Source organism: Streptomyces viridochromogenes, assembly GCF_001270495.1.
GTDB lineage: Bacteria > Actinomycetota > Actinomycetes > Streptomycetales > Streptomycetaceae > Streptomyces > Streptomyces viridochromogenes_A.
On record NZ_LGUR01000184.1, the window covers coordinates 1 to 55,578 of the forward strand.

Annotated in this window: 52 protein-coding genes, 2 pseudogenes and 1 riboswitch; of the genes and pseudogenes, 26 read left to right on the top strand and 28 right to left on the bottom strand. The window is 71.7% G+C overall.

Going from position 1 to position 55,578, the window contains the following annotated elements:
- Positions 1 to 254 precede the first annotated feature (254 nt).
- Together ADK36_RS18045 and ADK36_RS18050 are read right to left on the bottom strand one after the other, a co-directional pair.
- On the bottom strand, positions 255 to 1,883 hold the full coding sequence (locus tag ADK36_RS18045) for a solute symporter family protein (RefSeq protein ID WP_048583585.1): 1,629 nt from the start codon (positions 1,881 to 1,883) through the stop codon (positions 255 to 257).
- A complete protein-coding gene (locus ADK36_RS18050) occupies positions 1,880 to 2,236 on the bottom strand; it encodes a DUF485 domain-containing protein (protein WP_048583586.1) in 357 nt (118 codons plus the stop codon). The genes ADK36_RS18045 and ADK36_RS18050 overlap by 4 nt, the downstream gene beginning before the upstream one ends.
- Before the next feature lie 385 nt (positions 2,237 to 2,621).
- On the opposite strand from ADK36_RS18050, the gene ADK36_RS18055 reads away from it, so the two are divergent.
- The 3 genes from ADK36_RS18055 to ADK36_RS18065 all read left to right on the top strand — a co-directional run bounded on the left by ADK36_RS18055 (position 2,622) and on the right by ADK36_RS18065 (position 6,795).
- Entirely contained in the window at positions 2,622 to 4,148 is a 1,527-nt protein-coding gene (locus ADK36_RS18055; protein WP_048583587.1) for a S8 family serine peptidase, read from the top strand.
- A 105-nt stretch (positions 4,149 to 4,253) separates the two neighbouring features.
- Entirely contained in the window at positions 4,254 to 5,687 is a 1,434-nt protein-coding gene (locus ADK36_RS18060; RefSeq protein ID WP_053198256.1) for a CoA transferase, read from the top strand.
- A gap of 100 nt (positions 5,688 to 5,787) precedes the next feature.
- Positions 5,788 to 6,795: a CopD family protein gene (locus tag ADK36_RS18065; protein ID WP_053198258.1), complete on the top strand. Its 1,008-nt coding sequence runs from the start codon at positions 5,788 to 5,790 to the stop codon at positions 6,793 to 6,795.
- 62 nt (positions 6,796 to 6,857) lie between these two features.
- Here ADK36_RS18065 and ADK36_RS18070 read toward each other — a convergent pair whose 3' ends face one another.
- Positions 6,858 to 7,901 carry a zinc-dependent alcohol dehydrogenase family protein gene (locus tag ADK36_RS18070; RefSeq protein ID WP_053198260.1) on the bottom strand — a complete coding sequence of 348 codons (1,044 nt, stop codon included), beginning with the start codon at positions 7,899 to 7,901 and terminating at the stop codon, positions 6,858 to 6,860.
- A gap of 172 nt (positions 7,902 to 8,073) precedes the next feature.
- Positions 8,074 to 8,784 (bottom strand): VIT1/CCC1 transporter family protein, encoded by a 711-nt coding sequence (locus ADK36_RS18075; protein WP_053198262.1) that lies wholly within the window; start codon positions 8,782 to 8,784, stop codon positions 8,074 to 8,076.
- Positions 8,785 to 8,993: 209 nt separating this feature from the next.
- On the opposite strand from ADK36_RS18075, the gene ADK36_RS18080 reads away from it, so the two are divergent.
- From ADK36_RS18080 to ADK36_RS18090, 3 genes are all read left to right on the top strand, one after another.
- A complete protein-coding gene (locus ADK36_RS18080; protein WP_048583592.1) occupies positions 8,994 to 10,031 on the top strand; it encodes a DEDDh family exonuclease in 1,038 nt (345 codons plus the stop codon).
- A gap of 79 nt (positions 10,032 to 10,110) precedes the next feature.
- Positions 10,111 to 10,344 carry a hypothetical protein gene (locus tag ADK36_RS18085; RefSeq protein WP_078916415.1) on the top strand — a complete coding sequence of 78 codons (234 nt, stop codon included), beginning with the start codon at positions 10,111 to 10,113 and terminating at the stop codon, positions 10,342 to 10,344.
- A gap of 71 nt (positions 10,345 to 10,415) precedes the next feature.
- A complete protein-coding gene (locus ADK36_RS18090; RefSeq protein ID WP_053198265.1) occupies positions 10,416 to 11,207 on the top strand; it encodes an SURF1 family protein in 792 nt (263 codons plus the stop codon).
- Positions 11,208 to 11,276: 69 nt separating this feature from the next.
- Here the strand turns inward: ADK36_RS18090 and ADK36_RS18095 are convergent, their stop codons facing one another.
- The 3 genes from ADK36_RS18095 to ADK36_RS18105 form a co-directional block, all read right to left on the bottom strand.
- Positions 11,277 to 11,468 (bottom strand): CstA-like transporter-associated (seleno)protein, encoded by a 192-nt coding sequence (locus ADK36_RS18095; RefSeq protein WP_053198266.1) that lies wholly within the window; start codon positions 11,466 to 11,468, stop codon positions 11,277 to 11,279.
- Positions 11,465 to 13,618 carry a carbon starvation CstA family protein gene (locus tag ADK36_RS18100; protein WP_053198268.1) on the bottom strand — a complete coding sequence of 718 codons (2,154 nt, stop codon included), beginning with the start codon at positions 13,616 to 13,618 and terminating at the stop codon, positions 11,465 to 11,467. Before ADK36_RS18100 ends, ADK36_RS18095 begins: the two co-directional genes overlap by 4 nt.
- An 85-nt stretch (positions 13,619 to 13,703) precedes the next feature.
- Positions 13,704 to 13,922, bottom strand: a complete 219-nt coding sequence (locus ADK36_RS18105; protein WP_048583596.1) for a DUF3311 domain-containing protein — start codon at positions 13,920 to 13,922, stop codon at positions 13,704 to 13,706.
- Positions 13,923 to 14,090: 168 nt separating this feature from the next.
- Between ADK36_RS18105 and ADK36_RS18110 the strand changes: the two genes are divergently transcribed.
- Genes ADK36_RS18110 through ADK36_RS18130 form a run of 5 tightly spaced genes read left to right on the top strand, consistent with a single transcriptional unit; the run spans position 14,091 to position 19,164 of the window.
- A complete protein-coding gene (locus ADK36_RS18110; protein WP_053198270.1) occupies positions 14,091 to 15,629 on the top strand; it encodes a sodium:solute symporter family protein in 1,539 nt (512 codons plus the stop codon).
- Positions 15,626 to 16,219, top strand: coding sequence for a sigma-70 family RNA polymerase sigma factor (locus tag ADK36_RS18115; protein ID WP_425315466.1), 594 nt, complete (start codon positions 15,626 to 15,628; stop codon positions 16,217 to 16,219). Before ADK36_RS18110 ends, ADK36_RS18115 begins: the two co-directional genes overlap by 4 nt.
- Positions 16,216 to 16,557, top strand: coding sequence for a hypothetical protein (locus ADK36_RS18120; protein ID WP_053198274.1), 342 nt, complete (start codon positions 16,216 to 16,218; stop codon positions 16,555 to 16,557). Before ADK36_RS18115 ends, ADK36_RS18120 begins: the two co-directional genes overlap by 4 nt.
- A 58-nt stretch (positions 16,558 to 16,615) precedes the next feature.
- Positions 16,616 to 18,403, top strand: coding sequence for a glycoside hydrolase family 15 protein (locus tag ADK36_RS18125; RefSeq protein ID WP_048583600.1), 1,788 nt, complete (start codon positions 16,616 to 16,618; stop codon positions 18,401 to 18,403).
- Positions 18,404 to 18,408: 5 nt separating this feature from the next.
- Positions 18,409 to 19,164: an SDR family oxidoreductase gene (locus ADK36_RS18130; protein WP_048583601.1), complete on the top strand. Its 756-nt coding sequence runs from the start codon at positions 18,409 to 18,411 to the stop codon at positions 19,162 to 19,164.
- Here ADK36_RS18130 and amaP read toward each other — a convergent pair.
- From amaP to ADK36_RS18155, 5 genes are read right to left on the bottom strand one after another with little or no spacing between them, the layout of a single operon-like run.
- The gene (amaP, locus tag ADK36_RS18135) at positions 19,161 to 19,739 is read right to left on the bottom strand and encodes an alkaline shock response membrane anchor protein AmaP (protein WP_048583682.1); all 579 of its coding nucleotides are present in this window, start codon (positions 19,737 to 19,739) and stop codon (positions 19,161 to 19,163) included. The two genes, ADK36_RS18130 and amaP, sit on opposite strands and share 4 nt — an antisense overlap.
- 5 nt (positions 19,740 to 19,744) lie before the next feature.
- Entirely contained in the window at positions 19,745 to 20,440 is a 696-nt protein-coding gene (locus ADK36_RS18140; protein WP_053198276.1) for a DUF6286 domain-containing protein, read from the bottom strand.
- The gene (locus ADK36_RS18145) at positions 20,437 to 20,817 is read right to left on the bottom strand and encodes an Asp23/Gls24 family envelope stress response protein (protein WP_107083806.1); all 381 of its coding nucleotides are present in this window, start codon (positions 20,815 to 20,817) and stop codon (positions 20,437 to 20,439) included. The genes ADK36_RS18140 and ADK36_RS18145 overlap by 4 nt, the downstream gene beginning before the upstream one ends.
- 20 nt (positions 20,818 to 20,837) lie before the next feature.
- Complete coding sequence (locus tag ADK36_RS18150) at positions 20,838 to 21,023, bottom strand: hypothetical protein (protein ID WP_030054863.1); 186 nt, start codon at positions 21,021 to 21,023, stop codon at positions 20,838 to 20,840.
- Positions 21,024 to 21,082: 59 nt separating this feature from the next.
- Positions 21,083 to 21,562 carry an Asp23/Gls24 family envelope stress response protein gene (locus ADK36_RS18155; RefSeq protein ID WP_048583604.1) on the bottom strand — a complete coding sequence of 160 codons (480 nt, stop codon included), beginning with the start codon at positions 21,560 to 21,562 and terminating at the stop codon, positions 21,083 to 21,085.
- 87 nt (positions 21,563 to 21,649) lie between these two features.
- On the opposite strand from ADK36_RS18155, the gene ADK36_RS18160 reads away from it, so the two are divergent.
- The gene (locus ADK36_RS18160) at positions 21,650 to 22,372 is read left to right on the top strand and encodes a hypothetical protein (RefSeq protein ID WP_048583605.1); all 723 of its coding nucleotides are present in this window, start codon (positions 21,650 to 21,652) and stop codon (positions 22,370 to 22,372) included.
- 12 nt (positions 22,373 to 22,384) lie between these two features.
- Here ADK36_RS18160 and ADK36_RS18165 read toward each other — a convergent pair whose 3' ends face one another.
- The 3 genes from ADK36_RS18165 to ADK36_RS18175 form a co-directional block, all read right to left on the bottom strand.
- On the bottom strand, positions 22,385 to 23,188 hold the full coding sequence (locus ADK36_RS18165; RefSeq protein ID WP_048583606.1) for an enoyl-CoA hydratase/isomerase family protein: 804 nt from the start codon (positions 23,186 to 23,188) through the stop codon (positions 22,385 to 22,387).
- Between the two features lie 131 nt (positions 23,189 to 23,319).
- Positions 23,320 to 23,538 carry a helix-turn-helix domain-containing protein gene (locus tag ADK36_RS18170; protein WP_019758351.1) on the bottom strand — a complete coding sequence of 73 codons (219 nt, stop codon included), beginning with the start codon at positions 23,536 to 23,538 and terminating at the stop codon, positions 23,320 to 23,322.
- Positions 23,539 to 23,873: 335 nt separating this feature from the next.
- Positions 23,874 to 25,472, bottom strand: a complete 1,599-nt coding sequence (locus tag ADK36_RS18175) for an ABC-F family ATP-binding cassette domain-containing protein (RefSeq protein ID WP_048583607.1) — start codon at positions 25,470 to 25,472, stop codon at positions 23,874 to 23,876.
- 300 nt (positions 25,473 to 25,772) lie between these two features.
- Between ADK36_RS18175 and ADK36_RS18180 the strand changes: the two genes are divergently transcribed.
- The gene (locus ADK36_RS18180; protein ID WP_053198278.1) at positions 25,773 to 26,186 is read left to right on the top strand and encodes a VOC family protein; all 414 of its coding nucleotides are present in this window, start codon (positions 25,773 to 25,775) and stop codon (positions 26,184 to 26,186) included.
- Between the two features lie 13 nt (positions 26,187 to 26,199).
- On the opposite strand, the gene ADK36_RS18185 is transcribed toward ADK36_RS18180, so the two are convergent.
- The 3 genes from ADK36_RS18185 to ADK36_RS18195 all read right to left on the bottom strand — a co-directional run bounded on the left by ADK36_RS18185 (position 26,200) and on the right by ADK36_RS18195 (position 29,858).
- Positions 26,200 to 27,603 (bottom strand): hypothetical protein, encoded by a 1,404-nt coding sequence (locus tag ADK36_RS18185; RefSeq protein ID WP_199830205.1) that lies wholly within the window; start codon positions 27,601 to 27,603, stop codon positions 26,200 to 26,202.
- 182 nt (positions 27,604 to 27,785) lie between these two features.
- Positions 27,786 to 28,913 (bottom strand): alpha/beta hydrolase, encoded by a 1,128-nt coding sequence (locus ADK36_RS18190; protein ID WP_048583610.1) that lies wholly within the window; start codon positions 28,911 to 28,913, stop codon positions 27,786 to 27,788.
- A 213-nt stretch (positions 28,914 to 29,126) separates the two neighbouring features.
- Positions 29,127 to 29,858 carry a class II aldolase/adducin family protein gene (locus tag ADK36_RS18195; RefSeq protein WP_048583611.1) on the bottom strand — a complete coding sequence of 244 codons (732 nt, stop codon included), beginning with the start codon at positions 29,856 to 29,858 and terminating at the stop codon, positions 29,127 to 29,129.
- 207 nt (positions 29,859 to 30,065) lie between these two features.
- On the opposite strand from ADK36_RS18195, the gene ADK36_RS18200 reads away from it, so the two are divergent.
- From ADK36_RS18200 to cobC, 11 genes and pseudogenes are all read left to right on the top strand, one after another.
- Positions 30,066 to 30,815 (top strand): lysozyme, encoded by a 750-nt coding sequence (locus tag ADK36_RS18200; protein WP_048583612.1) that lies wholly within the window; start codon positions 30,066 to 30,068, stop codon positions 30,813 to 30,815.
- A 176-nt stretch (positions 30,816 to 30,991) separates the two neighbouring features.
- On the top strand, positions 30,992 to 32,224 hold the full coding sequence (locus ADK36_RS18205) for an inorganic phosphate transporter (protein WP_048583613.1): 1,233 nt from the start codon (positions 30,992 to 30,994) through the stop codon (positions 32,222 to 32,224).
- Positions 32,225 to 32,267: 43 nt separating this feature from the next.
- Positions 32,268 to 32,489: a hypothetical protein gene (locus ADK36_RS18210; RefSeq protein ID WP_030051597.1), complete on the top strand. Its 222-nt coding sequence runs from the start codon at positions 32,268 to 32,270 to the stop codon at positions 32,487 to 32,489.
- A 126-nt stretch (positions 32,490 to 32,615) separates the two neighbouring features.
- Positions 32,616 to 32,755, top strand: a riboswitch (cobalamin riboswitch).
- 102 nt (positions 32,756 to 32,857) lie between these two features.
- Entirely contained in the window at positions 32,858 to 33,799 is a 942-nt protein-coding gene (locus ADK36_RS18215) for a cobalamin biosynthesis protein (RefSeq protein WP_053198280.1), read from the top strand.
- Positions 33,796 to 35,307, top strand: coding sequence for a cobyric acid synthase (locus ADK36_RS18220; RefSeq protein ID WP_048583615.1), 1,512 nt, complete (start codon positions 33,796 to 33,798; stop codon positions 35,305 to 35,307). The genes ADK36_RS18215 and ADK36_RS18220 overlap by 4 nt, the downstream gene beginning before the upstream one ends.
- A complete protein-coding gene (locus ADK36_RS18225; protein ID WP_048583616.1) occupies positions 35,304 to 37,376 on the top strand; it encodes a putative cobaltochelatase in 2,073 nt (690 codons plus the stop codon). Before ADK36_RS18220 ends, ADK36_RS18225 begins: the two co-directional genes overlap by 4 nt.
- Complete coding sequence (cobO, locus tag ADK36_RS18230; RefSeq protein WP_048583617.1) at positions 37,376 to 37,984, top strand: cob(I)yrinic acid a,c-diamide adenosyltransferase; 609 nt, start codon at positions 37,376 to 37,378, stop codon at positions 37,982 to 37,984. Before ADK36_RS18225 ends, cobO begins: the two co-directional genes overlap by 1 nt.
- The gene (locus ADK36_RS18235) at positions 37,984 to 39,510 is read left to right on the top strand and encodes a cobyrinate a,c-diamide synthase (RefSeq protein ID WP_053198316.1); all 1,527 of its coding nucleotides are present in this window, start codon (positions 37,984 to 37,986) and stop codon (positions 39,508 to 39,510) included. Before cobO ends, ADK36_RS18235 begins: the two co-directional genes overlap by 1 nt.
- A 17-nt stretch (positions 39,511 to 39,527) precedes the next feature.
- A pseudogene (locus ADK36_RS18240) lies at positions 39,528 to 39,911 on the top strand (cobalamin biosynthesis protein); the annotation flags it as partial.
- Between the two features lie 80 nt (positions 39,912 to 39,991).
- Positions 39,992 to 40,747, top strand: a pseudogene (locus ADK36_RS18245) (sirohydrochlorin chelatase); the annotation flags it as partial.
- Positions 40,748 to 40,760: 13 nt separating this feature from the next.
- Positions 40,761 to 41,822 carry an Rv2231c family pyridoxal phosphate-dependent protein CobC gene (gene cobC, locus ADK36_RS18250; RefSeq protein WP_048583618.1) on the top strand — a complete coding sequence of 354 codons (1,062 nt, stop codon included), beginning with the start codon at positions 40,761 to 40,763 and terminating at the stop codon, positions 41,820 to 41,822.
- Here the strand turns inward: cobC and ADK36_RS18255 are convergent.
- The 10 genes from ADK36_RS18255 to ADK36_RS18300 form a co-directional block, all read right to left on the bottom strand.
- A complete protein-coding gene (locus tag ADK36_RS18255; protein ID WP_053198281.1) occupies positions 41,770 to 43,692 on the bottom strand; it encodes a DUF2264 domain-containing protein in 1,923 nt (640 codons plus the stop codon). The two genes, cobC and ADK36_RS18255, sit on opposite strands and share 53 nt — an antisense overlap.
- Before the next feature lie 18 nt (positions 43,693 to 43,710).
- Positions 43,711 to 44,784, bottom strand: a complete 1,074-nt coding sequence (locus tag ADK36_RS18260) for a LacI family DNA-binding transcriptional regulator (protein ID WP_078916418.1) — start codon at positions 44,782 to 44,784, stop codon at positions 43,711 to 43,713.
- Positions 44,785 to 44,816: 32 nt separating this feature from the next.
- Positions 44,817 to 46,466, bottom strand: a complete 1,650-nt coding sequence (locus tag ADK36_RS18265; RefSeq protein WP_048583619.1) for an extracellular solute-binding protein — start codon at positions 46,464 to 46,466, stop codon at positions 44,817 to 44,819.
- 53 nt (positions 46,467 to 46,519) lie between these two features.
- Positions 46,520 to 47,380 carry a carbohydrate ABC transporter permease gene (locus tag ADK36_RS18270; RefSeq protein ID WP_048583620.1) on the bottom strand — a complete coding sequence of 287 codons (861 nt, stop codon included), beginning with the start codon at positions 47,378 to 47,380 and terminating at the stop codon, positions 46,520 to 46,522.
- Positions 47,381 to 47,418: 38 nt separating this feature from the next.
- Entirely contained in the window at positions 47,419 to 48,273 is an 855-nt protein-coding gene (locus ADK36_RS18275) for an ABC transporter permease (protein ID WP_053198284.1), read from the bottom strand.
- A gap of 173 nt (positions 48,274 to 48,446) precedes the next feature.
- A complete protein-coding gene (locus ADK36_RS18280) occupies positions 48,447 to 49,403 on the bottom strand; it encodes an SCO1860 family LAETG-anchored protein (RefSeq protein WP_053198285.1) in 957 nt (318 codons plus the stop codon).
- A gap of 269 nt (positions 49,404 to 49,672) precedes the next feature.
- On the bottom strand, positions 49,673 to 50,764 hold the full coding sequence (locus ADK36_RS18285; RefSeq protein ID WP_048583623.1) for an amidohydrolase family protein: 1,092 nt from the start codon (positions 50,762 to 50,764) through the stop codon (positions 49,673 to 49,675).
- A gap of 27 nt (positions 50,765 to 50,791) precedes the next feature.
- On the bottom strand, positions 50,792 to 51,607 hold the full coding sequence (locus ADK36_RS18290; RefSeq protein ID WP_048583624.1) for an amino acid ABC transporter ATP-binding protein: 816 nt from the start codon (positions 51,605 to 51,607) through the stop codon (positions 50,792 to 50,794).
- Positions 51,604 to 52,437 carry an amino acid ABC transporter permease gene (locus tag ADK36_RS18295; RefSeq protein WP_053198288.1) on the bottom strand — a complete coding sequence of 278 codons (834 nt, stop codon included), beginning with the start codon at positions 52,435 to 52,437 and terminating at the stop codon, positions 51,604 to 51,606. Before ADK36_RS18295 ends, ADK36_RS18290 begins: the two co-directional genes overlap by 4 nt.
- Positions 52,434 to 53,285 (bottom strand): ABC transporter substrate-binding protein, encoded by an 852-nt coding sequence (locus ADK36_RS18300; protein ID WP_048583626.1) that lies wholly within the window; start codon positions 53,283 to 53,285, stop codon positions 52,434 to 52,436. The genes ADK36_RS18295 and ADK36_RS18300 overlap by 4 nt, the downstream gene beginning before the upstream one ends.
- A gap of 173 nt (positions 53,286 to 53,458) precedes the next feature.
- Between ADK36_RS18300 and ADK36_RS18305 the strand changes: the two genes are divergently transcribed.
- Both ADK36_RS18305 and ADK36_RS18310 read left to right on the top strand, forming a co-directional pair.
- Entirely contained in the window at positions 53,459 to 54,574 is a 1,116-nt protein-coding gene (locus ADK36_RS18305) for a pyridoxal-phosphate-dependent aminotransferase family protein (RefSeq protein WP_053198290.1), read from the top strand.
- A gap of 208 nt (positions 54,575 to 54,782) precedes the next feature.
- Positions 54,783 to 55,325: a DinB family protein gene (locus tag ADK36_RS18310; RefSeq protein ID WP_053198292.1), complete on the top strand. Its 543-nt coding sequence runs from the start codon at positions 54,783 to 54,785 to the stop codon at positions 55,323 to 55,325.
- Positions 55,326 to 55,578: the final 253 nt, after the last annotated feature.

Genomic DNA, 55,578 nt, shown 5'->3' on the forward strand with positions numbered 1-55,578 from the left:
CCTCGGGCATGCAGTACGTGCACCGCAGGTTGCAGCGGTCCGTCAGCGAGACCCGCAGGTCGGTGGCCACTCGGCCGTAGGTGTCGATGAGCACGTGGGCCCCCTCCCTCGTCACGACCAGATTCAACTTCTGTCACCTGTGAGCCTACGTGACCGCACTGACAGCGACACCGGCCCGATCCCACGACGTACGACGCGGCCGCGTCGTAGGGATCTACGACGCGGCCGCGCAGGGTCGTGCTCAGGGGTCAGGCTCAGTGGGCGCCGGTGCCGGTCAGGGACCGGACCTCCAGCTCCGCGTACTTGCCGGCGTCGGGCTCTTCCTTGGACAGGACCGTGCCGAGCCAGCCCATGAGGAAGCCGAACGGGATGGAGATGATGCCCGGGTTCTTCAGCGGGAACCAGGCGAAGTCGACGTCCGGGAACATCGCCTTGGGGTCGCCGGAGACGACGGGCGAGAACAGCACCAGGCCGACGGCGACGATCAGACCGCCGTAGATCGACCACAGCGCGCCCTGGGTGGTGAACCGCTTCCAGAACAGGCTGTAGAGGATCGTCGGCAGGTTGGCCGAGGCCGCGACCGCGAAGGCCAGGGCGACCAGGCCGGCGACGTTGAGATCACGGGCGAGGGCGCCGAGGAGGATGGAGACGGCGCCGATGCCGATGGTGGCCAGGCGCGCCGCCCTGATCTCCTCCTTCTCGGTGGCCTGGCCCTTCTTGATGACGTTCGCGTAGATGTCGTGGGCGAACGACGAGGACGAGGCCAGGGTGAGGCCGGCGACGACCGCGAGGATGGTCGCGAAGGCGACGGCCGAGATGGTGGCGAGCAGGATCGCGCCCCAGGCCGAGTCCACGCCGCCGAGGTGCAGGGCGAGCAGGGGTGCCGCCGTGTTGCCGGACGGGTTGGAGGCGATGATCTCGTCCTGGGAGATCAGCGCGGCGGCGCCGAAGCCGAGGGCGATGGTCATCAGGTAGAAGCCGCCGATGATGCCGATCGCCCAGTTCACGGACTTCCGCGCGGCCTTGGCGTTGGGCACCGTGTAGAAGCGGATCAGGATGTGCGGCAGACCGGCGGTGCCGAGGACCAGGGCGATGCCGAGGGAGATGAAGTCCAGCTTGGAGGTGCCGGTGGCGCCGTACTGGAGGCCGGGCTCCAGGAAGGCGGCACCCTTCCCGCTGTTCTCGGCGGCCTTGCCGAGCAGGTCAGAGATGTTGAAGTTGAACTTCAGCAGCACCAGGAAGGTGATCAGGATGGTGCCGCCGATGAGCAGCACGGCCTTGACCATCTGGACCCAGGTGGTGCCCTTCATGCCGCCGATGGAGACGTACACGATCATCAGGACGCCGACGAGGGCGACGATGAGGATCTTGCCCGCGTCCGAGGTGATGCCGAGCAGCAGCGAGACCAGGACGCCCGCACCCGCCATTTGGGCCAGCAGGTAGAAGATCGACACGACGATCGTCGAGGTGCCGGCCGCCGTGCGCACCGGGCGCTGGCGCATGCGGTACGCGAGGACGTCACCCATCGTGTAGCGGCCGGAGTTCCGCAGCGGCTCGGCCACCAGGAGCAGGGCGACCAGCCAGGCGACCAGGAATCCGATGGAGTACAGGAAGCCGTCGTATCCGAAGAGCGCGATGGCGCCGGCGATGCCGAGGAAGGACGCGGCGGACATGTAGTCGCCGGAGACGGCGAGTCCGTTCTGGAAGGCGCTGAACGACCGGCCGCCCGCGTAGAAGTCCGCGGCGTCCTTGGTCTGGCGGCCCGCCCAGACGGTGATGAAGAGGGTCGCGACCACGAAGAGCGCGAACAGGGTGATGATCAGCGGCCGGTGCTCGCTGGCCTCGTTGGCGGCGAGCTGCACATGGGTCATCGCGGGGCTCATGCGCCGCCCTCCATACGGGTCTTGATGGCCTCGGCCTTGGGGTCGAGCTTGGCACCCGCGTGCCGCGCGTACCACCAGGCGATGAGGAACGTGGTGACGAACTGGGCGATACCGAAGACGAACGCGACGTTGATGTTGCCGAACAGCTTGGTGCCCATGAAGTCGCCCGCGTAGTTGGAGAGCAGGACGTACAGCAGGTACCAGACGATGAAGGCGACGGTCAGCGGAAAGGCGAAGGAGCGGTAGGAGCGGCGCAGTTCAACGAACTCCGCGCTCTTCTGCACCTCCGTGAACTCCTCGGTGGAGGGGAGTTTGTGTGTCTCTTTCGAGGGGGGCGGTGCGTCGGTAGCCACGGAGTCTCCTCGCGTTGCGGGCGCTGTTGCGACGGTGGACGGGGACGGTTGGGGGGTTGGGGACGGATCGGTCGGGGACGGATCGGATACGGGCATGACGGCTCTGTTCCTCGCGGTGACATGGATCACTTGAGCCGGCTGGCGATGTTAGGGCCCCGGCGCGTGATCCGACAGGGGGCTCGATCGTGCTCGCGCCTCCTGTCCAAGGTCACGGCGCCACGCGAGGACCGGTTCAACTCCCCGGGCGTCTTTCCGAAGTCGCCCGGATCAGCGATTGCCGGCCAGGTGGTTCGGGGTTAGCTTCGCTACTGCGGCACGCGTCATGCACCTGCCGAGCGCCTCTCCGCGTCTCGGGCGGTCTCGTTCCGGATGATGTGGAGATCCCATGCCTCATCTGCGTTCCAGACGTCGGCCGGGTCTTGCCGTCCCCCTCGTTCTGTCGTTGACGGCCTCGCTCTGCCTCCTGCCGACGGCCGCCTCGGCGGCGCCGCTCGCGGAGCCCGTCGCACGGGCCGTGGATGCGCCCGCTCTCGCGTATGTCGTCAACACCACCCGACCGGACCACCGCACGATCGGATCGGTGAGGAAGGCGATCGCCGCTGCCGGCGGCACGGTCGTGGTCGCGTACGCGAGGATCGGCGTGATCGTCGTCCACTCGGCGGCGCCCGGCTTCGCGAAGGCGATACGTGCGGTGCGCGGCGTCCGGTCGGCGGGTGCCACGCGTACGGCGCCCCTGACCGCCGCCGGGGCGACGGACGAGGGCCCGGTCCAGCTCATGTCGGAGCGGCAGGCGATACGGACGAGGGCCGCGGGTGCGGCCGACGGCGAACCCCTTGAGGCCGACCAGTGGAATCTGCGCGCGATCGGCGCCGACCGGGCCGCGAAGATCAACCCGGGCAGCGGCAGGGTGACCGTGGCGGTGATCGACAACGGGGTCGACGACACCCACCCCGACCTCGCGCCGAACTTCTCCGCCGCCCAGTCCGCGAACTGCGCCGGCGGCAAGGCCGACACCAGCGCGGGCGCCTGGCGGCCGTACAAGAGCGCCGACTCGCACGGCACCCATGTGGCGGGCGAGATCGCAGCGCCCCGCAACGGCATCGGTATCGCCGGTGTCGCCCCCGGAGTCAAGGTCTCCGCCATCAAGGTGAGCGACCCGGTCAACGGTCGCTACTACCCCGAAAGCGTCGTGTGCGCCTTCGTGTTCGCGGCCGACCGTGGCGTCGAGATCACCAACAACAGCTACTTCGTTGATCCGTGGCTGTACAACTGCATGGACGATCCAGACCAGCGAGCGGTCGTCCATGCGGTCAACAGGGCCCAGCTGTACGCCCAGCGCAAGGGTGTGCTCAACCTGGCCTCGTCGGGCAACTCCAACCACGACCTGGACTCCGGCGCGATCGTCGACGGCAGCAGCCCCAACGACTCGACGCCCGCCGAGCACACCGTCGACCCGCACCGGTGCTTCGACGTACCGACACAGCTGCCGGGTGTCGTCACGGTCGGCGCGACGGGCGTACAGAACGTCAAGTCGTACTACTCCTCGTACGGTTACGGCGTCGTCGATGTCGCGGCCCCCGGCGGCGACAGGCTCTACCAGATCCCGGACACCCCGTCGAGGAACGGCCGGATCCTCTCCACTCTCCCGGACGGCAAGTACGGCTTCCTTCAGGGCACGTCGATGGCCGCCCCGCACGCCGCGGGCGTCGCCGCGCTACTGAAGTCGCGGTACCCGCACGCCGCTCCGGCCCGGCTGCGCGCGCTGCTGAAGGTCCTGGCGGACAACCCGGGCTGTCCGAACTCGTACGACCAGAACCGCGACGGCACGCAGGACGCCGTGTGCGAGGGCGGCAGGCGGCTCAACGGCTTCTACGGGTTCGGCATCGTCGATGCGCTGGACGCCGTCGACTGATCGGGCGGGGCGTATACAGCGCGGCGTGTACGGCGGCGATGGCGCATGTACAGCGGTGACACATCAGTCGATATGTTGATCCAGTCAATAATGCATAGTGCAGTCATGACTGCAATCAAGTCCGCATGGTCCGCGGTGGGTGGCGATCCAGCCCTTCTCCCGCGGGTGTCGACCGTGGTGCGGGAGCGCGCGCTTCAGGCGCGGCTCCCCGTACGGGAGTTGGCGCGCTCCTGTGTGGGTGCGTGCGCGCTGGCCGCTGCCGAGCTGGGCGCCCGGCGGGCCGGGCTCACCGAGGTGCCCGGGGTGACGCTGGACGACGGGGCGATCGCCACGGCGTTCGTGAGTGAACGCCATCTGCTGGTCGACGGGCGCGCGCCCGTCGTGTTCGCGCCGCTGTCGCGGTTCTGGCGCACGGCGGACGGCTGGGTGCGGACGCATGCGAACTATCCGCACCACCGGGCCCCGCTCCTGGCCGCGCTGGGCGTGGCGGAGGAGGATCCCGACGCGGTGGGGGCAGCCATCGCGGAGCGTTCCTCGCTGGAGGTGGAAGAGGCCGTGTACGCGGCGGGCGGGCTGGCCGTGGCGCTGCGTACCCCCGAGGAGTGGGCGGCGCACGAGCAGGCGGCCGCGGTGGCCCGGCGGCCGCTGGTCGAGCACGAGCGGTCGGACACGACACGCGCGCGTGCGCTCCCGTCGCTCGACGGTGCTCCCCTGCTGCCCGCCGCCGGAGTGCGCGTCCTGGACCTGACGCGGGTCATCGCGGGACCGGTCGCCACGCGCACGCTCGCGCTGCTCGGCGCGGACGTCCTGCGCGTGGACGCGCCGCAGCTGCCCGAACTGGCCGACCAGCACACCGACACGGGCTTCGGGAAGCGCTCGACGACGCTGGACCTGGCGGCGGACCGGCGTGCCTTCGAGGAACTGCTCGCGGCGGCGGACGTCGTCGTCACGGGGTACCGGCCGGGCGCCCTGGAGCGGTTCGGGCTGTCGGCTCGGGCGCTGACCGAGCGGCGGCCCGGGCTGATCGTGGCGGAGCTGTCGGCCTGGGGGGCGTACGGGCCGTGGAGTGGGCGGCGCGGGTTCGACAGCCTTGTGCAGGCCGCCACCGGAATCGCCGCGCTGGAGGGAGCCACGACCGACGGACCGGCCGGGCAGCCCGGCGCACTGCCCGCGCAGGCCCTGGACCACGGCACGGGGTATCTGCTGGCGGCGGCCGTGCTGCGGGCGCTGACCGAGCAGCTGGAGGACGGGCGGGGGCAGGGCCGGTGCGTGCGGCTGTCGTTGGCACGCACGGCGGAGTGGCTGATGCACGGGATGCGGCCGGGCCCGAAGGAGAGCCCGGCGTACGACGCGCACGAGACGGCCGACGCATACGAGACGGCCGACGCATACGACGCGCCCGATACCTGGCTCACCGAGCGGAGCAGCGCGCTCGGCCGATTGCGGTATGCCCTGCCGCCGGTGTCGTTCGAGGGTGGTCCGGTCGACTGGGCACGGCCGCCGGGGGTTTGGGGCGCCGATCCGGCGCGGTGGGCCTGAGCGCCGGGGCCGACCGAGCCGTACCCCCGTACGGAATGCCGCCCCACCACTTGTTTTCCGGTGCTTGCCCGAGTCTGTAATCTTTTGTGAAGATCTTGAGGTGACGTTGACAAGACCCTCCCTTGGCGTGGCCGACGGGAGTGAGCCCAGACCGCGCACCGGCGTCAGCCGGGCCGTCGCCGTTCTCGTCCTGGTGGCGCTGGGGGCGCTGATCCCGCTGGTCGGGCCGTCGGCCGCGCTGCACGGCACCGGGGAGGCCGCCGCGCCCGGCACCGCGGGGATCGGGCTGCTGCGTACGGTGCTGTTCGCGGCGCTGTGCGTCCCGGTGGGCGAGCTGTTCGTGAACCGGCTGGCCCGGTCCGTGCCCGGCGTCCCCCCGGCCATGCCCCGCAGTTGGGCACTGTACGCGGCCGCGGCCGGCTTCGTCGCCGCCCTCGGTCTCGCCTCCGTCGTCTCCACCGGCAACCTCGTGCCGAACAGCCCCGCGGACCTCGACATCGGCGGCCTCTACGCTTCGCGCGACGGAAAGCTCGCACTACTGGAGGTCAACGCCTTCGCCATGGCCGGGCTGTGCGCCCTCTCGCGCCGGCCGGCCACCCAGCTCTGGCCGCTGGCCGCGGTCGTGATCGCCGAGGCGCTGCGCGCGCACCCCACGACCGAGCACAGCCCGCTGCTGGGCTCCGGGCTGACACTCGTGCACCTGACCTGCGCGACGCTCTGGGCCGGCGGGCTGCTGCACGCCCTGCGGACCCTGCGCGGATGGGGGGTCAGGGAGGCGGGCACAGCCCTGCTCGGCCTCTACGCGCGCGTGGCGGCCGTACTGCTCGCCGCCATCACCGCGACCGGCGTGGGGAGTTCGCTGCGCCGGATGCCGTCGGAGACGATCCTGGAGCAGCTCACCGGGACGGCGTACGGGCGCGCCCTGCTGGCCAAGATGCTCCTCATGGCGGCCGTGGCCGCGCTCGCCCTGTGGGCGCGGATCCGGCTGCGCCGGGCGGCCGACCCGCTGACCGCGTGCTCCCCCGCGCGGGCGGAGGTCGTCGTCCTGGGCGTGGTGGTCGCGGTGTCGGGGCTGCTGACGGCGCTGCCGGTGCCGATCCGCTGGTGACGCCTTCGCGGCCGCCCCGCCGAGTCCTTCCGCCGACTCTCGCGCCCTCAGTTGGAGCACCCTCAGTTGGTGACCAGAACCTTGAGCGCGGTGCGCTGGTCCATCGCCTTGTAGCCGGCGGGGACGTCCTCCAGGCCGACCGTCAGGTCGAAGACGGGTGAGGGGTCGATCGTGCCGTCCAGGACGTCGGGCAGCAGCTCGGGGATGTACGCGCGGACGGGGGCGACGCCGCCGCGCAGCGCGATGTTGCCGTCGAACATGACGCCGAGGTCGAGGCCCGTGCCGCTGCCGTGCGGCACGCCCACGAAGCCGATGGCGCCGCCGTCGCGGGTGATGTTGACCGCCGTACGCATGGACTGTTCGGTACCGACGGCCTCGACGACGGCATGGGCGCCCTGACCACGGGTCAGTTCGCGTACGGCCGCCACGGCCGCGTCCCCGCGCTCGGCGACGACCTCGGTGGCGCCGAAGCGGCGCGCGATGTCCGTACGGGCCTGGTGGCGGCCCAGCGCGATGATCCGCTCGGCACCGAGCCGCTTGGCGGCGAGCACGGCACAGAGGCCGACGGCACCGTCGCCGACGACGGCGACCGTGGCGCCCGGGCGCGCTCCGGCGCCGAGGGCGGCGTGGTGACCGGTGCCCATGACGTCGGACAGGGTCAGCAGGGCGGACAGCAGGTGGTCGTCGGAGGCGGCGTCCTTGGGGAGCTGGACGAGGGTGCCGTCGGCGTACGGGACGCGCACGGCCTCGCCCTGGCCGCCGTCGGAGCCGACGGAGCCCCAGAAGCCGCCGTGCTCGCAGGAGGTGGTGAGGCCCTCGCGGCAGTAGTCGCAGACCCCGTCGGACCACATGAAGGGCGCGACGACGAGGTCGCCCCGCCGGAGGCCGGTCACCTCGGAGCCGGTCTCCTCGACGAGGCCGAGGAACTCGTGGCCGATGCGCTGCCCCGGCTGCCGGGCCGCCTCGCCGCGGTACGCCCACAGGTCGCTGCCGCAGATACAGGCGCGCAGCACCCGGACCACGGCGTCGGTGGGTCGCTGCACCACGGGGTCGGGCACGTCCTGCACACGCATGTCGAAGGGGGCGTGAATGGTGGTGGCGCGCATGGCGAGGTTCCTTCTCGTCTCTTGTGGTGCCTGCGCCCGGGGGGCGAGCGCGCGTCTCACCGTACGTCGCCGTCGGCGTCCGGCGCGCTTCGGGGACCCCGGGTGCGCCGCTGACCAGCGCCGACGTGGCCGCGATGACACACCCGGCCGGTGCGGGGGCCGTGGGCGGGCGCTACACCCCCGCCACGTCCAGCAGCGATCCGGCCGCGTAGGTGACGCCCATGGCCAGGGCCCCGCCCGCCATGTTGCGCAGCACCGCGCGTGCGGGGGCGGCGCCGCCCAGGCAGGCGCTGCTCCAGCCGGTCAGGGCGAGGGCGGCCAGGACGGAGGCGACGGTGACCGCCAGCCGCAGGCCCGCCGGTGGCAGCACCATCGCCAGCAGCGGCAGCAGCGCCCCGGCGGTGAACGCCAGGAAGCTCGCCCACGCCGCGTGCCACGGGTTGGTCAGCGTGTCCGGGTCGATACCGAGCTCCACGCGCGCGTGCGCCTTCAGTGCGTCCCGTTCCGTCAGCTGGACCGCCGCGTTCCCGGCCACGTCCCGGGACAGCCCCCGTCGTTCGAGCAGTTCCGTCAGCTCCGCCAGCTCCGCCTCCGGCCGCTCCCGCAACTCCCGCTTCTCCTGGGCCAACGCGGCCTTCTCCGAATCGCGTTGCGTGGAGACCGAGACGTACTCCCCCGCCGCCATCGACATCGACCCGGCGAGCAGCCCGGCCAGCCCGGCGGTGATCAGGGCCGGGCGGTCGTCCGTCGCGCCGGCCACGCCGACGACGAGGCCCGCGGTGGAGACGATGCCGTCGTTCGCCCCGAGCACGGCCGCGCGCAGCCAGTTCAGCCGCTCGCCCAGCGCGCCGGCGTGGGCCTCGTCATGCGTCGATTCGGTCACATGCGGAGCATCGCACCGAGCGGGACATCCAGGACGTACCGACGCTCCTCGGGCGGGCATCGGGCTCACGGAGGTGCGGCAACGCCGGGCGCACGACCACCGGTTGAGGTACCCGTTGACGCGCTGACGTTCGTGGCGCTCGAACGGGTGGGCGGCGCAAGGCACCTGACGGCCAGGAGTGTCAGTCCCGGCCCGTATCCTCAGTGACCATGCTCGAAGACCGTGCGACCGCAGCACCCTCCCCCACAGCATGGCCGCCCGTGTATCCCGAGGGATACGCGGTCGTTGACGTGGAGACCACCGGCCTGGCCCGGGACGACCGGATCATCTCCGCGGCCGTCTACCGACTGGACGCGCGCGGCGAGGTCGAGGACCACTGGTACACGCTGGTCAATCCCGAGCGGGACCCGGGCCCGGTGTGGATCCACGGTCTGACGAGCGAGGCGCTGGAGGGCGCTCCCCTCTTCACGGACATCGCCGAGGAGTTCTCGGCCCGGCTGGACGGACGGGTGCTCGTCGCGCACAACGCCGTCTTCGACTGGCAGATGATCGCGCGGGAGTACGCGCGCGCGGAGCGCGAGGCCCCGGTACGGCAGCGGCTGTGCACCATCGCGCTCTCCAAGGAGCTGGGCCTGCCGCTGCCCAACCACAAGCTGGAGTCGCTGGCCGCGCACTTCGGCGTCGTACAGCAGCGGGCGCACCACGCGCTGGACGACGCGCGCGTGCTGGCGGAGGCGTTCCGGCCCAGCCTGCGGGCCGCGGCGGCGGGCAGCGTGCGGCTGCCGCTGCAGGAGTGCCGGCCGCTGACCGAGTGGCGGGACACGGCCACGCCCCGGATCGGGCAGCAGGCGGGCGGAGGCGGTTACGGCGGCAGTGGTGCTTACGGCGGCGGCAGCGGTGGTTACAGCAGCTATCGGCCGACCAGTTGGCGTCCGTCCCGGAAGAGGCCCGCTTGCCCCTATCCCAACCCGGGGCGCTACGAAGAGGGCAAAAGACTCAAGCAGGGCATGCGGGTCGCCTTCTCCGGAGACACGTCGATCGAGCGCGACCTGCTGGAGGATCGCGCGATCGAGGCCGGGCTGCATGTGGCGACGAGCCTGTCCCGGCTGACCAGCCTGCTCGTCACGAACGACCCGGACGCGGGCACGTCGAAGGTGGTCAAGGCCCGCCAGTTCGGGACGCCGGTGATCGACGAGGCGGCGTTCGGGCAACTTCTCAGGGACGTGGAACCGGCGTCGGAGCCGTGACCGTACGGACGGGTGATTGCCGCGCGACTCGCCCGGAACCGTCTCGCCCGGACCGCGGTGACGGCTCACCCTGTGGCGCATGGCGACATGTGAAGTGTGTGGAAACGACTACGGCATGACCTTCGAGGTGCACGCGCAGGGCGCGGTGCACGTCTTCGACTGTTTCTCCTGTGCGATCCACCGCATGGCACCCGTCTGTGAGCACTGCCGTGTCCAGATCATCGGGCAGGGCGTCGAGGTCGAGGGCCAGTGGTACTGCGGCGCCCACTGCGCCCGCGCCGAGGGAAAGGTGGGGATCGTCGACAAGGTGTGACCCGGCCAGGACCCGGACCCGTACCCGTACCCGCCTGAAAGCACCCCACGACCGAGTTGTACGGTCGTGGGGTGTACCGCTTCCTGTTGTCCCGGCAGTGGGTGATCCTCACGCTGGTCGCCCTGCTCCTCATCCCCACGATGATCAGGCTGGGCATCTGGCAGATGCACCGCTACGAGGAGCGCCACGCCCGGAACCAGCTGGTCGCCGACGCGCTGAGCGCGAAGGCGGTGCCCGTGGAGAAGCTGACCGCCGCGGGGCACACCGTCACCACCAAGGAGCGGTACCGCACCGTGAGCGCGGTGGGCCGCTTCGACACCGAGCACGAAGTCGTCGTCAGGCGGCGCGTCAACGCCGACGAAGAGGTCGGCTTCCACGTCCTCACCCCGTTCGTCCTGGCGGACGGCAAGGTGCTGCTGGTCAACCGCGGCTGGATCCCCGCGGACGCACCCAGCCAGACGGCCTTCCCCAAGGTCCCGGCGCCGCCGAGCGGACGGATCACCGTCACCGGGCGGCTGATGCCCGACGAGACGACCGAGGCCAGCGGCATCAAGAACCTCCAGGGCCTTCCCGACCGGCAGGTCATGCTGATCAACAGCGAGCAGGAGGCGTCCCGCCTGAACGCGCGGGTGCTCGGCGGGTACATCGTGCTGACGACGCCGGAACCGAAGGGCGACACTCCGGAGCTGATCGGGAAGCCCGGCGACGAGAACGCCCCGCTGAACTACGCCTATGCCCTCCAGTGGTGGCTGTTCGCGGCGGGCGTCCCGCTCGGCTGGTTCATCCTGGCCCGCCGGGAGGCCCGGGACCGGGCTCAGGCGGCCGCGCCGCAGGAGACGGAGACGACTCCGGCCCCGGTGTAGCGCCCCGAGCTCGGCCCGTGCGACTGCCGCCCCTCTGGGGCGGCAGTGGACTGCGCGGACACGGAGGCGTCAGCAGCAGCGGCTCTCCGGCCGGCCCTCCCGGCGCAGGGTGCGCAGCACCTCGTACTCGTGTCGGGTGGGCACCGGGGCGTGCGGGTGGTGGCGTCGGTGCCGTTCGCAGTAGCGGTCGTACCCCGCCTCTCCGGTCAGCTCACGCGCGTACCAGCGCACCGCGCCCAGCACCCTCCTGACAGTCCTCATGAGCGCACCCCCAGCAGCGGTTCGGCTGACGGATCCGGTACGTCGATGCGGGACTCGACGTACGGCGCCTCGGTCGTCGGCAGCGGGCCCGTGGCTCGGACGGCGCGGACGCACACCACCGCGCAGTTGACCAGGACCGTGAGGACCAGGAGCAGGAAGACCGCCATGAGCACACCGTCGACCGTGTTGTTGAGCACGATGGTGTGCATGTCGTCCGTGTTCGTGGCCCCCGGCAGCAGCTGACCGTCCTCGATGGCCTGCGCGTACTTGTCCCGCAGGGCGAAGAAGCCGATCGCCGGGTTGTCCGAGAAGATCTTCTGCCAGCCGGCGGTGAAGGTGACGGCGACGTCCCAGGCCAGCGGGATGCCGGTGACCCAGGCCCAGCGCAGCTTGCCGGACTTGATCAGCACGGTGGTGGTGACGGCCAGGGCCACCGCGGCCAGCAGCTGGTTGGCGATGCCGAACAGCGGGAACAGCTGCTTGATGCCGCCGAGGGGGTCGGTGACACCGGCGTAGAGGAAGTAGCCCCAGGCGCCCACGACCAGGGCGCTGGTGATCCAGATGCCTGGCTTCCAGGTGACCCGGCCTATCGGCTTCCAGACGTTGCCGAGCATGTCCTGGAGCATGAAGCGGCCGACCCGGGTGCCGGCGTCCACGGTGGTGAGGATGAAGAGCGCCTCGAACATGATCGCGAAGTGGTACCAGAAGGCCTTCATCCCGGCGCCGCCGAGCACCCCGGCGAAGATCTCCGACATGCCCACGGCGAGGGTGGGCGCGCCGCCGGAGCGGCCGACCAGTGTCTCCTCCTCGACCGCCTTGGCCGCGGCCGTCAGCTGGTCCGGGGTGATGGTGAAGCCGAGGTTCCTCACCGCCTCGGCGGCGCTGTCCACGGTCGGGCCGAGCAGCGCTGCCGGGGAGTTCATGGCGTAGAACAGGCCCGGTTCGAGTACGCAGGCGGCGATCAGCGCCATGACGGCGACGAAGGACTCCGTGAGCATGGAGCCGTAGCCGATCAGCCGGACCTGGGACTCCTTCTCGATCAGCTTCGGCGTGGTGCCGGAGGAGACCAGGGCGTGGAAGCCGGACAGCGCGCCGCAGGCGATGGTGATGAAGAGGAAGGGGAAGAGGGAGCCCGCGAAGACCGGTCCGGTGCCGGTGGAGGCGAAGTCGGTCACCGACTCGGCCTTGAGGTCCGGGGCGGCGATCACCACGCCTACGGCCATCAGGGCGATGGTCCCGACCTTCATGAAGGTCGACAGGTAGTCGCGGGGGGCCAGCAGCATCCACACCGGCAGCACGGAGGCGACGAAGCCGTAGCCGACCAGGCAGAAGACCAGGGTCTCCGGGCTCCAGACGAAGTACTCGGCGAGCGAGGAGTCCTGGATCCAGCCGCCGCCGAGGATGGCGAGCAGCAGCAGGGCCACGCCGAGGAAGCTGGTCTCCACGACCCGGCCGGGCCGCAGGTAGCGCAGGTAGAAGCCCATGAAGAGGGCGATGGGGATGGTCATGGAGACCGAGAAGGTGCCCCACGCGGACTCCGCCAGCGCGTTGACGACGACCATCGCGAGGACCGCCAGCAGGATGATCATGATGGCGAAGACGCCGATCAGCGCGGCGGCGCCGCCCACCTTGCCGATCTCGTCCCGGGCCATCTGGCCGAGGCTCTTGCCGTCCCGGCGCATGGAGAGGAACAGGACGATCATGTCCTGCACCGCTCCCGCGAAGATCACGCCCGCGATGATCCAGACCGTGCCCGGCAGATAGCCCATCTGGGCGGCCAGGACCGGGCCGACCAGCGGGCCGGCACCGGCGATCGCCGCGAAGTGGTGGCCGAACAGCACCCGCTTGTCGGTGGGGTGGTAGTCGACGCCGTCCTCCAGGCGTTCGGCGGGGGTGGCGCGGGTGTCGTCGACCTGGAGGACGCGGCGGGCGATGAACCGCGAGTAGAAGCGGTAGGCGATCGCGTACGAGCCGAGGGCCGCCACGACCAGCCAGACGGCGGAGATCTCCTCACCGCGGGAGAGGGCGAGCACGGCCCAGCCGAGGGCACCGACCAGGGCTACGGCGGTCCATATCACCACCGACTTCGGCGATATTCGTGACTTTTCCGGCGCCTCACGGCCGGATTCGGGCATGGCTGATGCGGGCATGGCGGCTCCTGACCTGAACAGGGTGAAGCGGAAGGGACCTACAGACCTACGGACCTACAGACCTACGGACCTACGGACCTACGGCTCAGCGATGTCGGTCCCGGTCCGACAGCGCGTACGCCGCGAGCAGGCAGAGGCCGCACCCCGGCACCCAGGCGAGCTGGTACCAGTAGAAGAACGGCGTTCCGGCCAGCCGCGGTTCGGCACCGGCGTACCAGGGGACCCACAGCAGACCCGCGGCGGGCGCGAGAAGCAGTACGGCGATCGCGACGTGCCGTGGCCGGTGATGACCGGTCCGTGCCATGACCTGCGCTCCTCTCCCCCTCGCTGTCGGTCTGTGCAAGAGTTGCCCACCCCCGGAGACCGGTTGACAAGGAATTTCGGGGAAATTTCCCGCCGGTTCCGTGTCCTCCGTTCCGGCGGCTCGCGCAACTAACGCGCGAGGGCACAGGCACACCAAGGACGGTGAACCATGGCCGATGGCGCCATGACCGCGACGTTTCTCGCCGTGATCGGCGGAGCGTCGCTGCTCGCCGTGACCGCGCGGCGCCTGCGCCCGAGCGACCGGCTCCCGTCCCTGGAGGGCTGGGCGCTGGCAGACCGCAGCCTCGGCCCGGTGTGGACCTGGCTCCTGCTCGGCGGCACGATCTTCACCGCGTACACCTTCGCCGCGATACCGGGCCTGGCGTACGGCAACGGCGCGCCCGCCTTCTTCGCGGTGCCGTACACGGTGATCGTCTGCCCGATGGCCTTCGTGCTGCTGAGCCGTCTGTGGACCGTGGCCCGTCGGCACGGCTACGTCACGGCGGCGGACTTCGTACGCGGCCGGTACGGCTCGCCGCCACTGGCCCTGGTGGTCGCGCTGACCGGGATCCTCGCGACGATGCCGTATCTCGCGCTCCAGTTGCTCGGCATCCGGGCGGTGCTGGCGGCCGGGGGTGTGTATCCGCGGGGCGCGGCCGGTGATCTGGTGATGGTGGCGCTGTTCGCCGGGCTCGCGGTCGCCACCTACCGGCACGGGCTGCGCGCCCCCACCGTCATCTCCGCGCTCAAGGCCGTGGCCGTCTTCGTCTCGCTGACCGCGGTGACCTGGCTGGTCCTGGAGCGGCTCGGCGGCCCGGGTGCCGTCTTCGACGGTGCGGCCGAGCGGCTGGGCGGTCCGGCGCTGCTCCTGACCCCCGAGCAGCAGCCCGCCTACGCCACCCTCGCCTTCGGTTCCGCGCTCGCCCTGCTGATGTACCCGCATGTGCTCACCGCCGGTTTCGCCGCCGACGGCCCGCGCACCCTGCGCAAGGTGTCCGTGGCGCTGCCCGCCTGGACCGGGTTGCTCGCCCTCTTCGGCTTCCTCGGTATCGCGGCCCTCGCTACGGGCGTCCGCGCCCCGGCGGGCGGCGCCGAGGCCGCCGTACCGATGCTGGTCGACCGGCTGATGCCGGCGCCGCTGGCCGGGCTGGTGTTCGGGGCGATCACCGTGGGGGCGCTGGTCCCGGCGGCGGTGATGTCGATCGCGGCGGCCACGAGCTTCGTACGCAATGTGTACGTCGAGTACGTCCATCCGACGGCCACGCCCAAACGGCAGGTGCGCATCGCCAAGGCGGTGTCGCTCACCGCGAAGGTGGGCGCGGTGGCGTTCGTGTTCGGGCTGCGCGACCAGGACGCCATCAACCTCCAGCTCCTCGGCGGGGTCTGGATCCTGCAGATCTTCCCGGCCGTCGCGGTGGGGCTGTTCACCGGGCGGCTGCATCCGCGGGCGCTGCTCGCCGGGTGGGGCGTGGGCATGGTGGCGGGGACCTTCATGGTCGTACGGGAGGGGTTCTCGTCGGTCGTGCACCTCGGCGGCGGGCCGGAGGTCTACGCCGGGCTCGCCGCCCTGTTCCTCAACCTGATCGTCGCCGTGGCCGGGACCGAGGTGCTCCGACGCCTCGGCGTCCCACGCGGCGCCGATCTCACCGACCTGCCGTCACGCCTGAGCATCGGACGGCGCCCCGAGACGGGAGCGAGCAACCCGTGAGACCACATCGAGACGCGCTGCGGCGAAATGCGGCTCCACCGCTCGGCGGTGCCGCGGTACCGGCCGTGCCCCTCGCCCCCGCGGCGAGCGACCCCGCGGACCTGGAGCGCGAGGCCGGCCTGGCCCGCCTGTTCGAGCTGCACTACTCCTCGATGCTGCGCCTCGCCGTCCTGCTCGGTGCAGACGACCCGGAGAACGTGGTCGCGGAGGCCTACTACCAGATCTACCGGAAGTGGCGGCGCCTCAGGGACATCGAGGCGGCGGAGGCGTATCTGCGCTCCACCGTGTGCAATCTGACGCGGATGCGGATACGGCATCTCCAAGTGGCCCGTAAGCACGTCGAGAAGTCGGCGGACGAACTCGTCGCCTCCGCCGAGAGCACCGCGCTCCTGCACGACGACCAGCGGGTGCTGATCGACGCGCTCCAGCAGTTGCCGGCCCGGCAGCGTGAGGCGCTGGTGCTGCGGCACTGGCTCGGACTGAAGGAGAGCGAGATCGCCGCGGCGATGGGAATCTCCTGCGGGTCCGTCAAGACCCATACGGCGCGCGGCCTCGCCGCCCTGACCCAGGCGATGGAGACCCGGCGATGACGTATCGAGACGCGACTCCGTCGCCCGACACCGGTGCGGACCGCACGGAGCGGGAGCTGCGCGAGGCGCTCTCCGCGCTCGCCGACGGGGTGCGGGCGGCGCCCGACGCCTATCGCACGGCGCGCGGTGAATGGCTGCGCCGGGAACGCCGGCGCCGGCTCGTCCTCGCCGTCCTGATCGCGGTCGTGTTCGCCCTGGCCACCCTGATCGGGCTCTGGGTCCTCAACCGGACCCCGGCGGAGCACGGCGTGATCTTCTCCGGCACGGGGGCCCACGCGGGCGTATCACAGACCGGTTCTCCGACCGGCCTGTCTCCGACCGCGTCCCCGGGAGGCTGATCACTCCCCCGGTCCCGCCCCTGATTGGCCCACCGGCCGTTGGGGAACCCGCAATTGCGTGCACCCGCGTATCGAGGACTACGCCCTCATCGGCGACGAGCAGACGGCCGCCCTGATCGGCAGGGACGGTTCCGTCGACTGGCTGTGTCTGCCCCGCTTCGACTCGGCGGCCTGCTTCGCCAAGCTGCTCGGCGACAGCGACAACGGCCACTGGCGCATCGCCCCCAAAGACGTGACGGGCCCCTGCACCCGCCGCGCCTACCGCCCGCAGACCCTGGTGCTGGACACCGAATGGGAGACCGACGAGGGCGCGATCCGGGTCACCGACCTGATGCCCCAACGCGACCGAGCCCCCGACCTCGTGCGCATCGTCGAGGGCCTCAGCGGCCGGGTCACCGTGCGCAGCACCCTGCGGATCCGCTTCGACTACGGCTCGATCGTGCCCTGGGTGCGCCGGTCCGGCGGGCACCGGGTGGCCGTGGCCGGCCCGGACTCGGTCTGGCTGCGCAGCGAACCCGAGGTGCCCACCTGGGGCAAGAACTTCGGTACGCACTCGGAGTTCACGGTCGAGAAGGGTGAGAAGGTCGCGTTCGTTCTCACCTGGCACCCCTCGCACGAGCCGCGCCCCCCGCTCGTCGACGCGCACAAGGCGTTGCACGGCAGCGTCCGGGACTGGCGGCACTGGGTGCGGCGCTGTAGCTACGACGGCCCTTACCGCGACGCCGTCATCCGCTCCCTGATCACCCTCAAGGCCCTCACCTACCGGCCGACCGGCGGCATCGTCGCCGCCCCGACCACCTCGCTCCCCGAGGAGGTGGGGGGCGTGCGCAACTGGGACTACCGCTACTGCTGGCTGCGCGACTCCACCCTCACCCTGAACGTGGGCCTGTCAGCGGGCTACCGGGAGGAGGCCGAGGCGTGGCGCGACTGGCTGCTGCGCGCGGTCGCCGGTGACCCGGCCGACCTGCAGATCATGTACGGCCTGGCGGGTGAGCGGCGGCTGCCCGAGTTCGAGGTGCCGTGGCTGTCCGGCTTCGCCGGTTCCAAGCCCGTACGGATCGGCAACCTGGCCGTGGACCAACTGCAGTTGGACGTCTACGGCGAGGTCATGGACTCGCTGGCGCTGGCCCGGGACGCGGGACTGCCCACCAAGCCGCACATCTGGGCGATCCAGGCCGCCCTCATCGACTGGCTGCGCGAGGCGTGGCGTCAGCCCGACGAGGGGCTGTGGGAGGTGCGCGGCGGGCGCCGTCACTTCGTGCACTCGAAGGTGATGGTGTGGGTGGCCGCGGACCGTGCCGTGCGCACCCTGGAGAAGAACCCGAAGCTCCAGGGCGACCTCGACGGCTGGCGGGCGATGCGCGACGAAGTGCACCGCGAGGTGTGCGAGAAGGGGTTCGACGCCGAGCGGAACACCTTCACGCAGTCATACGGCTCCCGTGAACTCGACGCCGCACTGCTGCTCATTCCGCGCGTCGGCTTCCTGCCTCCGGACGACCCGCGCGTCATCGGCACCATCGACGCGATCCGCACCGAACTCAGCCACAACGGCTTCCTGCGCCGCTACAGCACCGACGGGACGACCGTCGACGGGCTGCCGGGCGACGAGGGCACCTTCCTGGCCTGCTCGTTCTGGCTCGCGGAGGCGCTGCACATGACGGGACGTACCCAGGAGGCACGCGAGCTGTTCGACCGGCTGGTGGGGCTCACCAACGACGTGGGCCTGCTGTCCGAGGAGTACGACCCGGTGGCCGACCGCCAGCTCGGCAACTTCCCGCAGGCCTTCAGTCACATCGGCCTGGTGAACACCGCCCTCGCCCTGTTCGGGGGCGACGGGGCAGGATAGGGACCATGGATCTTGGACTGAAGGACCGGGTGTACGTCGTCACGGGAGCCACCCGCGGGCTGGGCAACGCGGCGGCGCGTGAGCTGCTGGCGGACGGGGCGAAGGTCGTCCTGACCGGCCGGGACGAGAAGCGGACCGCCGACGCCGCGGCCGAACTGGGGCCGAACGCCGTAGGGGTGGCCGTCGACAACGCGGATGCGGAGGCGCCGGCGCGGCTCATCGCCGCCGCACGGGACGCCTTCGGCGGGTTCGACGGCATTCTCGTGAGTGTGGGCGGGCCGCCGGCCGGGTTCCTCGCGGACAACACGGACGACCAGTGGCAGGCGGCCTTCGAGTCGGTGTTCCTGGGGGCGGTTCGGCTGGCCCGGGCGGCAGCGGCGGAACTCGACGAGGGCGGGGTCATCGGATTCGTGCTGTCGGCGTCGGTGCACGAGCCCATTCCGGGACTGACCATTTCCAATGGACTACGGCCGGGGCTCGCCGGGTTCGCCAAGTCCCTCGCGGACGAATTGGGACCGCGCGGAATTCGGGTCGTCGGGCTGCTTCCGGCGCGTATCGACACCGACCGGGTGAAGGAGCTGGACGGGATGTCCGCGGACCCGGAGGCCACCCGGGCCGCGCACGAGGCACGCATTCCGCTGCGGCGTTATGGAACTCCGGAGGAATTCGGGCGTGCGGCCGCGTTCTTCCTGTCCCCGGCGGCCTCCTATCTGACCGGGATCATGCTGCCGGTCGACGGGGGCAGCCGACACGGGTTCTAACTGACCCGTTCAGCACGGTGTTTGACGCCCCGCAAGCGGACTTCCGTCGGCAATTGAGCCAGGCCCGCCGAATTGCGGGCGTGCGCCAATGCCTCTGTGGTGAGGTCGTTCAGCGCCGCCCCGGGGTCCACGTGCGGTTCCAGCATGAGGCGTACGCGGGTCTCGGGAGTGCTGCGCCTACCCGTCAGGTGGACACGGGCGCGCTGGACGCCCTCCTGCCCCGCCGCCTCGCCCGCCAGGACGCCCTCCAGGGCCCGGCCCCGCAGCAGCGCGCCCTCGCCGTCGCCGGTGTCGACCAGGACCTCGGTGAGGCGGCGCCGGCGCAGGACCGAGGTCAGCCACCACAGGGCAAGCAGGACCAGGACGGCCAGCACGGCGATCACGGTCGGCCACCACCAGCCGTCGTCCCGCCAGCGCGTCCGCTCGGCGTCGCTGAGCAGGACGTCGTGCCGGCTGTGGTGGATCCACCAGGACGGGGGGTCCAGCCCGAGTCCCACGGCCAGTACGGAGCCGCCGATCACGAGCGGCACCAGCCCGACGAGCCCGATCAGCACCCGGTTGACCACTCTGAGCACGGCCCTCACCCCTTCCGCCCGAGCCGCCGCACATGCACCGACAGCGAGGGCGGGCGGGACAGCCCCAGGCCCCTGATCGCGTCGGCGAGCGTGGCGTCCAGATCGGCGCGTACGTCGTCCAGTTCACGGAAGTGCGACACGGCACGGACATCGGCCTTGGCCCGGCGCATCCGTACCCGCACCGACTGGACGCCGGAGACCTCCATGGCCCGGTCACGCAGGACCAGGGCGGCCAGGTCGCGGTGGAGTCCGGCGCGTACGTCGGGGTGGGTGCGGCGCATCGGCAGGACGGAGCGCAGGCCGGGCGTGACGGCCAGGACGAGCAGCCAGAGGCCGAGGACGGCGGCGACACCGGCGCAGACGAGCACCCAGATGTCGTCGAGGGGGCGCTCGGCCAGCTGGTGGGCCAGTTCCCGGCGCCAGCGCATGGCCGGCCGGTCGGCGCGTACGGCGGCGATGTCGTACAGGAAGAAGCCGGCCACGAGCAGGAGCACGAGCGCCGTGATCGCGGCCGGGACGCGGCGCGCCGACCAGAAGCGGCGCTCGCCACCGTCCTTGTCGTCGACCGGGGGCGGGGGCTCGTAGGCGGCCGCCGACGCCGACTGGTCGAGGGTGCCCGGTTTGGTCTCCTCGGATCCGGTCTCCTTCTCGATGACCGGCAGTCTCTGTGTGGTGCCCTCGGAACCCTGGGACTCGCTCATCGCGTCCTCCCTGCCGCGCCCTGCCCGCGCGCCGGGTGCAGCCGCTCCACGTGCACGGCGACCTCCGGCACCTCCATGCCCACCCACGCGCCTACCCGTTCCGCCACATGCCGACGCACGGCCGCGCACCGGGAGCCGATGTCGCAGGGGTAGTCGAGTTCGAGGTGGACGAGGACCCGGGCGGCGTCGACGGGTCTCCCTTCCGCCGCCTGAGGGCGGACGACGACGTCGGCGTACGGCCGGGCGGCGTCCTTGGGCAACTCCCCGACCGCCTCGCGAGCGGCCTGTGAGGCGATCTTCGCGACGACCCGGTCGGCGATACGGGTCGCCCCGCGCTCACCGGGTGGGACTGTGAACGGCGCTCCGTGGAGTTCCATGGCCCCACCGCTCACCGAGGTCACCGCCGCCGTTCGTCACGCTGCCGGAAGAAGTCGCCCAGCTCCCAGTCCCCTTCCAGGAACCGTCCGGCGACGAACCCGACGGCGCCCAGGGCCGCCACCAGAAGGAAGGCGCCGAATCCGCCGAAATACCCGGCGAAGCCCAGTGCCATGCCGGCGATCATGCCGACCACGGCCATGCTCATGGTGCGCTCCTCAGCTCCTCGGCAACTCCCCGCCGCTGCGTCCTTCGGTCACCGGCGCATCACTGGATCCGGCGCTCCGGCTCCTCTTCCTCTTCCTCGGGCAGCTTCACATCACTCACCGCGATGTTGACCTCGACGACTTCGAGGCCGGTCATCCGCTCGACGGCGGTGATCACGTTCTCGCGCACGTCCCGGGCCACGTCGGCGATCGACACGCCGTACTCGACGACGATCTCCAGGTCGAGCGCGGCCTGTACCTCGCCGACCTCGGCCTTCACTCCCCGTGACACCGACTTCGTCGTCCCGCCCGGCACCCGGTCGCGCACGGCCCCGAAGGTCCGCGACAGCCCGCTGCCCATGGCGTGCACGCCGTCCACATCGCGTGCGGCCATCCCGGCGATCTTCTCCACGACGCCGTCCGCGATGGTCGTCCGGCCCCTGGCGCCGGGGTCTCCCCCACCGCGCTTGGTCACCTGGGTCCTGCGTGAGGTTGGGCCCTCGGTCTCTGTCCCCCGGTTCTGCTCCGTCGTCTCAGTCATGGCCGTTCGTCCTTTTCGGTTGTCGTCCCTTGACCACCGTAAGCACGGTTGCGCGATTCCGCGCCAGGGATGGGGCAGGCTGGAGGAATGACGACGGCGGATCGGTTGACGCAGGCAGTCCGGAATCAGCTGGGGCTCGGCAGACTGCTGCCACTGGGCGGTGCGCGCGACGGCGTGTGGATCTCCGAGAGGGCGGCCGAGGCGGTGCTGCGGCGCGCGGCCGAGGACATGCACGGCGTACGGCTGGACGTGCTGCGGATCGCCCTCGCCGACCCGGAGGACACGGGCGAGGCGGCCGTACCGCCCCCGCCGAGCGCCCTGCCACCGGGCCCCCTGCGGGTGACGGCGGACTTCGCGGCGACGGCGGCCGAGGCGCTGCCCACGACGGCGGATCGGCTGCGTGGCCTGCTGGCCACCGCGGCCACGGAAGGTCTTGGCCTGACAGTGACCGAGGTGGACCTACGGGTGACGTCCCTGCTCGACGAGGACGCGGAACCCCCTCCCGTACGGCAGCCCGAGCCGACGCGGGCCCCCGAGCCCGGGAGCCCCGACGAGGAGCGCGTCGCCGCCGCGGCCCTGGCGGTACCGGGCGTGACCGGGCTGACGGGAACTCTGGGCGGGTTGGGCCGTGCCGTGCACATCGAGGAGCGGCAGGACGAGGCCGCCCTGCCGCGCCGTCACGTGCGCGTGGAGATCGCGGTGAGCGCGGACCGCCGGTCCGTGGAGGTGGCCCGGGAGGTCCGCGAGTGGGTGGGAGAGGCGCTGGCCGATCGCCCGACGGTCGCGGTACTGATCACGGCCGTCGGCTGATCAGCGCCTGCCTCATTCGCCGAGGCCGGCCAGATCCCGCAGCCGTCGTGCCTGCGCGGCCCGCTCGGCGCCGCGCTGCTCGTCGTAGGTGCGGTCCACGGCACCACGGAGCAGCGCCTTGGTCTCGATCACCGCATCCCGCGGCGCGGTCACGATCGCCCCGGCCAGATCCCGTACGGCGTCGTCGAGTTGGTCGGCGGGCACCGCGAGGTTGGCCAGCCCACTGCTGACGGCCTCCTCGGCCAGCACGAAGCGCCCCGTGACGCAGATCTCCAGCGCACGGCCGTATCCGACCAGCCCGACCAGCGGGTGGGTACCCGTCAGGTCCGGCACCAGCCCGAGGCTGGTCTCACGCATGGCGAACTGCACGTCGTCCGCGACGACGCGCACGTCACAGGCGAGCGCGAGCTGGAAGCCCGCCCCGATGGCATGGCCCTGTACGGCGGCGATGGACACGACGTCGTTACGCCGCCACCAGGTGAAGCCCTCCTGGAACTCGGCGATGGCAGCGTCGAGTTCGCCGTCGCTGCTGCGTGCGAGTTCGATGAACGAGGGCTCGCCCTCGATCCCGTCGGGCGTGAACATCTGCCGGTCGAGCCCGGCGGAGAAGGACTTGCCCTCACCGCGCAGCACGACCACCCGCACACTGCCCGGCACGGCGCGCCCGGCCTCGGCGAGCGTCCGCCACATGGCGGGGCTCTGCGCATTGCGCTTGGTCGGGTTGGTCAGCGTCACCGTGGCGATCGCGCCGTCGACGGTGAGCCGTACGCCGTTCTTGTCGAGCAGGGGTGCGTGTTCCTGGTCGGGCGAAGCCATGGGGCGCCTCCGATGAGTGCGGTCATCACGGGATGCCCGGAAGGGCACCCCTAAGTGACTGCACAGTAACCACCCGGCCGATCAGCCGACCGACCGGGTGGCCACCATCGAAGCCAATGAGCCGCCCGCGATCAGCCTGCGGCCTTCTTGCCTCGTGTCGCGCCGCCACGCCCACGAAGCGTGACGCCCGACTCGCTGAGCATCCGGTGTACGAAGCCATACGAGCGGCCGGTTTCCTCGGCCAGCGCCCGAATGCTCGCACCGGAGTCGTACTTCTTCTTCAGGTCTGCCGCGAGCTTGTCGCGCGCGGCGCCGGTTACCCGGCTGCCCTTCTTCAGAGTCTCGGCCACCCGTGCCTCCTCATGGGAAGTGCGCTCTGGTCTCCTCATGATCACCCCTCCGGGGCTTCATGGCCACCCATTCGGCAAGGTCCGTGAGACACGGTTTTGACGACAGGAGCACATCCCCACAAGGGGAATCAGCGATTCCGCAGAGAATTGTCCGTACGGCCGAACGGGTTCTTCTGCGAAGTCCCAGGTCAGAGTCGTACAGCGGCCGAGCCCTTGTCGATAAGGGACTCGGCCGCGAAATCGATGTAGTACACACCTCGGTACGAGGAGATCTCACACAGATGATGGATCACCGATGGGCCGAATGATCCATACGCTGTTGATCACGCATTCGATCAAGCCAGGGCGACGAGATCCGCGTAGTCGGCGCCCCACAGGTCCTCCACGCCGTCCGGCAGCAGAATGATCCGCTCCGGCTGGAGCGCCTCCACGGCGCCCTCGTCGTGGGTGACGAGCACGACCGCGCCCTTGTAGGTGCGCAGCGCGCCGAGGATCTCCTCGCGGCTGGCCGGGTCGAGGTTGTTGGTCGGCTCGTCGAGGAGCAGGACGTTCGCCGACGACACCACGAGGGTGGCGAGAGCGAGGCGGGTCTTCTCGCCGCCGGAGAGGACCCCGGCGGGCTTGTCGACGTCGTCGCCGGAGAACAGGAACGAGCCGAGCACCTTGCGGACCTCGACGAGGTCCAGGTCGGGGGCGGACGAGCGCATGTTCTCCAGGACCGTGCGGTCGGGGTCCAGGGTCTCGTGCTCCTGGGCGTAGTAGCCGATCTTGAGGCCGTGGCCGGGGATGACAGCGCCGGTGTCCGGCTGCTCTGCGCCGGCGAGGAGCCGGAGCAGGGTGGTCTTGCCGGCGCCGTTGAGGCCGAGGATGACGACCCGGGAGCCCTTGTCGACGGCCAGGTCGACGTCGGTGAAGATCTCCAAGGAGCCGTACGACTTCGACAGGCCCTCGGCGGTCAGCGGGGTCTTGCCGCAGGGCGCGGGCTCCGGGAAGCGGAGCTTGGCGACCTTGTCGGAGACCCGTACCGCTTCGAGCCCGGCGAGCAGCCGGTCGGCGCGCTTGGCCATGTTCTGCGCGGCGACGGTCTTGGTCGCCTTGGCGCGCATCTTGTCGGCCTGCGAGTGCAGCGCGGCGGCCTTCTTCTCGGCGTTCTGCCGCTCGCGCTTGCGGCGCTTCTCGTCGGCCTCGCGCTGCTGCTGGTAGAGCTTCCAGCCCATGTTGTAGACGTCGATCTGGGCACGGTTGGCGTCCAGGTAGAACACCTTGTTGACGACCGTCTCGACCAGGTCGACGTCGTGGGAGATCACGATGAAGCCGCCGCGGTAGGTCTTCAGGTAGTCGCGCAGCCAGACGATCGAGTCGGCGTCGAGGTGGTTGGTCGGCTCGTCGAGCAGCAGGGTGTCCGCGTCCGAGAACAGGATGCGGGCGAGCTCGATACGGCGGCGCTGACCGCCGGAGAGCGTGTGCAGGGGCTGGCCGAGCACGCGGTCGGGCAGGTTCAGCGCGGCGGCGATGGTGGCGGCCTCGGCCTCGGCGGCGTACCCGCCCTTGGTGAGGAACTCCGTCTCCTGGCGCTCGTACTGCTTCAGCGCCTTCTCGCGGGTGGCGCCCTGGCCGTTGGCGATGCGCTGTTCGTTGTCGCGCATCTTGCGGATCAGTACGTCGAGGCCGCGCGCGGAGAGGATGCGGTCGCGGGCGAGGATGTCGAGGTCGCCGGTGCGGGGGTCCTGCGGGAGGTAGCCGACCTCGCCGGAGCGGGTGATGTTGCCGCCGGCGGGGATGCCCTCGCCGGCGAGGCACTTGGTGAGGGTCGTCTTGCCGGCGCCGTTGCGGCCGACGAGGCCGATGCGGTCACCCTTGGCGACGCGGAAGGTCGCGGACTCGATGAGGACGCGCGCACCGGCGCGCAACTCGATACCGGAGGCGGAGATCACGGACAGACTCCAGGGCGGGGGTAGGTGGCGGGATGGGCGGCTGAGGACGTTCCCGCCGTCTAATGCGCGAGGAGAATGGCCATGAGGCCAGTCTAACGGGGCCGTGCAAGCACTTTTTCTGGGTTCGGGTGTTCGAGCGCCTCACCGTGATGTACGGCACGTTCGTCCGCCCCCCTCTGTCGAGCCCGGCACGACCGGCCGTTGTCAGTGGTCGCTGTCACACTTGGCGCTGGGTGGAATTCCCGGCCAATGGCAGCAACTGCGGCAATGGCGCACAAGGGTCACAAAGGAGTGATCGGCATGGCAGGCACGAGCGATGGGCGTCCGAGCATCTACCCGACGCTGCTCTACGCGGACGCGAAGGCGGCGATCGAACAGCTCACGGAGGCCTTCGGGTTCACGGCGCTGGCGGTGTACGAGGGCGAGGACGGCTCGGTGGCCCACGCCGAGCTGGCACAGGGCAACGGCGCGGTGATGCTCGGCGGCAAGGGCACCGGCAGCGCCTTCGACAAGGTGATGAAGGGCGCGGGCACGACCGGGGTGTACGTCGTCGTGGACGACGTCGACGCACACCACCGGCGGGCCGTGGAGCGGGACGCGGAGATCCTGATGCCCCCGACCGACCAGGACTACGGCTCACGGGACTACATGGCCCGGGACGTCGAGGGCAATGTGTGGAGCTTCGGCACCTACGCCCCCGAGATCAAGGGCTGAGCGCCGGTCCCGCTCAGCTCCCGCCGGTGTGCACCTGGAAGGCGGCGCGGCGTACGGCCCTCGCGAGGGCGGGGTCGGGGTGGGCGGCGGCGAGCGCGACCAGGACCTGCACGGTGCGGGGGTGACCGACGGCGCGCACCTCGTCGAGGAGCATCGGCACCGTCGGCTGCACCGCGGACTCCAGGTGCCGTACGAGCATCGGGGCCTCGCCGTGGTCGGCGACGGCGGCGGCGGTGTCGACCCAGAGCCAGGTGGCCTCTTCGCGGGTGAGCGCCTCGTGCGCGTCCTCGGGGTCGATGCCGTCGTGCTCGGCGAGCCACAGCAGGGCGTACGGCCGCAGGGTGGGCTGGTCGGCGACGGCGCGTACGTCGGGCTCGGCGGGGGCGCCGACGACCCGCAGCGCCTCGAAGGCGAGGCCGCGCAGCAGGGCGTCCTCGCCCCGGGCGGCGGCGAGCAGTTCGGTGACGGCACTGCCGACGGGGCGGGCGGCGAGCCAGGCGCGGTACTCGTCGCGGGCGGCGTTCGGGCGGAGCTGGGCGCAGCCGCGGAGCATGTCCTCGGCCGCCTGCTCGATGTTCCCGGCGGGGCTCTGGGCGGCGACGCAGATCTGCTCCAGCTTGACCCAGACCGCCCAGCTGCCGAGCGGGGTGAGGGTGGCCTGTCCGTCGCCGTAGGTGAGGGCACCGACGGAGGCGAGAGCGTGCAGGGCCCAGTCGAGGAGCGGGGCGAGAGGCGTGTCCTCGGCGGGGGTCGTGTCGGGGAGCGGCTCGGGCTGCGGACCGTAGGGGATCTCGCAGCGTTCGGTGCGCAGTTCGGTGACCCGCTGCTCCAGCAGGTCCAGGAGCTGCTCGACGGGGACGGGCCCGGCGGACAGCTGGAGGAAGGAGAGCACCTGGGGCAGGGCCGAGACGACGTCGGCCACGGCGCCGTGGGGGTGCTGCTCCGGTTCCGGGTGGGCGAGCGACCAGGCGTCGAAGAGGGCGACCCAGCCGCGCAGCACGGCGCTGTCGTCGCGGTCCCAGGCGCGCAGCCGCCAACCGGGGCGGGCGCTGTCGCCGTGCACCTCGACGAGGCCGGCGAGCCGCGCGGTGTCCCAGTCGGCGCGGACCTGAGCGGCGGTCAGGCCGAGGTCCCGGGCGGCGCGTTCGGCGGTCGCGTCGGAGAGGGTGCCCTTGCCGTCGGGGCTCGCGCCGTCCCGGCCGGGGCGCAGCTCGGCGTCCGCCCAGTGGGCGACACGGGCCGCGGCGGCCAGTCCTGAGCGAGCCATTCTGGCCAGCTCCGCCCGGGCCGGTGTGCCCTCCGGGGGGCGCGGTGCGGGGCGGCGTGGGCGCCGCTGGTTCACGGCTCTGGGGGCGGCGGCCAGGGGTCGCGGGCGGACGAGTCGAAGCCTGGAGTCGCGCGGGATACGGGACGTCACGGGTGCAGTCTTCCGGTTGACGGTCCGAAAACCCAAACGGAATGTCACGAGGGGCTACGGGGATGGCCAACGCACGGGGTCTCGTGGGCGGCAAGAGGCGCATAACCGGCCAGTGGTACGGGGTTAAACGGAATCCGCGGGACCGGTGTCGCCCGCGCGCCGGCGGTGGCACGTCGGCGGCGTCACATGAGCGGTGTCATGAAGCGGCGCAGGGATTCCTCGTAGGACTCCGGGTCGGCGTTCCACATGGCGGCGTGGGGGGCACCCTCGACCGTGCGGAGGGCCACCAGGTTGGGGTGGGCGTCGGCGAGGCGACGCGAGAGGGTCCAGGGGGCCACCCGGTCGTCGGGGCCGTGGAAGACCAGGGTCGGCACGGTGAGCCGGCCGGCGGCGCCGTCGCCGGTGAAGCGGTCGGCGCTCAGGCCGGTACGGCCCTGTGCCGCGCGCACCGCGAGCGGCAGGAGCGCGCTCGGCGTGTGGCGGGCCCTGGCGAGGGCGCGCAGGGTGGCTTCCCAGTCGAGGACCGGGGAGTCCAGTACGAGGCCGGAGACCCGGTCACGGAGACCCGAGTGCGCGGCGGCGCGCAGCGCCATCGTGGCGCCGGTGGACCAGCCGAGCAGGACGAGCTGCTTGGCGCCGTACCGCACGGCGTAGCGCATCGCCGCGTCCAGGTCGCGCCACTCGGTCTCGCCGAGGTGGTTCAGTCCGTCCGGCGGACGGGGTGCGCCGAGGTCGCCGCGGTAGGCGAGGGCGAGGACCGGGAAGTGGCGGCCGCTGAGGAACTCCATGACGTTCATGGCCTGTTCGCGGGTGGTGCCGAGACCGTGCACCGCGATGACCCAGGTGTCCCGTGCGCCGGGGACGAACCAGGCGGGCAGGGAGCCGAGTTCGCCGGGGATGTCGATGTCGGCGTGGTCGAGGCCGAGGGCGGCGCTCGGGTTGCCTACGTAGACGTTCGGGGTGAGCCAGACGCTGTCGCCGGGCTGGAGGTCGCCGTGGGTGACGCGTTCCAGGCGGCGTACGACGGTGTCGGCGGAGTGCTTCGCCGCGGCGAGGACGGGTCCGACGACCGCGTGGGAGCCGTCGCCGGAGAGGCCGTAGGTGCCCGGCCGCAGGGAGGCGAGGTCGCGGGTGAGGGCGATCTGGCCGGCGGCCGTGGCGTGCACGGTGAGCCGGGGTTCGGTGGGCAGGGGCCGGCCGGCGGGCGCCGTCAGTGCGGCGCCACTGGCGAACCGTCCGGCGGCGACGCTCGCGGCGCCGGCGGCCAGAGCCACGGTGACGGCTGCGGCCGTCGCTTTGACTGTGCGCACCTGTCCAGTGTCCGGGCGGACGGGGGGCGCGGCCAGTGGGAGGGCGACTCGGAGTGAGGGCCGGGATGGGGGGCGCCGCATTTTCCTCGCCCCCGCCGCCCCTACCCGTCCCATCCCTGGGGGCTGCCGCCCCCAGACCCCGCTGTCGGCCCTGCGGGCCTCGTCCTCAAACGCCGGACGGGCTGAAAATGCCTGGACCGGCATCGCAGAAGGTCACCCTCGTTGCCCGTACCCCCGCAACCGCTCCCCCGCCTCCGCCACCTGCGCCTCCGACAGCAGGGCCGGCGACAGGCCGGGCACCGAGGACGCCGTGAGCCACAGGCGGGACATCCACTCCAGCTGCGCCGTGCGGTCGTAGGCCTGGTCCAGGGTCGCGCCGTAGGCGATCGTGCCGTGGTTCTGGAGGAGGCAGGCGGTGCGGTCGGTGAGGGCCCGGAGCATGTTCTCGGCCAACTCCGCCGTGCCGTACGTCGCATACGGGGCAACCCGGACGGGTCCGCCGAGGGCGCCGGCCATGTAGTGGATCAACGGGAGCTCGGGCACCAGGGTCGAGACGGCCGTGGCGTGGACCGCGTGGGTGTGGACGACGGCCCCGGCATCGGTGGCGCGGTAGACGGCGAGGTGCATGGGCAGCTCACTCGTCGGCACCAGCGCGCCCAGCACCCGCCCGCCATCCAGGTCGACCCCGGTCACATCGTCCGGCGTCAGCCGGTCGTACGGCACCCCCGACGGCGTGACCAGCACCGTGTCACCGACCCGCACCGAGACGTTCCCGGACGTGCCGACGACCAGCCCGTCGGACACGGTCCGGCGAGCCGTCGCCACGAGCGCCTCCCAGGCATCCGCCTCCTCGGGGCGCACACTCCTGCCCCACGGCTCCCCCGCTTCCGGTTCGCCCTCCCGCGCATCCCGCGCGCCCCGCCGGTCCCGCTGCTCCTCAGCCATGCGGCGATCCTGCCAGGCGCGGCGACGGCACGGCCTCAAGTCGCCGCCGAGCCGGGGCACTTTAGGGCGGAGGACCGGCGTCCGGAAGGGTGCATAAGGTGGGATATCCACCTCTCCCACCTCTTGGCCTGAGATCGATCAGCATTCAACGATCTTCCAGTAATCTCTGGGGGATTTGTCGTGCACGCAGCCATTCCGGGGGGAAATATGGCCCGTGATCGCAAACCGTCCCGTCACCGCTCCCGCCTCATAGCGGCATCCGTGGCGGCGCTCGCCCTTGGGGGAACCGCACTGGTGGAGATACCGGCCGCGGCGGCCGGCAAACCCAAGGGCCATGACGTCTCGTCCCACCAGAAGAACGTCGACTGGCAGAGCTCCAAGGGGAAGGGCGCCAAGTTCGTCTACGTCAAGGCGACCGAGTCCCACACCTATCGCAACCCGTACTTCGGCCAGCAGTACAACGGCTCCCGCAACGCGGGCCTGATCCGCGGCGCGTACCACTTCGCACTGCCGGACAAGTCGTCGGGCAGGACGCAGGCCGCGCACTTCGTACGCAACGGCGGCGGCTGGCGGTCGGACGGCTGGACCCTGCCGCCCGCGCTGGACATCGAGTACAACCCGTACAGCAAGCACAAGTGCTACGGACTGAGCAAGGTGAAGATGGTCGGCTGGATCCAGTCCTTCAGCAAGGAGGTGAAGCGGCTCACCGGGCGCCGTCCGGTGATCTACACCACCACCCACTGGTGGAACACCTGCACCGGCGCCAGCCGCGCCTTCGCCTCGAACCACGCGCTGTGGATAGCGCGCTACGACTCCGCGACCGCGGGGGCACTACCGGCCGGATGGCAGTTCTGGACCATCTGGCAGTACGACAACGGCAGCGGCAGCCTGCCGGGTGACCAGAATCTCTTCAACGGGTCCATGACCCAGCTGAGGAAGTTCGCCCGAGGCTACTGAGCCTTGCGGCGCCTGGGGTCGCACGGTGACCGATGGGGCCAGCGGAGCGGGAACCTCCGCTTCCGGCGGAACAACCCCCTGCTACGGACACCGTGCGGCCTGCCTCAGTTCACCTTCCGTTCACTCAGGTTTCCTACGGTCAACCGACCGATGACCTCGAACGATTGCCTGGGTAAATGGAAAACTTCTCGCTGATCCTCGCGATTGTGGTGGTAACCGCACTCGCGTTCGATTTCACGAACGGTTTCCACGACACCGCCAACGCGATGGCCACAACCATCTCGACCGGTGCGCTCAAGCCCAAGGTCGCGGTGGCCATGTCCGCCGTGCTGAACCTTGTAGGCGCCTTCCTCTCCGTGGAGGTCGCCAACACGATCTCCAAGGGTCTCGTCGACGAGACCGGCATCCGTCCCGAGGTCATCTTCGCCGCGTTGGTCGGCGCGATCCTCTGGAATCTGCTCACCTGGCTGGTGGGCCTGCCCTCCAGCTCCTCGCACGCCCTGATGGGCGGCCTGATCGGCGCCACCATCGCCTCGGCCGGCATGGGTGCGGTCCACGGCGACGTGCTCGTCACCAAGGTGCTGATCCCGGCCATCGCCGCCCCGCTGGTCGCGGGCATCGCGGCGCTGCTCGCCACACGCCTGACCTACTCCCTCGGCAAGAAGGCCGACGGCGACGCCAGCAAGAAGGGCTACCGCGCCGGCCAGATAGCTTCCGCCGGTCTGGTCTCCCTCGCCCACGGCACCAACGACGCGCAGAAGACGATGGGCATCATCACCCTCGCGCTGGTCGCCGGCGGCACCCTGGCGCCCGACTCCGACCCGCCCATGTGGGTCATCCTCTCCGCGGGCCTGGCCATCGCGCTCGGCACCTACCTCGGCGGCTGGCGCATCATCCGCACCATGGGCAAGGGCCTGACCGACCTTCAGCCGCAGCAGGGCTTCGCCGCCCAGACCAGCGCGGCCACCGTCATCCTGGCCTCCTCCCACCTCGGCTTCTCCCTCTCCACCACGCACTCCGTCTCCGGCGCGGTGATGGGCGCGGGCCTCGGCCGCAAGGGCGGCGTGGTCCGCTGGTCGACGGCCACCCGGATGTTCGTCGCCTGGGGTCTGACGCTCCCGGCCGCCGCCCTGGTCGGCGCGCTCGCGGAGTACGTGACGGGCTTCGGCGCCTGGGGCACGGCCCTGGTCGCGGTCTTCCTGGTCGGCTCCAGCGCCGCGATCTGGAAGATCTCCCGCCGTGAGGTCATCGACCACACCAACGTCAACGAGACCGAGGAGCCGGCCGGCGTGGTGACCACGGCCATGGCGGCCGTGACCCCGCCCCCCGTGGGCACCACGACCGAGGAGCTCTCGGCCACCATCCCGGCCCCGTCCTCCGAGCCCACGCCCTCGCAGGCCACGGTCTGACCCCCGCCCGGTTACTCCTCCCGGTACTCAAGGAAGAAGAAGCATGAAGATCGACTGGGCGGCTCTCGGCTCCGTCTTCGGCGTCAGCCTCGTGGTCACGGTGGCCCTCGTGGGCCTGTTCACCCTCGGCATCTCGGGCCTGTCCCGCCGCGAACGGGCCGTGGCCCAGGGCGACTCGGCCGCACTCGCGGTCACGGGCGCTTACGCGTGCTTCGCGGCATGCGCGGCGGCCGTGGGCTACGGGATCTACCTGATCGTGGCCTGACGGCCCGACGCACAGCGCGCACGACGCCTGAAACCCCCGAGGTGCGGGACGGATCGCCGTCCCGCACCTCACGCCTGTGTGGGCCTTCGCACACTCTCCCGTCGCAGGTCAACGGCAAGTTGACGGCCCTTCCAACCCCATGGTGGACTTCCGGAGCCAACTACGGCGGCAGAAGAGGAAGCCGGTGCGAATCCGGCGCGGTCCCGCCACTGTCACCGGGGTAGAAAGCCCCGGGAGCCAGGAACTCTCGCCGCCGGTCTCGTCGAACCAGGGCGTGGACACCCTGAGTGAGGACAGAACGCGATGCTCGCCTGCCGATCGACACGCAGTACCAGACCCTCGTCTGACCCCACGGTCGGCTGACCCCGATGCGAGCCGATCGCGTCTTCGCGTACGGCGCCGCCGCCGGGCTTCTCGGTGATCTGCTGCTCGGCGACCCTCGCCGGGGGCATCCGGTCGCCGCGTTCGGACGTGCCGCCGGCGCCGTGGAAAGAGTGTTGTGGCGCGACGACCGCGCGCGGGGTGCGGTGCACACCGCCGTGTGCGCCGGTGGCGCCGTGGCGCTGGGTGTCGTCGCCGCCCGTGTCGTACGTACGTCCCCCGCCGCGTCCGTCGCGCTGACCGGCGCCGCCACCTGGGCGGTGGTCGGGGGGACTTCGCTGGCCCGGGAGGCCCGGACGATCGGGCGCGCCCTGGAGGCGGGGGACGTCGACGGCGCGCGGGCGCGGCTGCCGCATCTGTGCGGGCGGGATCCGCAGGCGCTGGACGCGGACGGGATCGCGCGGGCGGTCGTGGAGTCCGTCGCCGAGAACACCTCCGACGCGGTGGTGGGCGCTCTGGTGTGGGGGGCCGTCGGCGGGGTGCCGGGGCTCCTCGGGTTCCGGGCCGTGAACACGCTCGACGCCATGGTGGGCCACAAGTCGCCCAAGTACCGCCGGTACGGGTGGGCTTCGGCGCGGCTCGACGACGTGGCGGGGTGGCCGGGGGCCCGGCTGACCGCCGTACTCGCCGCCGTCGCCGGAGGTGACACCCGGGGAGCCGTACGGGCCTGGCGGGCCGATGCCGGTCGGCACCCGAGCCCCAACGCCGGGCCCGTCGAGGCCTCGTTCGCGGGGGCGCTCGGGGTGCGGCTGGGCGGGACGCTGTCGTACGGCGGGCGGGTCGAGCACCGGCCCGTGCTCAACGGGGCGGGGCGCGCCGTCTCCGTCCAGGACATCGACAGGGCCGTACGGCTGTCGAAGCGCGTCGGATGGCTGGCGCTCGGCGTCTGTGCCGCCGGGCGCCGTATCGCGAAGGGACGTACGTCATGACGGGCGGGGGGCTTCTCGTCGCCGGCACCACCTCGGACGCGGGCAAGAGTGTTGTCACCGCCGGGATCTGCCGGTGGCTGGTGCGGCAGGGGGTCAAGGTCGCGCCCTTCAAGGCGCAGAACATGTCCCTCAACTCGTTCGTGACGCGCGAGGGTGCCGAGATCGGGCGGGCGCAGGCCATGCAGGCGCAGGCGTGCCGCGTGGAGCCGACCGCGCTGATGAACCCCGTGCTGCTCAAGCCCGGTGGCGAGCGGAGCAGTCAGGTCGTGCTGCTGGGCAAGCCCGTCGGCGAGCTCAGCGCACGCGGGTACCACGGGGGGCGGCAGCAGGCGCTGCTCGGGACGGTGCTCGACTGTCTCGCCGAACTGCGGGGCACGTATGACGCGGTGATCTGTGAGGGGGCCGGCTCTCCGGCCGAGATCAATCTGCGGCGAACCGACATCGTCAACATGGGCATCGCACGCAGCGCGCGGCTGCCCGTGCTGGTGGTGGGCGACATCGACCGCGGCGGCGTCTTCGCCTCGTTCTTCGGGACCGTGGCCCTCCTCTCCCCCGAGGACCAGGAGCTCATCGCCGGGTTCCTCGTCAACAAGTTCCGGGGAGATGTGTCGCTGCTCGAACCCGGGCTCGACATGCTGCACGGCCTCACCGGCCGGCACACCTACGGCGTGCTGCCCTTCCGGCACGGGCTCGGCATCGACGAGGAGGACGGGCTGCGGGTCTCCCTGCGCGGGACGGTGCGGGAGTCCGTCGTCGCGCCGCCCGTCGGCGAGGACGTGCTGCGGGTCGCCGTCTGTGCCGTCCCGCTGATGTCCAACTTCACCGACGTGGACGCCCTGGCCGCCGAGCCGGGTGTCGTCGTGCGGTTCGTGGACCGGCCGGAGGAGCTGGCCGACGCGGATCTGGTGGTGCTCCCCGGCACCCGGGGAACCGTGCGCGCGCTGGAGTGGCTCCGCGAGCGGGGGCTCGCGCAGGCCCTGGTGCGCAGGGCCGCCGAGGGGCGGCCGATCCTCGGCATCTGCGGCGGCTTCCAGGTGCTCGGTGAGCACATCGAGGACGAGGTCGAGAGTCGGCGAGGGCATGTCGAAGGGCTCGGAGTCCTTCCCCTGCGGGTGCGGTTCGCCCGCGAGAAGACCCTCACCCGGCCCGTCGGGGAGGCCCTCGGGGAGCGGGTCGAGGGGTACGAGATCCATCACGGGGTCGCCGATGTCAGCGGGGGTGAATCCTTCCTCGACGGGTGCCGGGTCGGTCAGACCTGGGGCACGCACTGGCACGGCTCGCTGGAGTCGGACGGTTTCCGGCGGGCCTTTCTGCGCGAGGTGGCGGCCGCCGCGGGCCGGCGCTTCGTGCCGGCCCCCGACACGTCGTTCGCCGCGCTGCGCGAGGAGCAGCTCGACCGGCTCGGCGACCTGATCGAACAGCACGCGGACACCGACGCGCTCTGGCGGCTCATCGAGTCGGGAGCGCCGCAAGGACTGCCTTTCATTCCACCGGGAGCGCCCGCATGAGCACACCCTTCCCCTTCACGGCCGTTGTCGGCCAGGACGACCTGCGGCTCGCGCTGCTGCTGAACGCCGTGTCACCGGCGGTCGGCGGAGTGCTGGTGCGCGGTGAGAAGGGCACGGCCAAGTCGACGGCGGTACGGGCGCTTTCGGCGTTGCTGCCGGAGGTCCCGGTCGTCCCCGGCTGCCGTTTCTCGTGCGATCCCGCGCGACCGGACGCCGGGTGCCCGGACGGGCCGCACGAGCCGGGAGCGGGGGCCGAGCGGCCCGCCCGTATGGTCGAGCTGCCCGTCGGCGCCTCCGAGGACCGGCTGGTGGGCGCGCTGGACATCGAGCGGGCCCTGTCGGAGGGCGTGAAGGCCTTCGAGCCCGGCCTGCTCGCGGACGCGCACCGCGGGATCCTCTACGTCGACGAGGTCAACCTCCTCCACGACCACCTGGTCGACCTGCTCCTCGACGCGGCCGCGATGGGCGCGTCGTACGTCGAGCGGGAGGGTGTCTCCGTACGGCACGCCTCGAAGTTCCTCCTCGTGGGCACCATGAACCCCGAAGAGGGCGAGCTGCGGCCGCAGTTGCTCGACCGGTTCGGGCTGACCGTCGAGGTCGCGGCCTCGCGGGAGCCCGACCAGCGGGTGGAGGTCGTACGCCGGCGCCTCGCCTACGACGACGACCCGGCCGGCTTCGCCGCGCGCTGGGCGGACGAGGAAGCCGAGGTACGTCAACGCATCGCCACGGCACGGGAGTTGTTGCCGTCGGTGCGGCTCGGTGACGGGGCGCTGCGGCAGATCGCGGCGACCTGCGCGGCCTTCGAGGTGGACGGCATGCGGGCCGACATCGTGATGGCGCGTACGGCGACCGCGCTGGCCGCGTGGGCCGGGCGGACCGACGTGGCGGCCGAGGACGTCCGGCAGGCGGCGTTGCTCGCGCTGCCGCACCGCAGGCGGCGCAATCCCTTCGACGCTCCGGGACTCGACGAGGACAAGCTCGACGAGACGCTGGAGGAGTTCGCCGGCGACGACGAGAGTCGGAACGAGAACGCGAACGAAGGCGAGAGCGAGAACGAGAGCGACGAGGATCCCGATCCGGACGGGCCCGGCGGGGGTGGCGGGCAGCCGCCTTCCGGCCCGGACGGGGCGGACGGGCCGCAGGGCGGTGACACGGGCGCCCAGCCCGAGTCCGCCGCGGACGGGCAGCCGCAGGCGCAGGCCCCACATGCCGGGGAGCAGCAGCCCGTGCGGGCTTCGGAGCCCTTCCGGACCAAGGTGCTCAGCGTGCCCGGTCTCGGCGAGGGTGCCGCGGGGCGGCGTTCGCGGGCACGGACCGAGCACGGGCGCACGACCGGGGCGCGACGGCCCCGGGGGGCGCTGACCAAGCTGCACCTGGCGGCGACCGTGCACGCCGCGGCGCCGCATCAGCGGACTCGGGGGCGGTCGGGGCCGGGACTGGTCGTGCGGCGTGACGACCTGCGGCAGGCGACCCGGGAAGGACGCGAAGGGAACCTCGTGCTGTTCGTGGTCGACGCCTCGGGGTCGATGGCGGCGCGGCAGCGGATGAGCGCCGTGAAGGGGGCGGTGCTGTCGCTGCTGCTGGACGCGTATCAGCGGCGGGACAAGGTGGGGCTGGTGACGTTCCGCGGGACGGGCGCGGAGGTCGCCCTGCCGCCGACCTCGTCGGTGGACGCGGCGGCGGTGCGGCTGGAGTCGCTGCCGACCGGAGGGCGCACGCCGCTCGCGGCGGGGCTGCTGAAGGCGCACGAGGTGCTTCGGGTGGAGCGGCTGCGGGACCCGGCGCGCCGGGCGCTGGTCGTCGTGGTGACCGACGGGCGGGCCACCGGCGGGCCGGAGCCGGTCGCCCTGGCCGGGCGGGCGGCGCGGCTGTTCGCCGCCGAGGGGATCGCGTCCGTGGTCGTCGACTGCGAGGCGGGGTACGTGCGGCTGGGGCTCGCCGGGCAGCTGGCGGGTGAGCTGGGCGGTACGGCGGTGACGCTGGACGAGCTGCGGGCGGACTCGATCGCCGGTCTCGTCAGGGATGTTCAGAGTGGATCGCAGGGTGGATCGAAGAGGAGGGCCGCGTAATGCCGCAGGGGCAGCCGAGTGTGGTGCCGGACGATGGACTGACGACTCGTCAGCGTCGTAATCGGCCGCTGGTGATGGTGCACACCGGGGTGGGCAAGGGCAAGTCCACCGCGGCCTTCGGGATGGCGCTGCGCGCCTGGAACCAGGGGTGGCCGATCGGGGTGTTCCAGTTCGTCAAGTCGGCCAAGTGGAAGGTCGGCGAGGAGAACGCGCTGCGGGTGCTGGGCGCCAGCGGCGAGGGCGGCACCGTCGACTGGCACAAGATGGGCGAGGGCTGGTCGTGGGTGCAGCGCGACCTCCAGGGTGACAACTCCAGCAACGAGGAGAAGGCCCGGGAGGGCTGGGAGCAGGTCAAGCGGGACCTGGCCGCCGAGTCGTACAAGCTCTACGTCCTCGACGAGTTCGCCTACCCCCTGCACTGGGGATGGATCGACGTCGACGAGGTGCTCGACGTGCTGCGTGACCGGCCCGGAACCCAGCATGTCGTCATCACCGGGCGGAACGCGCCCGACAAGCTCCTCGAATTCGCCGACCTCGTGACCGAGATGTCCAAGGTCAAGCACCCCATGGACGCCGGGCAGAAGGGGCAGCGGGGTATCGAGTGGTGATGTCCTCGCCCGCGTCCCCGGCTCCGTCCCCGTCAGCTTCCGTGCCCCGGTTGGTCATCGCCGCGCCGTCGTCCGGCAGCGGCAAGACCACCGTCGCCACGGGGTTGATGGCCGCGCTCGCCGCGCGGGGGCTCGCCGTGTCCCCGCACAAGGTCGGGCCGGACTACATCGACCCCGGGTATCACGCGCTCGCCACCGGGCGGGTGGGGCGGAACCTCGACGCGTATCTGTGCGGGCCCGAGCTGGTCGGGCCGTTGTTCCTGCACGGGGCGCGGGACTGCGACATCGCGGTCGTCGAGGGCGTCATGGGGATGTTCGACGGGGCCGCCGGGCAGGGGGAGCTGGCGTCCACCGCGCATGTGGCGAAGCTGCTCCGGGCGCCGGTGGTGCTGGTCGTCGACGCGTCGTCGCAGTCGCGGTCCGTGGCGGCGCTGGTGCACGGGTTCGTGTCCTGGGATCCGGAGGTGCGGGTCGGGGGCGTGATCCTGAACAAGGTGGCCTCCGATCGGCATGAGGAGTTGTTGCGGGAGGGGTTGGAGTCGGCCGGGGTGCCTGTGCTCGGGGTGCTGCGGCGGACGGCTCGGGTGGATACGCCGTCGCGGCATCTGGGGTTGGTGCCGGTTGCCGAGCGGCAGGGCGCGGCGGTGGACGCGGTGGCCGCGATGTCGGCGCAGGTGCGGGACGGGTGTGATCTGGAGGCGCTGGTTTCGCTGGCGCGTAGTGCGGGGGCGTTGTCGTGTGCGGCCTGGGATGCGGCTGAGGTGCTGGCTTCCTCGCCCCCGCCGCCCCTACCCGTCCCGTCCCTGGGGGCTGCGCCCCCAGACCCCCGCCATCGGCCCTTCGGGCCTCGTCCTCAAACGCCGGACGGGCTGGAAGGGACGGCCGGGCCGGGAGGGGCGGCCGGGACTGAAGAGGTTGTAGCCGTCGCGGGTGGGCCCGCCTTCACCTTTTCCTACGCCGAGCACAGCGAGCTGCTCACCGCCGCCGGGGCCGTCGTCGTTCCCTTCGATCCGCTGCGGGACGAGCAACTGCCGGACGGGACCCGCGGGTTGGTGATCGGCGGCGGGTTCCCCGAGGTGTACGCCGCCGAGCTGTCCGCCAATGAGCCACTGCGCAAGGCCATCGGTGAGTTCGCCCTCAGCGGGGCTCCGGTCGCCGCCGAGTGTGCGGGGCTGCTGTATCTGTGCCGGGAGCTCGACGGGCAGCCCATGTGCGGGGTCCTCGAAGCCGGCGCTCGTATGTCGGAGCGGCTGACGCTCGGCTACCGGGACGCGGTGGCCTTGAGTGACAGCTCGCTCGCGGTGGCGGGGACGCGGATGCGGGGGCACGAGTTCCATCGGACGGTCGTGGAGCCCGGGGCGGGGGGCCTGCCCGCCTGGGGGATGCGGGTGCCGGAGAAGCGGGTCGAAGGGTTCGTGCGGCGAGGGGTGCACGCGAGCTATCTGCACACGCACTGGGCGGCCGAGCCCGGTGTCGCCCGTCGGTTCGTGGAGGGGTGCCGTACCGCTGACGGGGTCGCCCGGTGAGAGCGGAGGCGGTCGGGGCCCTCGTGGTGGGTGTCGGTGCCTCCAGGGGCGCCCCCGTCGGCGAGGTCCTCGCACTGATCGAGGGCACGCTGAGCGATGCCGGCCTCTCCCCCGGGTCCCTCGCCGAACTCGCCACCGTCGACACCAAGGCCGACGAACCCGGCATCGTCCAGGCCGCCGCGCGTCTCGGCGTCCCCCTCGTCATCTACCCCGCCGACGAGCTGGCCGCCGTCGAGGCGCCGCACCCCTCCGACGCGTCCCTCGCCGCGCTGGGCACCCCGTCGGTCGCCGAGGCCGCAGCCCTCGCGCGCGGCGGAGAACTCCTCGTACCGAAGCGGAAGTCGGAACCCGCCGACGGCCGGCCGGCGCGGGCGACCTGTGCCGTCGCCCGGCGTCCCGGCCCGGACGGGCGACATCATGACCGTGCCGCCGTACGCGACGTCCTGCCGCGCCACCCCGTTCCACCCTTCGAGGAGTCATCGTGACCACCCCGCCGCCCGCCCTGCTCATCGCCGGTCATGGCACCCGGGACGAAGCGGGAGCCGAGGCGTTCCGCGACTTCGTACGGGAGTTGGGGCGCCGCCATCCCGAACTGCCCGTCTCGGGCGGCTTCCTCGCGCTGTCCTCGCCGCCGCTGGGCGAGGCCGTCGCGGAGCTGGTCGAGCGGGGTGTGAGGCGGTTCGCCACCGTGCCGCTGATGCTGGTGGCCGCCGGGCACGCCAAGGGTGACATCCCGGCCGCGCTGGCCGCCGAGCAGGAGCGGCACCCCGGGATCTCGTACACCTGCGGCCGCCCGCTGGGCCCGCACCCCGCGCTGCTGTCCGTGCTGGAGCAGCGGCTCGACGACGCGCTCGGCACCGCGGGGCGCACGCCCGGTGACCGGGCCGAGGTGACCGTACTGCTGGTCGGGCGGGGCTCGACCGACCCGGACGCCAACGCCGAGGTGCACCGGGCGGCGCGGCTGTTGTGGGAGGGGCGGGGTTTCGCGGGCGTGGAGACGGCGTTCGTGTCGCTGGCGGCGCCGGACGTGCCCAGCGGTCTCGACCGGTGCGTGAAGCTGGGGGCGCGGCGGATCGTCGTCCTGCCCTACTTCCTGTTCTCGGGCGTGCTGCCGGAGCGCGTGCGGGACCAGACCGAGGGCTGGGCGGCGGCGCACCCGGAGATCGAGGTGCGGTCGGCGGACGTCCTCGGTCCGGTGCCGGAGCTGCTGGATCTGGTGATGGAGCGGTACGCGGAGGTGGCGGTCTCCCATGCACACTGAGGCACACGACCTCCGGCACCACGGCGACGCCGAGGTCCGTGACGACGGTTCGGCGCTCGTCGACCTCGCGGTGAACGTCCGCGCGGACACACCGCCCACGTGGCTGCGGGAGCGGATCGCCGCGTCGCTGGGCTCCCTCGCGGCCTACCCGGACGGACGGGCCGCGCGGGCGGCGGTGGCGGCTCGGCACGGGCTGCCGGTGGAGCGGGTGCTGCTGACGGCGGGGGCGGCGGAGGCGTTCGTGCTGCTGGCGCGGGCGCTGAAGGTGCTCCGGCCGGTCGTCGTGCACCCGCAGTTCACGGAGCCGGAGGCGGCGCTGCGGGACGCGGGCCTCAGTGTCGACCGGGTGCTGCTGCGGGAGGAGGACGGCTTCCGCCTCGACCCGGCCGCCGTCCCCGAGGACGCCGACCTGGTGGTTGTCGGCAATCCCACCAACCCGACCTCGGTACTGCACCCGGCCGCCTCCATCACCGCACTCGCCCGTCCTGGGCGGACGTTGGTGGTGGACGAGGCGTTCATGGACGCGGTGCCGGGTGAGCGGGAGGCGTTGGCGGGGCGGACGGACGTGCCCGGCCTGGTGGTGCTCCGCAGCCTGACCAAGACGTGGGGGCTGGCCGGGCTGCGGATCGGTTACGTCCTGGCCGCGCCGGAGACCATCGCCGAGCTGGAGTGCGCCCAGCCCCTGTGGCCCGTCTCCACGCCCGCGCTCGCCGCCGCCGAGGCCTGTGTGGCACCGCCGGCCCTCGCGGAGGCGGCCCACGCGGCCCACCGCATCGCCGCCGACCGGGCCCATCTCGTCGCCGGGCTGGGCGAGTTCGCCTCGTCCGGACTCCGGGTCGTCGGGCCCGCCGAGGGTTCCTTCGTCCTCGTACGACTGCCGGGGGCGGCCGCCGTGCGACACCGTCTGCGCGACCTCGGGTTCGCGGTGCGGCGTGGGGACACCTTCCCCGGGCTGGGCGAGGAGTGGCTGCGGCTGGCGGTGCGCGACCGGGGGACGGTCAACCGGTTCCTGCGGGCGCTGGACCAGGCGATGGATCTGGCGCGTCGCTGAACCCGGCCGGTACCCGCTCCAGGGTGCCGTCCGGGAAGCGGACCTCCACGGTGCCGTCGGCGGCGACGGTCGCGCCCGCTCCCGTGAGCGACGTGTGCGGGTCGGCGCTCAGGACGACGAGGGTGACCAACAGCTGGGGTGCTTGCGGGAGTTGGAGCACCGGGGTGGCCGAGTGGTGGCCCACGGCATTCCTGCCGACGGCACGCACGACCGACGCCTCGGCGTCGTCCCAGCCGTGGAGGCCCACGAGCGCGCTGGTCAGTCCGTCCGCGCGGCGGGCCACCGCCCGGGCGGGGCCGGTGCGTGCGTCCGGGGCCGCCGCGTCGTCGGCCACGGCCCAGCCGCCCTCCCGCACCGGCGAGTCGGTGGGTACGTCGAAGCGGTGCACCCGCACTTCCCAGGGGCCGCGCACCAGGCTGACGGTCTCGATGCGGCCCTCCTGCCAGGACCCGGCCCGCCCGCCTGCGGCGCCCAGGGGATGGATGCGTCCGCGCCGGGAGGGCGTGCCGTCGGGGGACAGCAACGCGATGTGGTTGTCGGGTCCGGGGGTTTCGGGGGCGGTCGCGCTGGAGTACGCGAGCCGGGCGTAGTGGGGGCTGTCGTCGTCCGTGGCGGGCGGTGGCGGGAGGCGGTCGCTGCCGTGGTTGACCAGCCGTACGATGCCGTCGGCCGTGGTGGAGTGCAGCAGCCAGCCGGGGGCGTGCAGGGCCAGGCCGACGTCGTGCGTGTCCACGGGGGCGGGCTCCTCCGGCGCCGTCCAGACGGGGTGCTCGGCGGGCAGGAGCAGCCCCAGGAATGCCTTGCTCGCCCAGTACGGGGAGGCGGGGCCCGAGTAGCGCTGGGTGACGGGACGGAAGGGCCGGTACCAGCCGAGGGTGAGCAGGCCCCGCTCATCGGGCACGCCCCGCTCGGCGAAGTGCTTCAGCGCACCGGAGGCGAGGCGGCGGGTGCGGCCCGGCGGCAGCGGGGTGGCGTCGGCGAGGGCGCCCGCCCACAGCGGGGCGGTGGTCGCGAAGCGGTAGGTGAGGGAGCGGCCCTGGTGGACGGGGGCGCCGTCGGATCCGAAGAAGTGCTGGTGGACGGTGAGGAACTCGCGCAGCCGGGCACGGTGCCGGGCCACGGTGGCCGGGTCCGCCCGGGTCCCCGCGATCCGCGCCCACAGCACCGGATACAGGTGCAGCGCCCAGGCGTTGTAGTAGTCGAACTTCCGCCCGTCGCCGTCGGTGTACCAGCCCTCGCCCCGGTACCAGTCGTCCAGGCGGGCGAGCCCGGCGTCGATCTCGGCCCGGCTGTGCCGGGCGCCGGCGGAGGCGAGGAACTCCTCGGTGATGACCTGGAAGAGCCGCCAGTTGGAGTCGTTGACGTCCGCGCCGACGAAGCCGCCGAGCCAGGCGCACACCCGCTGCCGTACGCCGTCGTCGAGGTGGTCCCACAGCCACGGGCGGGACTCGTGCAGCGCGATGGCGACGGAGGCGGCCTCGACCATCGGCTGGGCTCGGTCGGTGACGGGCGGCCAGTGTTCGGGGTGGTGCGGGTCGGTGCCGGCGGCCAGTCCGGTGGCGTAGCGCTCGATGAGCGAGGGACCGACCCGGCCGCCCGCGCCCGCGATACGGAACGCGGCGAGCAGGAAGGAGCGCGCGAAGCCCTCCAGGCCGTCGGACCAGGGGCCGGAGTGGCTGGGCGGGCCGGGGAGGCGGTACTGGGCCAATCCTGGCGTGGCGTACGGCAGCAGCCCTTCGAGGAGGCGGTCTGCGATCGCCTCCCAGTGGGCGCGGGTCCAGCCGGTCAGGGGCGAGAGGGCCGGGTCGGCCGGGGGAAGCCCGGGAAGGTGCGTCGGGTCGTCGGGGAGCGACACATGCGGCGCGGTCATACGGGGGTGGGTCCTCCGTCAGTCGGTCGTGGCCGGGGGTGGGGCGACACTTCGGCGTACGACGATGTGGGTGCCGAGCAGGTGGTGGCTGCCGCCGGCGTGCTCGGGGTCGCGCAGGGCGATGCGGACGGCGGCGCGGCCGAGCTCCTCGGCCGGGGTGCGGACGGTGGTGAGGGGCGGGTTGAAGTCCTCGGCGAGGGGGATGTCGTTGTAGCCGACGACGGAGATGTCGTCGGGCACGCGGAGTCCCGCGTCCGCGACGGCCCGCAGGGCGCCCGCCGCGACCATGTCGTCCCCGGCGAAGACAGCTGTGAACTCCCTTGTCCGCTTGAGGAGTTCGGCCATCGCGCGCAGGCCCGCCGCGCGGCCGAGACCGCAGTCGACGACGTGTCCCGCCTCGGGCGGCAGCCCATGCTCGGCGAGCGCGGCCCGGTAGCCGGCGACGCGAGCCTCCAGCGCGGTGTTGCCGGGCAGCCCGCCGAGGAAGACGATCCGCCGGTGGCCGGCCGAGAGCAGGTGCCCGGTGATCGCCCGCGCGCCCGCCTCATTGTCGAACTCCACGACCAGGGCGGGGAGTTCGGGGCCGGGTGCCGGACGTCCGCACAGCACGAGACGGGCGCCGGAGGAGTCGAGTGCCTGGGCGTAGTGGGCGACGCGCTCCCGGTAGGCGTCGTCCTCGACGACCCCGCCGACCAGGATCACCAGCCGCGCCCCCTCCTCCCGCATCAGCTGCACGAACTCCATCTCGCGCTGCGGGTCCCCGCCGGTCGCGCCGACCACGCACAGCCAGCCCCGGTCGGCGGCCTCCGCCTCCACGCCCTCGGCGACCTGGGCGTAGAAGGGGCTGGTCACCTGGCGGACGACTACGGCGGCCATCTTGCGGCCCCCGCCCACCAGCGCACGGGCGTGCGCGTTGGCGACGTAGTCGAGGTCACGCGCGGCCCGCAGCACGCGGGACCTGGTCGAGGTGGGCACGGGATGGTTGCCGCTCAGCGCGCGCGACGCCGTGGCCACCGACACGCCCGCCAGCTCGGCGACCTCGCGGATCGTCACCCGCCGCTTGGGCCCCGTGTCCCCCATGGTGTTCCCCATCCCCCGCGCCTCCTGTTCCGCCGGCCCGCCGCTCACGCGTTGGCCGCGTGGTCCTTCGCGAACTCCTCGGCCATTCTGTCGCCGCCCCGGGACCGCCATGTCTTCACCGCCGCGTCCCATTCCGTGAGCGGCAGCCGCCCCGCGACGATTCCGGTGACGGTGTCGTCGAGGAGGGCCTTGAGGGTGGTGCCCTGGGCGTTCCTGGTACGCGACTGCAGACCGAAGGACGCGTCGCGGATGGCGTGCGGCACGACCTCGCGCTGCCAGGCGTGCAGGGCCCGTACGGCGTCCGGCATGCCCGGCACGAACAGCACCTGGGGGCCTTCTGCGAGGTACTTCAGCGGCAGGTTGGTGTTGTTCTCGACCTCGCCGAGCTCGGTGGGCTCGGGTGAGCCGTCCTTCGCGCGGGTGAAGTGGGTGCCCTCGACGCCGTAGTGGACGAGTTCCCACTCCTTGCTGCCGAAGGGGGCGGCGAGGAAGTCGAGGACGCGGAGCAGCATCTCGACGCGCTCCTTCCTGGCCTTCTTCAGCACGGTGTAGCCGAAGGAGCGGCGGGCCGCGACGATGCCGCCGGGTTCACCGCCGACGCTGTACGGGAGCGCCGCGGCGGGGGTCATCCCGTCCGGTGCCTCCCGGTACTTGGGCAGGTAGGCGCCGAAGCCGTCCTGCATGGAGCCGACGGTTCCGTTGTAGTAGAGGGTGGTCAGATCGATCTGGGAGACGGACGTGGCGTCGGGGTGGAAGGAGCCGTCCTTGCGCAGCCGGGCCTGGTAGGCGATGGACGCCTTGTAGCGTTCGTCGGCGCAGCCCGGCAGGAAGACGCCGTCCTTGGTGACGGCCCAGTTCTGGGGCGCGTTGTGGGCGGCGGAGTGGACGGCGTTGCCGAACAGGGAGCCGTTGGCGGCGCCGAGCGCGTACGTACGGCCGCCGGTGGCCCGCTTGGCCACGGCGGCGAAGTCGTCGGCGGTCCAGCCCTCCTTCATCCCCGCGTCGGCGAACATGCCCTGGTTGATCCAGAGGGTGGAGCCGGGCAGCGGGCGTTCCAGCGGGATGCCGTAGACGCGGCCGCCGATCCGGCCCATGTCGCGCCAGGCGTGGGTGGGGATGTTCGCGAGGTTGGGGTAGTCGGCGATCGCGTCGCCGGAGAGGAACGGCGTGAGGTCCTCCGCGCGCCGCTGCACGAACTCGGCCTCGCGGGGCAGCACGAACCCGGCGAACAGGTTGATGATGTCGGGCAGGGTGTCGGTGTCGCCCGCCATGACCGTGGCCATCTTCTTCTGGTAGTCGGCCTGGGAGACGATCGTGTACTCGATCTTCACGCCGAGGGCGTTCTCGACGGCCGCCCAGAACCGGTTGGCGGAGGCCGGCTTCGGGGGCGTACCGAAGGACACCGACATGACCTTGATGGTGGAGCCGTCGCCCGGCGGGCGGGAGACGGACCGCACCAGGTCGGAGGGGTAGGCGGTGTACCCGGCCTGCACACCGGCCTCGGTGGCGGCGAGGTCGGGCTTCGGGCCGGTGGCGGGCCGGTACGTCGGCCAGGGCGCGAGTTCCTTGCCCGCGTTGGAGACGTCGCTGTCGCCGGAGCCGGTGGAGCAGGCGGTCAGCAGACCGGGGGCGGCGACTGCGGCGCCACCGGCGGCGATGGAACGCAGTACGGTACGTCGGGACATGCCGGGCATGGGCGAATCACCTTTCTGCGTGCGGTTGTTGATGTCGTGTCGGTTCTGGTGCGTCAGCTCTTGACGGCGCCGGTGAGCACGCCCTTGGTGAAGTACTTCTGCAGGAACGGGTAGACGAGCAGGATCGGCACGGTGGCGATCACCAGGACGGCCATCTGCACGGTCTGCGGAGCGGTGACGGTCCCCTCGCCGGTGGTGGCGTCGGTGAGTCCGGAGCCCGCGATGACGTAGGTGCGCAGGACCTGCTGGAGGGGCCAGTGGTCGCTCTCCAGGTAGAGCGAGGCGTAGAACCAGGAGTTCCAGTACGCCACCGCGTAGAAGAGTCCTACGACGGCCAGCGCGGCCTTGGACAGGGGCAGGACGACGGAGAACAGCACCCGCCAGTCCCCCGCCCCGTCCAGGCGCGCGGCCTCGTACAGCTCCTCGGGGATGCCCTGGAAGAAGCCGCGCAGCACGACGAGGTTGAAGACGTTGACGAGGACGGGCAGCACCAGGGAGGCGTAACTGTCCAGCAGGCCCAGCTCCTTGACCAGCAGGAAGCTCGGGATCATGCCGGGCGGGAAGAGGAAGGTGAACAGGACGAGGAGCAGTACGGGCCGGCCGCCGAAGACGCCGGGGCGGGAGAGGGCGTAGGCGAGGGTGACGGTGCAGGCGAGGCTGAGCAGGGTGCCGACGACCGTCACGCCCGCGCTGACGCCGAGGGCGTGGGTGACGATGCCGCCGTCGAGGATGTCGCGGTAGGCGTCGAGGCTGGGCTCGGTCGGCCAGAGCACCCAGCCGCCGTTCGCGACGACCTCGTCGGTGGAGGCGAGCGAGGTCGACACGATGACGAGGAACGGCACGCAGACCAGCAGCACCACGGCGACGAGGGCCACCGCCTTCGCGCCCTGGGTGACGGGCCTCGGCTTCTCCATCCAGCCCGGACGGGCGGCGGGGGCACGGGTTCCGGCACTCACTTGTAGACCCCCTGTTCGCCGAGGCGGTGGGCGACCTTGTTGGCGGCGTAGACGAGGAGCGCGCCGATGACGCCCTTGAACAGGCCCGCGGCCGCCGCGAATCCGTAGTCGCCGCCGACGATGCCCTGGTAGTAGACGAAGGTGTCGATGATCTCGGCGGCCTCCGGGCCGACCGCGTCGCGCTGGAGGAGCATCTGCTCGAAGCCGACGGAGAGGATCTCGCCGAGCCGCATGATCAGCAGCAGCACGATCACGGGGCGGATCGCGGGCAGCGTCACATGCCAGAAGCGCCGCCAGGGCCCGGCGCCGTCGATGGCGGCGGCCTCGTACTGCTGCTCGTCGACCTGCGCGAGGGCGGCGAGGAAGATGATCGTGCCCCAGCCGGCGTCCTTCCAGATGACCTGGGCGACGACGAGCGGGCGGAAGGCGTCGGGGTCGCCGATGATGTCGACGGTGTGCAGCCCCATGCCGTCCAGCGAGGAGTTGAGCAGCCCGGTGTCGCCGAGGACCTGCTGGAAGAGGGCGACGACGATCACCCACGAGATGAAGTGCGGCAGATACGCCACCGACTGCACGAAGCGGCGGACCGTGCTCCAGGTGAGGCTGTGCAGCAGCAGGGCGAGGGCGAGCGGCACCGGGAAGAAGAAGACGAGCTGGAGGACGGCGATCCAGACGGTATTGAGGACGGAGTCCCAGAACGCGCCGTCCTCGAACATCCGCTGGAAGTTGCCGAGGCGCACCCAGGGGCTGCCCCAGAGGCCGTCGAAGGGGACGTACTCCTTGAAGGCGATGACGTTGCCGACCAGGGCGCCGTAGTGGAACAGCAGGAAGTAGGCGAGGCCGGGGAGCATGAGCAGGAGGAGGGCGCGGGATTGAAACCGTTTTCGCTCCACTGATCCCCTCGTATCTCGGAGTTTGAGTGAGGGGAAGTTAAAACGTTTTCAGACGCCAGTCAACAGCCCTGACAAGAAGGGCTGTTGACGGATGAGCGTTGACCGTCGACCGAGGGGCTCCCCTCGCGGGGTCAGCTCCTGCCGCGCCGTGCCAGGGCCACCGCTCCCCCGCCCGCGAGGAGCAGGGCCACCGCGCCACCCGCGATGTACGGCGTCATGGAGTTGCCGCCGGTCTCGGCGAGGCCCTCGTCGGATGCCTCGCCCTGAGGCTTCGCGTCACCGGCAGAGCCGGCACCCGAGCCGGCGCCCGGGTCGGTGCTCGGGTCGGTGCTCGGGTCGGTGCTCGGGTCGGCTTCCTGCGCGGGCTCGGCCGGGGTCTCGCAGGTCGCCTTGGCCAGGGTCAGGGTGCCCTGGACGTCGGCCACGTTCAGCTTCAACGGGTTGACGGAGACCTTGAGTTCGAGGGCGGTGGCGGCGGCCGTACGCGAGGTCTGCTCCGTCTTGGAGTAGTCCAGCCGTACGTCACCCACGCCCGGCACCTTGACGTCGGTGGTCCCGCCGGCGGTCAGGGTGACCTTCTTGCCCAGGACGGTGACGTCGCCGAGCAGGTTGGACGTGGCGGTCGGCGTCTTCCCGGCCTCGCAGGTCGCCCTGGAGGTGACCTGGCCGACCTCGATGAGCGAGAGCAGCGGCAGACCGGGGAGGTGGACCTTGGCGTGCGCGAGGTTGGTGTACCCCTCGGCCTTGCCGTCCTCGACGGTGGCCTTGGACTGGGCGACCTCGGCGTTCAGCACGCTGAAGGGCCGGCCGCCGTCGACGCCGTTCAACTGGGCCGTCAGCGTCGCCTTCTCGGCGCTCTGCGGCGCCTGCACTTCGTTGAGGGAGACCGCGAGCGGGACGTTCACGGTCTTGTTGAGCAGGGAGACGTCAAGCCCGGTGCGGAGCACGACGGCACTGGCGCGACCCTTGTCACCGGTCGCGTGCGCGGAGCCCGCGGCGCCCAGTACCGCGGGACCCGCGGCCAGGGCGGTGGCCGTCGCGACGGTGGCGAGACGGCGTGCGGGCAGGCGGAAGTTCTTGCCGTTCAAGGTGGGGACCCCCAGAGGAGACTTGCTCGGGACCCGGCAAGAATCGCGTACCGAGAGTGAACAGTCAGCAATCCGCCAGGACTTCACTCCTACGTGGGGTTTCCGTGAACCTTTTCGAATCGTGCGGCACGGGTGTTCCATGCTTTCACCGTCGCACCGGCATCTTTCCGAATACTCGGGTTGACGCCCCGGAGCGCGAGACGGCGTGCACGACGGCATACCGCGCGGTTCCGTAACCCTCCGTCACGCGGCGTCGTGCCCCGTGGAGGTCAGCCGACGACCTGCCCGTTCAGCACGATCCGCCGAGGCGCCGCAAGGACACGTACGTCCGCTCGCGGGTCGGACTCGTACACCACGAGGTCCGCCGCGGCGCCCTCCTCCAGGCCGGGTCGGCCGAGCCAGGTCCGGGCCGACCAGGTCGTCGCCGCGAGGGCCTCGACGGCGGGGATCCCGGCGGTGACCAGTTCGGCCACCTCGGCCGCCACCAGGCCGTGGGGCAGGGTGCCGCCCGCGTCCGTGCCGACGAAGACCGGGATGCCGGCGTCGTAGGCGGAGCGGACCGTGTCGTAGCGTCGTTCGTGGAGCCGGCGCATATGGGCCGACCAGCGGGGGAACCTGGACTCGCCGCCGTCGGCCAGCTTCGGGAAGGTCGCGATGTTGACCAGGGTCGGCACGATCGCCACCCCGCGCTCGGCGAACAGCGGGATCAGGTCCTCCGTCAGGCCCGTCGCGTGCTCGATGCAGTCGATGCCCGCCTCGACGAGGTCGCGCAGCGAGTTCTCGGCGAAACAGTGCGCGGTGACCCGGGCGCCGAGCCGGTGGGCCTCCGCTATGCCCGCCTCGACCGCCGCGCGTGGCCAGGTGGGCGCCAGGTCCCCGAGGTCGCGGTCGATCCAGTCGCCGACCAGCTTGACCCAGCCGTCGCCGCGCCGGGCCTCCTGGGCGACGTAGGCGACGAGGTCCTCCGGTTCGATCTCGTGGGCGTAGCCACGGATGTAGCGGCGGGTGCGGGCGATGTGCCGGCCGGCCCTGATGATCTTCGGCAGGTCCTCGCGGTCGTCGACCCAGCGGGTGTCGGAGGGCGAGCCGGCGTCGCGGATCAGCAGGGTGCCCGCCTCCCGGTCGGTGAGCGCCTGCTTCTCCGCCACGTCGTCGTCGACCGGACCGTGCGCGCCCAGGCCCACATGGCAGTGCGCGTCGACGAGACCGGGCAGGACCCAGCCCTCGACGGTCCGGACGTCCCGGGCGTCGACGGGACGGTCGTACGAGATCCGGCCGTCGACGACCCACAGCTCGTCCCGGACGTCGTCGGACCCGACGAGGACCCGGCCCTTCACGTGCAGCACCGCGCGATCGCTCATGACTGCACCCTAATGACCGGACAGGCCCTAGTCCCCCTTGCCCACCTGGTCGGAGGTCTCCTCCTCGACCTCGGCCATCGCCGGGTCCAGCAGCCGCGATAGGAAATGGCGGGTGCGTTCGTGCTGCGGGTTGCCGATGACCTGGTCGGGGGTGCCGTCCTCGACGATCACTCCGCCGTCCATGAAGACGACCCGGTCGGCGACCTCGCGTGCGAAGGTCATCTCGTGGGTGACGACCATCATCGTCATGCCCTCGTTCGCGAGCATGCGCATCACGGCCAGTACGTCCCCCACCAGCTCGGGGTCCAGCGCCGACGTCGGCTCGTCGAAGAGCATCACCTCGGGGCCCATGGCGAGCGCGCGGGCGATGGCGACGCGCTGCTGCTGGCCGCCGGAGAGGGACGCCGGGTATGCCGTCGCCTTCTCCGACAGGCCGACCCGCTCCAGGTTCTCGGCGGCGACCTTGGCGGCCGTGGCCTTGTCGCGCCGGAGCACCCGGCGCTGCGGCAGGCTGAGGTTCTCGGTCACCGTGAGGTGCGGGAAGAGGTTGAACTGCTGGAAGACCATGCCGATACGGCGGCGTACGGCGTCGATGTCGACGTCCGGGTCGGTGAGCTCGGTGCCGCCGACGAAGACCTGGCCCTTGGTGGGCTCTTCGAGCAGGTTCACACAGCGCAGCAGGGTCGACTTGCCCGAGCCGGACGGGCCGATGACGCACACGACCTCGCCCTGGCCGATCTCCAGGTCGATGCCGCGCAGCACCTCGTTGTCGCCGAAGGACTTGTGCAGGCCACGGACTTCGATCTCCGGGCGGGAGCCGGCGGCCTGGGTCTTCTCTGTCACTTCACGGCCTCCTGGGCTTTCGTCTCCATACGGCGTACGACGAAGCCGAGCGGGATGGTCACCAGGAGGTAGCACAGGCCGGCGACCAGGATCGGCGTGGAGTTGGCGGTCTGGCTGGCCAGGTCACGGCCGAACTTGGACAGTTCGCGCTCCTCCAGTGTCACGCCGAGGAACAGCACCAGCGAGGAGTCCTTGAAGAGCAGGACGAGTTCGTTGGTCAGCGGCGGCAGGATGATCCGGAACGCCTGCGGGATGATGATCGAGATCATGGCGCGGGCGGGCGAGAAGCCCAGCGAGCGCGCCGCCTCCATCTGTCCCTTGGGCACGGCCTGGATGCCCGCGCGGATCGTCTCGGCCATGTACGCGGCGGCCACCAGGCCGAGCGCGAGGGCCACCTTGCCGTACGTACCGCCCGGGATCTCCGTGCCCGGGAAGGCCAGCGGCACGGCGACCCCGATGAAGATGAAGATCAGCAGGGCGGGCAGCCCGCGGAAGATCTCGATGTAGACGCCGGCGAGCCAGCGGTACGGCCCCACGGACGACAGCCGCATCAGCGCGATCACCATGCCGAGGACCAGCCCGACGGCGAAGCCGGACAGGGTGTACAGCACGGTGTTCTTCAGCGCGAGCGTGATGACGTCCGGGAACATCTGCCGGGCGATGTCCTCTTGCGCGAACTGGTTCGCCAGCCGGTCCCAGTCGGCCGCGACCGCGAAGGCGATCACGGCCGCGACGAAGACGACGTACTGGACGCCGCGCGACAGGCTGCGCTTCTGGCGCCGGGTCAGGCCCTTCCTCCTGGGCTGGAGCGGTACGTCCGTGCCGGTCATGAGGCGGACGGGGACGCGGACGCCGCGGACTCGTCGTACGGGCCGATCCACTTCTCGTACAGCTTCTTGTACGTGCCGTCGGCCTTGGCGTCGGCGATCGCCTTGTTGATGGCCTCGCGGAGCTTGGTGTTGCCCTTCTTCACCGTGAAGCCGTACTGCTCGCCGGTGTTGATCTGCTCGGCGACCTCGAAGGCGGCTGCGTTGGCCTTGTCCTTCAGCCAGCCCTGGACGACCGGGTAGTCGATGACGACCGCCTCGACCTGCCCGGTGCGCAGGCCGTTGATCACGGCGTCGGAGGACTCGAAGGAGACCGGGTCCAGGCCCTTGCTCTTGGCGTAGTCCTCGCCGGTCGTCTGCGCCTGGGCGCCGACCTTCCTGCCCTTGAGGTCCGCGAAGGAGGAGATGCCGCTCTTCTTGTCGACCAGGACGGCCTGGGTGGCCTCGAAGTACGGGTCCGAGAAGTCGACGTTCTTCTTGCGCTCCTCGGTGATGGTCATGCCGGCGGCGGCGAGGTCGCAGCTGCCGGCGTTGAGGGAGCCGCCGGTCTTGAAGTTCTCGAAGGGCTGGTCGACGATCGTCTGCTTCACGCCGAGGTCGTCCGCGACCAGGTCGATGAGGGCGACGTCGAAGCCCTGCACCTTGCCGTCGATCTCCGACTGGAAGGGCGGGTACGGCAGGTGGGTGCAGGTGGTGAGCTGGCCCGCCTTGACGACTTCGACACCGCCGGCCGCCGTCTTCGTACCGCCGCCGCCGTTGTCGTCGGAGGAGCAGCCGGCCACGAGCACCAGCCCGGCCGTCGCGGTGGTGGCGGCCAGAACGCGGGTCCGGCGCCCGAAGGTCGTCTTCACGGGGAGCCTCCTGTCAGGGAACTGTGAGTTCCGATTATAAGGAGAGGTTTGAGATCCCCAAACCAAACCGATGGTTAAGGCGCCGTTCGACCTAAGAAGTCGGGTGTGGGAAGGGGCGTTGAGGCTCGCGGTTACGCTCGTCACGTCGACCCCCGGAGCGAAGAGAGCCCGCCGTGACCCATCCCGCCTCGACCCATCCCTTCCTGGACCTGGCTCCGCTGAGCGCCGCCCGATTCGCCGCCATCGAGGACCGGGTGGCACGGCTGCTCGGCACCGAGCAGGACGTCGTGATCATGCAGGGCGAGGCGCTGCTGCCGCTGGAGGGGGCGATCCGGGGGACGGCCGGGCCCGGCACGGTCGCGCTGAACGTGATCACCGGTCCGTACGGGCAGACCTTCGGGGACTGGCTGCGGGACTGCGGCGCGACCGTGATCGACCTGGCGGTGCCCTTCCATACGGCGGTCACCGCGGACCAGATCCGGGAGTCCTTCGCCGAGCACCCGGAGATCGACTTCGTGTCCCTGGTGCACGCGGAGGCGGCGACCGGCAACACCAACCCCGTGGCGGAGATCGGCGAGGTCGTGCGGGCGCACGGGGCGCTGTTCTACCTGGACGCCGTGGCGTCGATCGGGGCCGAGCCGGTGCTGCCGGACGCGTGGGGTGTGGACCTGTGCGTCATCGGGGCGCAGAAGGCGATGGGCGGGCCGGCCGGGGTGTCGGCGGTGTCGGTGAGCGAGCGGGCGTGGGCGCGGATGGCCGCGAATCCGGGGGCGCCGCGGCGGTCGTATCTGTCGCTGCTGGACTGGAAGGAGCGGTGGGTCGACGGCGGGCGGAAGGCGCTGCTGCATGCGCCCGCCCAGCTGGAGATGCTGGCGCTTGAGGCGTGCGTGGAGCGGATCGAGGCGGACGGGCTGGAGGCGGTGATGGCTCGGCACCGGGCCGCCGCGGTGTCGGCTCGGGCCGGTGCGGTGGCTCTGGGCGGGGGGCTGGAGCCGTATGTGTACGACGCGCGGGAGGCCGCTCCGGTCGCTACGACGCTGAGGGTGCCGGCGGGGGTGGTGGCGTCGGAGGTGGTGGCTCGGGCGGTGGCGGGTGACGCCGGGTTGCCGCTGGCCGCGGGGGGTGGGGCGCTCGCCAAGGAGATGATCCGGGTCAATCACTACGGGGGTGACGCGGCGGTGGACGTGGTGCGGGGGTGTGTGGCGGCGCTGGGCGCCGCGCTGGCGGCGGAAGGGCTGGGTGTGGATGTGGAGGGGGCGTTGCGGGCGGTGGACGCCGGTTGGCGGTAGCACCTTTTCCTCGCCCCCGCCGCCCCTACCCGTCCCGTCCCTGGGGGCTGCCGCCCTCAGACCCCCGCTTCGGCCCTGCGGGCCTCGTCCTCAAACGCCGGACGGGCTGAACATCCAGCCCCTCCGGCGTTTGGGCGAGGAAACGGGGGTCGGATTCGCTGGGCGCGAAAGCCCTGCCGCCGTCGGGCCGCCCTGCCACGCTCCCCGTATGACCACAGCCGACGCGCCCACACCCACGAACCTTCCCGACGGCCGCCCCATCCCTCTCCTGACCGGCGACGAGCACCCCATGCTGGAGAGCTGGCTGGCCTTCCACCGCGCCACGCTGGAGCTGAAGTGCGCGGGACTGGACGACGCCCAGGTGCGGCTCCCGTCCGCCGAGCCCTCGGGGCTGACCCTGCTCGGCCTGGTACAGCATCTCGCGGAGGTCGAGCGGAACTGGTTCCAGCGGGTGGTCGGGGGGCACGACGTGCCGCCGGTGTACGGAGCGGGCAACGAGAGCGGGTACGTCCTCGACGGCGCGCGGGGGATCGACCAGGCGCTGGACGTGTGGCGGCGGGAGATCGCCCGGGGGCGTGAGGTGTGTGCCGGGCGGTCGCTGGAGAGTGCCGGGCTGATCACGGACGGACCCATGACAGGGGTCGAGGTCAGTCTCCGCTGGGTGCTCATTCACATGATCGAGGAGTACGCACGGCACAACGGTCACGCCGACATTCTGCGAGAGCGTATCGACGGTGTAACCGGAGCCTGAATTCAACGTAATTCCGGGAATTCTTTTAAGGGTAGCTTCCCATCTTCTTCTGCCCGCTTTCTCCAGACCTAAACGCAAAGATTCCGCGAACGCGACATGGAGCAATTCGGGCAGGAGTCGTGGGAGTTACATGGCTGTGACGCGTTCCACATTGCGTCCGGTTTGCGCGGGATTAAAGGGATGAAATCGGGCGATTAACCCCCTGTGGGCCACACCCCTCACGCCCGCGCGATAACACACCCACCGCCCATAC

What these genes read in the sequence shown, in the direction of transcription:
- ADK36_RS18150 (WP_030054863.1), bottom strand. Translation starts at nt 21,023, where the DNA reads ATGAGCATGGCCGTGGTCGGCATGATCGCCGGCATGGCACTGGGCTTC.
- ADK36_RS18130 (WP_048583601.1), top strand. Translation starts at nt 18,409, where the DNA reads ATGGATCTTGGACTGAAGGACCGGGTGTACGTCGTCACGGGAGCCACC.
- ADK36_RS18235 (WP_053198316.1), top strand. Translation starts at nt 37,984, where the DNA reads ATGTCCTCGCCCGCGTCCCCGGCTCCGTCCCCGTCAGCTTCCGTGCCC.
- ADK36_RS18140 (WP_053198276.1), bottom strand. Translation starts at nt 20,440, where the DNA reads ATGAGCGAGTCCCAGGGTTCCGAGGGCACCACACAGAGACTGCCGGTC.
- ADK36_RS18100 (WP_053198268.1), bottom strand. Translation starts at nt 13,618, where the DNA reads ATGCCCGCATCAGCCATGCCCGAATCCGGCCGTGAGGCGCCGGAAAAG.
- ADK36_RS18055 (WP_048583587.1), top strand. Translation starts at nt 2,622, where the DNA reads ATGCCTCATCTGCGTTCCAGACGTCGGCCGGGTCTTGCCGTCCCCCTC.
- ADK36_RS18110 (WP_053198270.1), top strand. Translation starts at nt 14,091, where the DNA reads ATGGCCGATGGCGCCATGACCGCGACGTTTCTCGCCGTGATCGGCGGA.
- ADK36_RS18160 (WP_048583605.1), top strand. Translation starts at nt 21,650, where the DNA reads ATGACGACGGCGGATCGGTTGACGCAGGCAGTCCGGAATCAGCTGGGG.
- ADK36_RS18310 (WP_053198292.1), top strand. Translation starts at nt 54,783, where the DNA reads ATGACCACAGCCGACGCGCCCACACCCACGAACCTTCCCGACGGCCGC.
- ADK36_RS18200 (WP_048583612.1), top strand. Translation starts at nt 30,066, where the DNA reads ATGGCCCGTGATCGCAAACCGTCCCGTCACCGCTCCCGCCTCATAGCG.
- ADK36_RS18195 (WP_048583611.1), bottom strand. Translation starts at nt 29,858, where the DNA reads ATGGCTGAGGAGCAGCGGGACCGGCGGGGCGCGCGGGATGCGCGGGAG.
- ADK36_RS18095 (WP_053198266.1), bottom strand. Translation starts at nt 11,468, where the DNA reads ATGAGGACTGTCAGGAGGGTGCTGGGCGCGGTGCGCTGGTACGCGCGT.
- ADK36_RS18205 (WP_048583613.1), top strand. Translation starts at nt 30,992, where the DNA reads ATGGAAAACTTCTCGCTGATCCTCGCGATTGTGGTGGTAACCGCACTC.
- ADK36_RS18060 (WP_053198256.1), top strand. Translation starts at nt 4,254, where the DNA reads ATGACTGCAATCAAGTCCGCATGGTCCGCGGTGGGTGGCGATCCAGCC.
- ADK36_RS18080 (WP_048583592.1), top strand. Translation starts at nt 8,994, where the DNA reads ATGCTCGAAGACCGTGCGACCGCAGCACCCTCCCCCACAGCATGGCCG.
- ADK36_RS18270 (WP_048583620.1), bottom strand. Translation starts at nt 47,380, where the DNA reads ATGGAGAAGCCGAGGCCCGTCACCCAGGGCGCGAAGGCGGTGGCCCTC.
- ADK36_RS18045 (WP_048583585.1), bottom strand. Translation starts at nt 1,883, where the DNA reads ATGAGCCCCGCGATGACCCATGTGCAGCTCGCCGCCAACGAGGCCAGC.
- ADK36_RS18070 (WP_053198260.1), bottom strand. Translation starts at nt 7,901, where the DNA reads ATGCGCGCCACCACCATTCACGCCCCCTTCGACATGCGTGTGCAGGAC.
- ADK36_RS18255 (WP_053198281.1), bottom strand. Translation starts at nt 43,692, where the DNA reads ATGACCGCGCCGCATGTGTCGCTCCCCGACGACCCGACGCACCTTCCC.
- ADK36_RS18275 (WP_053198284.1), bottom strand. Translation starts at nt 48,273, where the DNA reads ATGCTCCCCGGCCTCGCCTACTTCCTGCTGTTCCACTACGGCGCCCTG.
- ADK36_RS18120 (WP_053198274.1), top strand. Translation starts at nt 16,216, where the DNA reads ATGACGTATCGAGACGCGACTCCGTCGCCCGACACCGGTGCGGACCGC.
- ADK36_RS18155 (WP_048583604.1), bottom strand. Translation starts at nt 21,562, where the DNA reads ATGACTGAGACGACGGAGCAGAACCGGGGGACAGAGACCGAGGGCCCA.
- ADK36_RS18105 (WP_048583596.1), bottom strand. Translation starts at nt 13,922, where the DNA reads ATGGCACGGACCGGTCATCACCGGCCACGGCACGTCGCGATCGCCGTA.
- ADK36_RS18215 (WP_053198280.1), top strand. Translation starts at nt 32,858, where the DNA reads ATGCGAGCCGATCGCGTCTTCGCGTACGGCGCCGCCGCCGGGCTTCTC.
- ADK36_RS18220 (WP_048583615.1), top strand. Translation starts at nt 33,796, where the DNA reads ATGACGGGCGGGGGGCTTCTCGTCGCCGGCACCACCTCGGACGCGGGC.
- ADK36_RS18225 (WP_048583616.1), top strand. Translation starts at nt 35,304, where the DNA reads ATGAGCACACCCTTCCCCTTCACGGCCGTTGTCGGCCAGGACGACCTG.
- ADK36_RS18085 (WP_078916415.1), top strand. Translation starts at nt 10,111, where the DNA reads ATGGCGACATGTGAAGTGTGTGGAAACGACTACGGCATGACCTTCGAG.
- ADK36_RS18145 (WP_107083806.1), bottom strand. Translation starts at nt 20,817, where the DNA reads ATGGAACTCCACGGAGCGCCGTTCACAGTCCCACCCGGTGAGCGCGGG.
- ADK36_RS18210 (WP_030051597.1), top strand. Translation starts at nt 32,268, where the DNA reads ATGAAGATCGACTGGGCGGCTCTCGGCTCCGTCTTCGGCGTCAGCCTC.
- cobC (WP_048583618.1), top strand. Translation starts at nt 40,761, where the DNA reads ATGCACACTGAGGCACACGACCTCCGGCACCACGGCGACGCCGAGGTC.
- cobO (WP_048583617.1), top strand. Translation starts at nt 37,376, where the DNA reads ATGCCGCAGGGGCAGCCGAGTGTGGTGCCGGACGATGGACTGACGACT.
- ADK36_RS18180 (WP_053198278.1), top strand. Translation starts at nt 25,773, where the DNA reads ATGGCAGGCACGAGCGATGGGCGTCCGAGCATCTACCCGACGCTGCTC.
- ADK36_RS18165 (WP_048583606.1), bottom strand. Translation starts at nt 23,188, where the DNA reads ATGGCTTCGCCCGACCAGGAACACGCACCCCTGCTCGACAAGAACGGC.
- ADK36_RS18260 (WP_078916418.1), bottom strand. Translation starts at nt 44,784, where the DNA reads ATGGGGAACACCATGGGGGACACGGGGCCCAAGCGGCGGGTGACGATC.
- ADK36_RS18265 (WP_048583619.1), bottom strand. Translation starts at nt 46,466, where the DNA reads ATGCCCGGCATGTCCCGACGTACCGTACTGCGTTCCATCGCCGCCGGT.
- ADK36_RS18295 (WP_053198288.1), bottom strand. Translation starts at nt 52,437, where the DNA reads ATGACCGGCACGGACGTACCGCTCCAGCCCAGGAGGAAGGGCCTGACC.
- ADK36_RS18285 (WP_048583623.1), bottom strand. Translation starts at nt 50,764, where the DNA reads ATGAGCGATCGCGCGGTGCTGCACGTGAAGGGCCGGGTCCTCGTCGGG.